47 protein-coding genes and 1 tRNA gene (2 of these 48 only partly in view) are annotated in these 56,277 nt (G+C 71.3%); 26 read left to right on the forward strand and 22 right to left on the reverse strand.

Features of this window, described 5'->3' with window-relative positions; genetic code table 11:
* Together ACIPTO_RS34020 and ACIPTO_RS34025 are read left to right on the forward strand one after the other, a co-directional pair.
* A protein-coding gene (locus tag ACIPTO_RS34020) for a SigE family RNA polymerase sigma factor (protein ID WP_366322454.1) crosses the window boundary here: on the forward strand, positions 1-319 show its 3' portion. It extends 332 nt beyond the left edge of the window; 319 of the gene's 651 nt are visible here — the last part of the coding sequence; its start codon lies beyond the left edge, outside the window; it ends in the stop codon at positions 317-319.
* Positions 316-1,716 (forward strand): hypothetical protein, encoded by a 1,401-nt coding sequence (locus tag ACIPTO_RS34025; RefSeq protein WP_401198558.1) that lies wholly within the window; start codon positions 316-318, stop codon positions 1,714-1,716. Before ACIPTO_RS34020 ends, ACIPTO_RS34025 begins: the two co-directional genes overlap by 4 nt.
* A gap of 35 nt (positions 1,717-1,751) precedes the next feature.
* On the opposite strand, the gene ACIPTO_RS34030 is transcribed toward ACIPTO_RS34025, so the two are convergent.
* The gene (locus ACIPTO_RS34030) at positions 1,752-2,546 is read right to left on the reverse strand and encodes an SURF1 family protein (RefSeq protein ID WP_366322450.1); all 795 of its coding nucleotides are present in this window, start codon (positions 2,544-2,546) and stop codon (positions 1,752-1,754) included.
* A gap of 170 nt (positions 2,547-2,716) precedes the next feature.
* On the opposite strand from ACIPTO_RS34030, the gene ACIPTO_RS34035 reads away from it, so the two are divergent.
* The gene (locus ACIPTO_RS34035; protein WP_401198561.1) at positions 2,717-4,531 is read left to right on the forward strand and encodes a prolyl oligopeptidase family serine peptidase; all 1,815 of its coding nucleotides are present in this window, start codon (positions 2,717-2,719) and stop codon (positions 4,529-4,531) included.
* 107 nt (positions 4,532-4,638) lie between these two features.
* On the opposite strand, the gene ACIPTO_RS34040 is transcribed toward ACIPTO_RS34035, so the two are convergent.
* Positions 4,639-6,582, reverse strand: a complete 1,944-nt coding sequence (locus tag ACIPTO_RS34040; protein ID WP_401198707.1) for an NAD-binding protein — start codon at positions 6,580-6,582, stop codon at positions 4,639-4,641.
* Positions 6,583-6,762: 180 nt separating this feature from the next.
* On the opposite strand from ACIPTO_RS34040, the gene ACIPTO_RS34045 reads away from it, so the two are divergent.
* The 6 genes from ACIPTO_RS34045 to ACIPTO_RS34070 all read left to right on the forward strand — a co-directional run bounded on the left by ACIPTO_RS34045 (position 6,763) and on the right by ACIPTO_RS34070 (position 10,995).
* A complete protein-coding gene (locus ACIPTO_RS34045) occupies positions 6,763-7,884 on the forward strand; it encodes a permease (protein WP_366322446.1) in 1,122 nt (373 codons plus the stop codon).
* Complete coding sequence (locus ACIPTO_RS34050) at positions 7,881-8,681, forward strand: TIGR03943 family putative permease subunit (protein WP_401198563.1); 801 nt, start codon at positions 7,881-7,883, stop codon at positions 8,679-8,681. Before ACIPTO_RS34045 ends, ACIPTO_RS34050 begins: the two co-directional genes overlap by 4 nt.
* Before the next feature lie 184 nt (positions 8,682-8,865).
* Entirely contained in the window at positions 8,866-9,585 is a 720-nt protein-coding gene (locus ACIPTO_RS34055; protein WP_401198564.1) for a hypothetical protein, read from the forward strand.
* Positions 9,586-9,718: 133 nt separating this feature from the next.
* Positions 9,719-10,090, forward strand: a complete 372-nt coding sequence (locus ACIPTO_RS34060; protein ID WP_366322441.1) for a MerR family transcriptional regulator — start codon at positions 9,719-9,721, stop codon at positions 10,088-10,090.
* Positions 10,091-10,293: 203 nt separating this feature from the next.
* A complete protein-coding gene (locus ACIPTO_RS34065; RefSeq protein WP_366322439.1) occupies positions 10,294-10,497 on the forward strand; it encodes a cold-shock protein in 204 nt (67 codons plus the stop codon).
* A 150-nt stretch (positions 10,498-10,647) separates the two neighbouring features.
* Positions 10,648-10,995, forward strand: coding sequence for an SCO5918 family protein (locus tag ACIPTO_RS34070; RefSeq protein ID WP_366322438.1), 348 nt, complete (start codon positions 10,648-10,650; stop codon positions 10,993-10,995).
* 90 nt (positions 10,996-11,085) lie between these two features.
* Here the strand turns inward: ACIPTO_RS34070 and ACIPTO_RS34075 are convergent, their stop codons facing one another.
* A complete protein-coding gene (locus ACIPTO_RS34075) occupies positions 11,086-12,144 on the reverse strand; it encodes a PucR family transcriptional regulator (protein ID WP_401198567.1) in 1,059 nt (352 codons plus the stop codon).
* Between the two features lie 273 nt (positions 12,145-12,417).
* On the opposite strand from ACIPTO_RS34075, the gene ACIPTO_RS34080 reads away from it, so the two are divergent.
* The 3 genes from ACIPTO_RS34080 to ACIPTO_RS34090 all read left to right on the forward strand — a co-directional run bounded on the left by ACIPTO_RS34080 (position 12,418) and on the right by ACIPTO_RS34090 (position 20,366).
* Positions 12,418-13,071, forward strand: coding sequence for a hypothetical protein (locus tag ACIPTO_RS34080; protein ID WP_401198709.1), 654 nt, complete (start codon positions 12,418-12,420; stop codon positions 13,069-13,071).
* Between the two features lie 238 nt (positions 13,072-13,309).
* Positions 13,310-15,457 carry a flotillin family protein gene (locus ACIPTO_RS34085; RefSeq protein ID WP_401198569.1) on the forward strand — a complete coding sequence of 716 codons (2,148 nt, stop codon included), beginning with the start codon at positions 13,310-13,312 and terminating at the stop codon, positions 15,455-15,457.
* 82 nt (positions 15,458-15,539) lie between these two features.
* On the forward strand, positions 15,540-20,366 hold the full coding sequence (locus ACIPTO_RS34090; protein ID WP_401198571.1) for a DNA repair ATPase: 4,827 nt from the start codon (positions 15,540-15,542) through the stop codon (positions 20,364-20,366).
* On the opposite strand, the gene ACIPTO_RS34095 is transcribed toward ACIPTO_RS34090, so the two are convergent.
* Positions 20,363-20,710, reverse strand: a complete 348-nt coding sequence (locus tag ACIPTO_RS34095) for a hypothetical protein (protein WP_366322572.1) — start codon at positions 20,708-20,710, stop codon at positions 20,363-20,365. The two genes, ACIPTO_RS34090 and ACIPTO_RS34095, sit on opposite strands and share 4 nt — an antisense overlap.
* A gap of 131 nt (positions 20,711-20,841) precedes the next feature.
* The gene (locus tag ACIPTO_RS34100) at positions 20,842-22,317 is read right to left on the reverse strand and encodes a helix-turn-helix domain-containing protein (RefSeq protein WP_401198573.1); all 1,476 of its coding nucleotides are present in this window, start codon (positions 22,315-22,317) and stop codon (positions 20,842-20,844) included.
* A gap of 229 nt (positions 22,318-22,546) precedes the next feature.
* On the opposite strand from ACIPTO_RS34100, the gene ACIPTO_RS34105 reads away from it, so the two are divergent.
* Positions 22,547-23,287 (forward strand): DUF4232 domain-containing protein, encoded by a 741-nt coding sequence (locus ACIPTO_RS34105; protein WP_401198575.1) that lies wholly within the window; start codon positions 22,547-22,549, stop codon positions 23,285-23,287.
* Positions 23,288-23,603: 316 nt separating this feature from the next.
* Here the strand turns inward: ACIPTO_RS34105 and ACIPTO_RS34110 are convergent.
* The 3 genes from ACIPTO_RS34110 to ACIPTO_RS34120 all read right to left on the reverse strand — a co-directional run bounded on the left by ACIPTO_RS34110 (position 23,604) and on the right by ACIPTO_RS34120 (position 25,688).
* Positions 23,604-23,677, reverse strand: a tRNA-Pro gene (locus tag ACIPTO_RS34110).
* Between the two features lie 54 nt (positions 23,678-23,731).
* A complete protein-coding gene (locus ACIPTO_RS34115; RefSeq protein ID WP_401198577.1) occupies positions 23,732-24,514 on the reverse strand; it encodes a Pr6Pr family membrane protein in 783 nt (260 codons plus the stop codon).
* A gap of 247 nt (positions 24,515-24,761) precedes the next feature.
* Complete coding sequence (locus ACIPTO_RS34120; RefSeq protein WP_401198579.1) at positions 24,762-25,688, reverse strand: metallophosphoesterase; 927 nt, start codon at positions 25,686-25,688, stop codon at positions 24,762-24,764.
* Positions 25,689-25,909: 221 nt separating this feature from the next.
* Here ACIPTO_RS34120 and ACIPTO_RS34125 point away from each other — a divergent pair, with 221 nt between their 5' ends.
* Positions 25,910-26,377, forward strand: coding sequence for a GatB/YqeY domain-containing protein (locus ACIPTO_RS34125; protein ID WP_366322383.1), 468 nt, complete (start codon positions 25,910-25,912; stop codon positions 26,375-26,377).
* A gap of 106 nt (positions 26,378-26,483) precedes the next feature.
* Here the strand turns inward: ACIPTO_RS34125 and ACIPTO_RS34130 are convergent, their stop codons facing one another.
* The gene (locus ACIPTO_RS34130; RefSeq protein ID WP_366322381.1) at positions 26,484-28,778 is read right to left on the reverse strand and encodes a transglycosylase domain-containing protein; all 2,295 of its coding nucleotides are present in this window, start codon (positions 28,776-28,778) and stop codon (positions 26,484-26,486) included.
* A 406-nt stretch (positions 28,779-29,184) separates the two neighbouring features.
* Here ACIPTO_RS34130 and wblA point away from each other — a divergent pair, with 406 nt between their 5' ends.
* On the forward strand, positions 29,185-29,523 hold the full coding sequence (gene wblA / locus ACIPTO_RS34135; protein WP_019063745.1) for a transcriptional regulator WblA: 339 nt from the start codon (positions 29,185-29,187) through the stop codon (positions 29,521-29,523).
* Between the two features lie 95 nt (positions 29,524-29,618).
* Here wblA and ACIPTO_RS34140 read toward each other — a convergent pair whose 3' ends face one another.
* Both ACIPTO_RS34140 and ACIPTO_RS34145 read right to left on the reverse strand, forming a co-directional pair.
* Positions 29,619-31,046 (reverse strand): ArsA family ATPase, encoded by a 1,428-nt coding sequence (locus ACIPTO_RS34140; RefSeq protein ID WP_366322379.1) that lies wholly within the window; start codon positions 31,044-31,046, stop codon positions 29,619-29,621.
* Positions 31,043-32,020: an ArsA-related P-loop ATPase gene (locus ACIPTO_RS34145; protein WP_366322377.1), complete on the reverse strand. Its 978-nt coding sequence runs from the start codon at positions 32,018-32,020 to the stop codon at positions 31,043-31,045. Before ACIPTO_RS34145 ends, ACIPTO_RS34140 begins: the two co-directional genes overlap by 4 nt.
* 92 nt (positions 32,021-32,112) lie before the next feature.
* Between ACIPTO_RS34145 and ACIPTO_RS34150 the strand changes: the two genes are divergently transcribed.
* From ACIPTO_RS34150 to ACIPTO_RS34165, 4 genes are all read left to right on the forward strand, one after another.
* Entirely contained in the window at positions 32,113-32,271 is a 159-nt protein-coding gene (locus ACIPTO_RS34150; RefSeq protein ID WP_019063748.1) for a DUF4177 domain-containing protein, read from the forward strand.
* The gene (locus tag ACIPTO_RS34155; protein WP_366322375.1) at positions 32,268-32,738 is read left to right on the forward strand and encodes a RidA family protein; all 471 of its coding nucleotides are present in this window, start codon (positions 32,268-32,270) and stop codon (positions 32,736-32,738) included. Before ACIPTO_RS34150 ends, ACIPTO_RS34155 begins: the two co-directional genes overlap by 4 nt.
* A 247-nt stretch (positions 32,739-32,985) precedes the next feature.
* Positions 32,986-33,855: an NUDIX hydrolase gene (locus tag ACIPTO_RS34160; RefSeq protein WP_401198583.1), complete on the forward strand. Its 870-nt coding sequence runs from the start codon at positions 32,986-32,988 to the stop codon at positions 33,853-33,855.
* Between the two features lie 55 nt (positions 33,856-33,910).
* Complete coding sequence (locus tag ACIPTO_RS34165; RefSeq protein ID WP_401198585.1) at positions 33,911-34,741, forward strand: MBL fold metallo-hydrolase; 831 nt, start codon at positions 33,911-33,913, stop codon at positions 34,739-34,741.
* On the opposite strand, the gene ACIPTO_RS34170 is transcribed toward ACIPTO_RS34165, so the two are convergent.
* The 3 genes from ACIPTO_RS34170 to ACIPTO_RS34180 form a co-directional block, all read right to left on the reverse strand.
* Positions 34,738-35,562, reverse strand: coding sequence for a nucleotidyltransferase domain-containing protein (locus ACIPTO_RS34170; RefSeq protein ID WP_401198587.1), 825 nt, complete (start codon positions 35,560-35,562; stop codon positions 34,738-34,740). The genes ACIPTO_RS34165 and ACIPTO_RS34170 overlap by 4 nt on opposite strands.
* Positions 35,563-35,654: 92 nt before the next feature.
* Positions 35,655-36,698 (reverse strand): PQQ-binding-like beta-propeller repeat protein, encoded by a 1,044-nt coding sequence (locus tag ACIPTO_RS34175; protein WP_401198589.1) that lies wholly within the window; start codon positions 36,696-36,698, stop codon positions 35,655-35,657.
* Positions 36,699-36,821: 123 nt separating this feature from the next.
* Entirely contained in the window at positions 36,822-37,496 is a 675-nt protein-coding gene (locus tag ACIPTO_RS34180; RefSeq protein ID WP_019063754.1) for a Crp/Fnr family transcriptional regulator, read from the reverse strand.
* Between the two features lie 277 nt (positions 37,497-37,773).
* Here ACIPTO_RS34180 and nth point away from each other — a divergent pair, with 277 nt between their 5' ends.
* The 3 genes from nth (at position 37,774) to ACIPTO_RS34195 (ending at position 40,728) form a co-directional block, all read left to right on the forward strand.
* Complete coding sequence (nth, locus tag ACIPTO_RS34185; RefSeq protein ID WP_401198711.1) at positions 37,774-38,628, forward strand: endonuclease III; 855 nt, start codon at positions 37,774-37,776, stop codon at positions 38,626-38,628.
* 75 nt (positions 38,629-38,703) lie between these two features.
* Positions 38,704-39,405: a CoA pyrophosphatase gene (locus tag ACIPTO_RS34190; RefSeq protein ID WP_366322363.1), complete on the forward strand. Its 702-nt coding sequence runs from the start codon at positions 38,704-38,706 to the stop codon at positions 39,403-39,405.
* A gap of 123 nt (positions 39,406-39,528) precedes the next feature.
* The gene (locus ACIPTO_RS34195) at positions 39,529-40,728 is read left to right on the forward strand and encodes a MarP family serine protease (protein ID WP_366322361.1); all 1,200 of its coding nucleotides are present in this window, start codon (positions 39,529-39,531) and stop codon (positions 40,726-40,728) included.
* 44 nt (positions 40,729-40,772) lie between these two features.
* Here ACIPTO_RS34195 and ACIPTO_RS34200 read toward each other — a convergent pair whose 3' ends face one another.
* The 6 genes from ACIPTO_RS34200 to ACIPTO_RS34225 form a co-directional block, all read right to left on the reverse strand.
* Positions 40,773-40,952, reverse strand: coding sequence for a hypothetical protein (locus tag ACIPTO_RS34200; protein WP_366322359.1), 180 nt, complete (start codon positions 40,950-40,952; stop codon positions 40,773-40,775).
* A gap of 215 nt (positions 40,953-41,167) precedes the next feature.
* Positions 41,168-42,118, reverse strand: a complete 951-nt coding sequence (locus ACIPTO_RS34205) for an alpha/beta hydrolase (RefSeq protein WP_366322358.1) — start codon at positions 42,116-42,118, stop codon at positions 41,168-41,170.
* Positions 42,115-42,600: a phage holin family protein gene (locus ACIPTO_RS34210; RefSeq protein WP_366322356.1), complete on the reverse strand. Its 486-nt coding sequence runs from the start codon at positions 42,598-42,600 to the stop codon at positions 42,115-42,117. The genes ACIPTO_RS34205 and ACIPTO_RS34210 overlap by 4 nt, the downstream gene beginning before the upstream one ends.
* A 43-nt stretch (positions 42,601-42,643) precedes the next feature.
* Positions 42,644-44,083 (reverse strand): Na+/H+ antiporter NhaA, encoded by a 1,440-nt coding sequence (nhaA, locus tag ACIPTO_RS34215; protein ID WP_401198593.1) that lies wholly within the window; start codon positions 44,081-44,083, stop codon positions 42,644-42,646.
* Positions 44,084-44,441: 358 nt separating this feature from the next.
* Positions 44,442-46,403 carry an acetate--CoA ligase gene (gene acs, locus ACIPTO_RS34220; RefSeq protein WP_401198595.1) on the reverse strand — a complete coding sequence of 654 codons (1,962 nt, stop codon included), beginning with the start codon at positions 46,401-46,403 and terminating at the stop codon, positions 44,442-44,444.
* Between the two features lie 167 nt (positions 46,404-46,570).
* On the reverse strand, positions 46,571-49,264 hold the full coding sequence (locus tag ACIPTO_RS34225; RefSeq protein WP_401198597.1) for a SulP family inorganic anion transporter: 2,694 nt from the start codon (positions 49,262-49,264) through the stop codon (positions 46,571-46,573).
* 335 nt (positions 49,265-49,599) lie between these two features.
* Here ACIPTO_RS34225 and ACIPTO_RS34230 point away from each other — a divergent pair, with 335 nt between their 5' ends.
* Positions 49,600-50,871: a hypothetical protein gene (locus ACIPTO_RS34230; protein WP_366322349.1), complete on the forward strand. Its 1,272-nt coding sequence runs from the start codon at positions 49,600-49,602 to the stop codon at positions 50,869-50,871.
* A gap of 33 nt (positions 50,872-50,904) precedes the next feature.
* On the opposite strand, the gene ACIPTO_RS34235 is transcribed toward ACIPTO_RS34230, so the two are convergent.
* Positions 50,905-51,885: an ATP-binding protein gene (locus ACIPTO_RS34235; RefSeq protein WP_366322347.1), complete on the reverse strand. Its 981-nt coding sequence runs from the start codon at positions 51,883-51,885 to the stop codon at positions 50,905-50,907.
* 101 nt (positions 51,886-51,986) lie between these two features.
* On the opposite strand from ACIPTO_RS34235, the gene ACIPTO_RS34240 reads away from it, so the two are divergent.
* Positions 51,987-52,811, forward strand: coding sequence for an oxidoreductase (locus tag ACIPTO_RS34240; RefSeq protein ID WP_366322345.1), 825 nt, complete (start codon positions 51,987-51,989; stop codon positions 52,809-52,811).
* A 361-nt stretch (positions 52,812-53,172) separates the two neighbouring features.
* Here ACIPTO_RS34240 and ACIPTO_RS34245 read toward each other — a convergent pair whose 3' ends face one another.
* Positions 53,173-54,006 carry an HAD family hydrolase gene (locus tag ACIPTO_RS34245; RefSeq protein ID WP_401198599.1) on the reverse strand — a complete coding sequence of 278 codons (834 nt, stop codon included), beginning with the start codon at positions 54,004-54,006 and terminating at the stop codon, positions 53,173-53,175.
* A 581-nt stretch (positions 54,007-54,587) separates the two neighbouring features.
* Between ACIPTO_RS34245 and ssd the strand changes: the two genes are divergently transcribed.
* Together ssd and ACIPTO_RS34255 are read left to right on the forward strand one after the other, a co-directional pair.
* The gene (gene ssd / locus ACIPTO_RS34250) at positions 54,588-55,691 is read left to right on the forward strand and encodes a septum site-determining protein Ssd (protein ID WP_401198601.1); all 1,104 of its coding nucleotides are present in this window, start codon (positions 54,588-54,590) and stop codon (positions 55,689-55,691) included.
* 77 nt (positions 55,692-55,768) lie between these two features.
* Positions 55,769-56,277, forward strand: the 5' end (the start) of a protein-coding gene (locus tag ACIPTO_RS34255; RefSeq protein WP_401198602.1) for a TadA family conjugal transfer-associated ATPase. Its footprint extends 649 nt past the window's final position; 509 of the gene's 1,158 nt are visible here — the first part of the coding sequence; the start codon lies at positions 55,769-55,771; its stop codon lies off the right edge, out of view.

The following is a 56,277-nucleotide window of genomic DNA, read 5'->3' on the forward strand; positions in this document are numbered from 1 at the left end:
CTACCTCCGCCAGACGGTCGTCAACCTCTCCCGCTCGGCCCTGCGCCGCCGCATCCTCGGCCTCAAGCTCCTCTCGAAGCCGATGCCGGACATGGCCAGCGCCGAAGAGGGCGCCTACGACCTGCTGGAGCGCGACTCCCTCATCAAGGCCATGAAGGGACTGCAGCGCCGGCAGCGCGAGGTCCTGGTCCTGCGCTACTTCGCGGACATGACGGAGGCGCAGGTCGCCGAGTCGCTCGGCATATCGCTGGGTTCGGTGAAGGCGTACGGCTCGCGCGGGATCGCCGCCCTCCGGATCGCCATGGAGGCCACGTCATGAGCGACAGGGCCGACGGAAACGGCACGGCCGGCGGCAAGGGCCCGGCCGAGGGGGACGGCTCGCGCGCACGGCGTGAGCCGGACGTCCGGCGCGGCCCGGCCTGGGCGCGCGAGGAACAGCCGAACGAGACACACGCTGGGAACGGAACTGTGAACCACGGCCCCGACGAACAGAGCCCCACCGGGCCGAGCCTCGACGGGAACCCCGAGAGCCCCGAGAGCCCCGAGAACCGGGAGACCCCTGAGAACTCCGGGGACACCGGCACCTCCGGGGACACCGGGGACACCGAGGAACGGCACCCCGTGGAACCCGTAGGACCCCGTGGACCCGGTGGACCCCTGGGGTTCCTGGCGTCCGCGGGCCAGGGCTCCGACGCGCACGACGACGACATCCACGCCCCCGAAGGCTTCGGCCCCGACGAGATGGCCCTGCGGCGGCTGCTGCACCAGGCCGTCCAGCAGGTCGAGCCGCGCGACGGCACGCTGGACCACCTGCGCAAGGCGGTACCGGCCCGCCGGGCCCGCAAGCGCCAGGCCCTCGTCGGCATGGCCGCCACCCTGCTCTTCTTCGGCACCGCGATCCCGGCCCTCGTGCACGTCTCGAACTCCACCGGCAACAACGCGGACCCGTCCATCGCGGGCAACAGCTCCCAGGCACAGGGCGGCACCACCCAGGGCAAGGACCCGGACGGCGGCGCCAGTACCTCGGGCGGTTCCTCCGGCCGGGCCTCCGAGAACCCGGGCGGCCACAAGGACGACGGCACGGGCAAGACCCCCGGCAGCGGCACCGTGAGCGCGGACCCCTCGGCCAGCGCCGGCACATCGGCCACCGTGTGCACGGCCGCGCAGCTAGGCTCGTCCAACTCGACGGTCGACGCCCCCGACGCGGCGGGCGTCGTCTACGGCACGTTCAGCGTCACCAACACCTCCGGCACCAGCTGCACCGTCGGCGGCCCTGGCACGGTCGGCACCTACGCGACCGGCGCGGCCGACAGCTCCAAGATCACCGTGGTGCGGCACAGCGCGGGGGACGCGGCGGCCGGACTGCCCGACCCGTCGACGGAGACCTCCCAGCTGGTGCTGGGTCCCGGCTCCGCCTACCTGGTCAAGTTCGCCTGGGTGCCCTCGGAGACCTGCCCCACCACCGGCACCAGCACCGGTGGCACCACCACCGGCGGTTCGACGGCCAGCCCGTCACCGACGGAGGACGCCGGCACCAGCAGCGGTTCCACGACAGGCGACACCGGGACGTCCACCCAGCTCCTGGAGGACGGCACGCTCGACGGCAGCGTGCAGGTCACCCACACCGCGGAGACGGGCTCGCCCACGGTCACGGCGACCGTGACGAACGCGTGCGCGGGCACGGTGTACCGGACGGGCGTGCTGGCGGGGTCGTAGTCGCGGAAAGGCCGTCGGCCGACGGCCTTCCGGCGTCATACGGCGGTTGCGGGCGCCTGGGCTTCCTCGTCCTCCGGGAGCAGGCCCAGCTCGGCGTCGCGGGCGAACTCCACCTCGCGGCGCAGCAGCCGGAACCACATGAAGACGACGAAGCCGGCGAAGACGAACCACTCGCCGGTGTAGCCGAGGTTCTGGAAGGCCTTCAGGTCGAGGCCGGTGTTGGCGGGCGCGGTGGCCGGTACGGCCTTCATCCCGGAGTCGCCCTTGTCGAGCGTGATCCACGCGTCGTACAGGTGGTACGGGACGAGGTTCACCAGCGAGGCCGCGCTGATCGCGGCGGTCTGGCCGGACGGCAGGCCGCTCTGGGCGCTGACGCCGTTGTCCCCGGGGGTCTCGGACGCCTGGAGCGAGCCGGTGACGGTGACCTCGCCGGTGGGCGCGGCCGGTGCCTTCGCGGCATCGGGCTCGCCGGGGATCCAGCCGCGGACGACGGGGAGGGCCTTGCCGGCGTCGGTGCGCAGCAGGGTGAGGACGTAGAAGCCGTTCTTCCCGTCCAACTGGCGGTCGGGGACGAGGAGTTGCTTGCCGTAGTGGCCGGTCGCGGTGGTCCGGCGGCCCGAGGTGCTCTGGTCGACCGGCAGCAGTGAGGCGAGCGGGCGCGCGGCTTCCGTGCGGTCGGTCTCGACCTGCTTGGTGGCCTGGTGGCTGCTGTCCACCCGCGCCTGGAACCGGCTCAGCTGCCACGACCCCATGAAGATGCAGAAGGGGATGGCGAGCAGGACGAAGACGTTGATGCCCCACCAGCGCGATGTCAGCAGAAACCGGTACACGCTGTCCACGGTACGGGGCTGCCGTGGGGCTCTTGGCCCGGGGGTGGGCCTGGGGCGGGCCCGGAGGTTCACCGGGCGTCGGCAATGCTCCGACCGGGACTTGGTCGAAGTTATCCACAGGCTGAGGATCCGGCCAGTGCAATGTCGTCGTGGGCGGGCAGTATGGGGCCATGACTGAGAGCAACGGGTCCGAGAACACACCGGACTGGGAGAAGCGCTTCCGGGCGCCCCGCGTGTCCCTGCCCGACTGGGCGGAGGACGCACCCGACCGTTCCCTGTTCGTGTCGAACGCGACGGGGACGTATGAGCTGTACGCCTGGGACCGCGCGTCGGGCGAGCAACGCCAGGTGACGGACCGGCCGAACGGCACGACGGACGGTGTGCTCTCCCCGGATGGGGAGTGGATCTGGTGGTTCGACGACAAGGACGGTGACGAGTTCGGCGTCTGGCGCCGCCAGCCCTTCAAGGGCGGCCCCGACGAACCTGCGGTACCGGGCCTCGAACCGTCCTATCCGGCCGGCGTGGCCCTCGCCCGCGACGGGAGAACGGCGGTGGTCGGCCGCTCCACGGACGAGGACGGTACGACGATCCACCTCGCCCGCACCGGTGACGGCACGACGCTGATCTACCGGCACCGCGAGTCGGCGGGCGTGGGCGACCTGTCGCACGACGGTTCGCTGATCGCCATCGAGCACACGGAGCACGGCGACGCGATGCACTCCGCGCTGCGCGTCCTGCGCCCGGACGGCACGGCGGTCGCCGACCTGGACGACACCAAGGGCGGCACCGAGGAACTGGGCCTCGAAGTCCTCGGCTTCGCCCCGGTGGACGGCGACACACGTCTCCTCATCGGCCATCAGCGGCGCGGCCGTTGGGAGCCCCTGGTGTGGGACGTGGTGAAGGGCGGCGAGACGGACCTGTCCCTGGACCTGCCGGGCGACGTCAGCGCGGAGTGGTACCCGGACGGCTCGGCCCTCCTCATCGCGCACAGCTTCGAGGCCCGCAGCGAGGTCTTCCGCTACGACCTGGAGTCGGGCGAGCTGGAGCGGGTGCCGACCCCGCCCGGCACGGTCTCGGGTGCGACGGCCCGCCCCGACGGCCAGGTCGAGTACCTCTGGTCGTCGGCCGCCGAGCCCTCCGCCGTGCGCTCGACGACGGGCGAGGTGGTCCTCGACCCGCCCGGCCTGAAGTCACCCGGCTCGGTCCCGGTGGAGGACGTGTGGGTGGAGGGTCCGGGCGGCCGCATCCACGCCCTGGTCCAGAAGCCGGCGGGCGCCACGGGCCCGCTCCCCACGGTCTTCGACATCCACGGCGGCCCGACCTGGCACGACAGCGACTCCTTCGCGGCGGGCCCGGCGGCCTGGGTGGACCACGGGTACGCGGTCGTCCGGGTCAACTACCGCGGCTCCACCGGCTACGGCCGCGCCTGGACCGACGCCCTGAAGCACCGCGTCGGCCTGATCGAGCTGGAGGACATCGCGGCGGTCCGTGAGTGGGCGATCGGCTCCGGCCTCGCCGACCCCGCCCGGCTGATCCTCACCGGCGGCTCCTGGGGCGGCTACCTCACCCTTCTCGGCATCGGCACCCAGCCCGACGCGTGGACCCTCGGCATCGCGGCGGTCCCGGTCGCCGACTACGTCACGGCGTACCACGACGAGATGGAAGCCCTGAAGGCCATGGACCGCACGCTGCTGGGCGGCACCCCCGAGGAGGTCCCGGCCCGCTTCGAGGCGTCCTCCCCGCTGACGTACGTCGACGAGGTCACCGCCCCGGTCTACATCTCGGCCGGGGTCAACGACCCGCGCTGCCCGATCCGCCAGATCGACAACTACGTGAAGCGGCTGGAGTCCCGGGGCGCGGTGCACGAGGTGTACCGGTACGACGCGGGACACGGGTCACTGGTCGTGGACGAGCGGATCAAACAGGTCAAGCTCGAACTCGACTTCGCGGAGCGGCACTTGAAGGGAGCGGATTCCCGGGTCTAGTCGCGGGAGGTCGTGCGGCCGGGGCGGCACGGGTGGGCGCGAGACTGCACCCCGCAGCGCCGGGGTGCAGGCAGCGCCCCCGGCCGACCCCGGCGCCGGGCACCTGTTCACGCTCCCGCACGGTCCCGAGGCCGCCGCCCCAGCAGCTCCGCCAGCCCCCGCCGCGTCGCCGCGAGCACCACCCGGTCCGACCCGGCCAGCACGTACGAGTCGGGCAGATCCCACACCAGCCCCGACCGCCGCACGTCCTCCGCCGCGTCCCGGGTGGCCGTGTCCAACGCCAGCACCCGCCAGGACCCCGCCCGGAACGCCTCCGCGACCGTCTTCCCCTCCAGCTGCGGATGCCCGCCCACGGTCATCGCCGCGAACAGCAGCACCCGCCGCTCCACCGGGATCGCCCCCAGGATCTGCCGCCCCATCATCGCCCCGGCGAACGCGGGCGCGGCCAGATGGGACACGCTCCGGCTCCGGGTGAGGGCACCGGGGTGCGCCGCCCGCAGGGTCCGGTACACGGCGGTGGCGAAGTCGTCGTCGTACAGCCGGAGCACGACCCGGAGATCCGGCCGCACGGACCGCGCGTACAGCACCGCTTCGAGGTTGGTCGTGTCGGAGCTGGTGACCGCGAGCAGCGCGTGGGCCCGATGGACCTTCGCGGATTCGAGGACGCCCTCCTGGGTGACGTCGCCGAGGATCACCGGCACCCGCAGCCGCCGGGCGACGGCGAGCCCGCGCGCCTCGGGATCGGCCTCGACGCATACGACGGGGATGTGGAGTTCACGCAGCCGGGTCAGCACCCGGGTGCCGATCTTCCCGAGCCCGAGCAGCACGACATGCCCGCCGAGCCCCCGTGGCGGTTTGCGCAACGCGGACGCCGTCCGGAACGTGCCGAGGGCCTCCAGCACCGCGGCCAGCAGCACCGGAAGCATCAGCAACCCGACGAGCCCGGACAGGAGTTGAAGGATCTGCCGTCCCAGCGGCGCCCCGATCGCGGGGTCGTCGATCGCGAACAGGTCGAGCAGGGTCAGATAGAAGGCGGTCAGCGGATGGATCCGCGTCACCAGCCACAGCGAGACGGCGAGCGCGATCACACACGCCACCATGCCCGCCAGCGACCACCGCAGCCGTCGCGAGAACAGCGAGGAGAACGGGGGCACGACCCCGCCCCCGCGCCCGCCGGGCAACTGCGGCCCGGCGTACGACACCTGTTCCAGGACGACGGTCCCGCGCCCGGTGGCGGAGGCGACGGCCGCCGCGTCCGGCAGCAGCCGCGGGCCGTGTTCGCCCATGCCCTCGGAGCCGTCGGCGCCGGCCGGGTCGCTGCTGGTCGCCGAGAGCAGGGCGAGCGTGGCGAGCCCCGGATCGGCGACCTCCCCGGGTGCCGGGGGCGGCCGTTCCACCGCGCGCAGCAGCAGGCCGTCGGTCTGGACGACCTTGCTGGTCCCGGCGAGCGCGGTCGCGGCGAGCGCGGGCGCGGCCGTGTCGGCGTCGGACAGTACGGTCGTCGACGCGTCGAACCCGGCACCGGATCCGCCGCCCGGCCCGGCCCCCGACCCGTCACCGGATCCGTCACCCGTACCGGACCCGGTCGCCAACGCGGCCGCCTGGTCGAGGAGTTCCTCGATGTGCTGGCCGAGCCGCCGGTTGTAGAGGCGGATCACCAGCCGGATCCGCGGGTTGAGGCGGCGGGCGGTGAGGGCGGCGCGGATGTTGGTCTCGTCGTCGTCATAGACGAGGGCCAGCGCGGTCGCCCGCTCCACACCGGCGTCGGCGAACACCGACTCGGTCAGCTCGGCGACCTCCAACACCCGCTCCCCGCGCGGGGGTTCGGAGGTGGTGGGCCCGCCGTTGGCGCCACCGTTGGCGCCGGTCCGGCCCACCGCCGCGTTGACCCGGTCGCGCAGCGCGGCCGAGGCGGCACGGGCGCGGCCCACCACGGGCGGCCGTACGGCTGCCTCGGCGAGCGGCACGACGAGGGTGACCTGTTCGCCGTAGACACTGCGGAGTTCGGTGGCGAGCCGGTGCGCGAGGGCGTCGTCTCCGCACACCAGCATGTGCGCGCGGGCACCGCCCGGCGGGGTCTGATTCGGAACGCTGCTCGCCACGAGGGGAAAGACTGCCCCAAGGAGGCGGGTGGTTCCAGTATTCCGCTGAACACCCGTGCCCCGGCTGCCGTATGCAGAGAGCGGGAGCAAAACTCGCGAAACCAGGCGTCTGCCGGAGGTATCTCACCCGTGGCCATCACCACCGAACCAGCCGCGCCGACCACCGAGACGCCGCCGGACCCACCCACGAAGCCGGGCACGAAGCCGGAGGCGAAACCGGACACGACGACGGGCACGAAGCCGGCCGTGTCCGCCGAGGGATCACACGGCGCCGCGCCCGCCGCCAAGGCCTCCAAGGACGGCTGGCAGCTCAACTCGCCCCTCGTGCTGACCATGGTGCTGCTCCTGGTCGTGCTCGCCCAGGGCCCGATCCGCCAGGCGCTCTCCGCGCCCGTGATGCAGAGCTGGATGACGGTGTTCGTCGCCGTGGTCGTGCAGGCGCTGCCCTTCCTGGTGCTGGGCGTGCTGCTGTCGGCCGGGATCGCGGTGTTCGTACCGGCGACCTTCTTCGCCCGCGCGCTGCCCGCCAACCCCGTGCTGGCCGTACCGATCGCGGGCGTGGCGGGCGCGATCCTGCCCGGCTGCGAGTGCGCGTCGGTTCCTGTGGCCGGGGCGCTGGTGCGGCGGGGCGTGACCCCGGCGGCGGCGATCGCGTTCCTGCTGTCCGCCCCGGCGATCAACCCGATCGTGCTGACGGCGACGGCGGTGGCGTTCCCGCGCAACCCGGAGATGGTGCTCGGCCGGTTCGTCGGCAGTCTGCTCGTGGCCTGTGTGATGGGCTGGCTGTGGACGCGGCTCGGCCGCACCGACTGGCTGCGCCTGCCCGCTCACGAGCCGCACGAGGGGGAGACCAAGGGGGCCGCGTTCTGGGGCTCGGTCCGGCACGACGTGATGCAGGCCGGCGGGTTCCTGGTGATCGGCGCGATGTCGGCGGCGACGCTCAAGGCGGTCGCACCCGCGAGCTGGCTGCGCACGGCCGCCGACAACCCGGTGGTCGCGATCCTCGCCCTCTCGGTCCTCGCCGTCCTGCTGTCGATCTGCTCGGAGGCGGACGCGTTCGTCGCCGCGTCGCTCACCCAGTTCTCGCTGACGGCCAAACTCGCGTTCCTGGTGGTGGGCCCGATGATCGACCTGAAGCTGTTCGCCATGCAGGCGGGCACGTTCGGCCGGGGCTTCGCCCTGCGCTTCGCACCCGCCACCTTCGTCCTCGCCATCACGGGCGCGGTCGTCACCGGGGCGGTGCTCCTGTGAACCGGCAGGCGCAGGCGGCGGTCCTGTTCCTGGTCGGCGCGGCCCTCCTGCACGCGGGCTTCACCAACCTCTACCTGCGCTACGTCAAGGCGGGCCTCCAGCCGCTCCTCCTGCTCTCGGGCGCGGTCCTCATCGTGACGGCGCTGGCGACGGCGTGGTACGAGTGGCGCCGGGCGCGGCTGCAGAAGGCGCGGCCGGAAGCCCGCGGGGAAGCGCGCGCGGAGGCGCACGGCGAGGCCGAGGGGCACGACGAGCACGCCCCCGAGGCCGAGGGGCACGTCCACGTCCACCGTGAACCCCGTATCTCCTGGTTCCTGGTCCTCCCTCTCTTCGCCCTCATCCTGGTCGCCCCGCCCGCCCTCGGCTCCTACAGCGCGGTCCGCACCGGCACGGCCATCCAGCAGCCGTACGGCCTGCTCAAGCTCCCCGACAGCAACCCGCTCACCATCGGCCTGGTCGACTACGCGAGCCGCGCGGTCTACGACCACGGACGGTCCCTGGGCACCCGGCAGCTGAAGGTCACCGGCTTCGTCGCGCTGGACAAGTCCGGGTCGCCGTTCCTCGTCCGCATGGCCCTCAACTGCTGTGCCGCGGACGCCCAGCCGGTGAAGATCGCGCTGACCGGCAAGGTCCCGCCGGTGCTCCAGCCCGACACCTGGCTGGAGATCACCGGCACGTACAGCCCCAGGCAGACCAAGGACCCCATCAACAACCGCCCGATCCCCTACTTCCAGGTCACCCGGGCCACGCCGGTCCCGACGCCGAAGGACCCGTACGACGAGAGCTGGAACCAGTAGCGGGCGGCGCCGGTACCTTCCGGGGTCCCGAGGGTGGGGCGGAGGCGTCCCGAGCCCCTCCGCGGCCCGTGGGCGTACCGTGAAGGGACCGGGAATCCCTCGTGCGCCGGATCGCGCCGGTGCCGTTCCCGGCGAACGACGACGCCGGGGCGGACGTGTCCGCGCCCGGGGCAGGGCTCGGCCCATGACCGTGAACGTGCCCGGTCGGCCGTCGACCGCGGAGAGTGCGGAGAGCGCTGAGAGCGCTGAGGGGGCGGGTTCCGGGCGTGCCCGCGACCGGGGTCCCTCGCCCTGGCAGGGCGACCGCGTCCGCCCGCTCAGCCGCCGCCAGATCGAGGACCGACTCCAGGACCTGGGCGTCCTGTACGAGGAGACCGGCGGCGGGAGCCGCGACGGCAGCCGGGACGCCTTCCTGCGCCGCCTGGCCGGCGAGGTCCGCCACCCCGGGTTCGCCCTGCTCATCGCCGAGAACACCACCCTGACGGCCTGCGCCTACGGCTTCCCCGTCCGCGTCGCCGACCCCTGGTGGCAGGGCCTCGACACCCGGCTGCCCCGGCGCCTGCACGGCCTGGCGCTGACCGGCGGGCTGTTCGCGGTCTCCGGGATCGTCGTCCCGCCCCGCGTGCGCACCCACTACCGGGACCGCGACTGGAACCTCGCCCGCCGCCTCCAGCGCCGGCTGCTCGACGACCACGCCCCGGCCGTCGGCGTCACCCTGATCCCCCGCACGGACACCGCCGCCCTGGAGGCCTACCACGCCTGGGGCTGGCAGGACGTCGTACCGGGCGCCGCGCGGGACCCCGTGCGCCCCGTGCGAGCCGCCGAACGAGGTTCACCAGGGCACCCGGACGGCCTTGATCCACAGCCCACGGCCGCCTGCCGGGTGTTGATCCTGGCTCCCTGACCGTGCCGGACGGCGTCAGGACATCTGTGTTCGCCGCGACAGGGATTCCCCCGGTGCGACTAGAGTTCCCGTAGGGGGAACCAGGTCTCCCGGGGCGGCCGGCCCGACCCGGCGGTCCGCAGGAAAGGTGTACATGCCCGCAGAAAGCCAGCAGCCCGCGGCCGACCGGCTCGACGACGACGACTACCCGGCCTACACCATGGGCCGGGCCGCCGAGCTGATCGCCTCCACCCCCGGTTTCCTCCGGTCACTGGGTGAGGCCGGGCTGATCACCCCGACGCGGTCGGACGGCGGTCACCGCCGCTACTCGCGCCACCAGCTCCGTACGGCCTCCCGCGCCCGCGAGCTGGTCGACCAGGGGACCCCCATCGAGGCCGCCTGCCGCATCATCAGCCTGGAGGACCGGCTGGACGAGGCGCTGCGGGTCAACGAGGAGTTGCGTTCCCCCGACGATCGGCATGTCCACGACGGGCGGCGAAGCTCCTCGCACGGTGAGAAAATCTGATGTCCCCGAAACAGAAATTCACCGTTTCGGGCGGCCCTTTTCGAACCCATTTCCCACGTCGCGAAAATGGGTTCCGTGCTAGGCTGCCTGCAGTTGCAGTTGTGGTTGCCAATTTTGAACCGGACATCCGGTGCAGGTGATCATCACGGCGATGGAGGAGATTCGTAAAGTGCGGATCTCGTGCACTGCCTAGGAGTTAAGACATGGCCACCGGTACCGTGAAGTGGTTCAACGCGGAAAAGGGCTTCGGCTTCATCGAGCAGGACGGCGGCGGCGCCGACGTCTTCGCCCACTACTCGAACATCGCCACCTCGGGCTTCCGTGAGCTGCAGGAAGGCCAGAAGGTCACCTTCGACATCACGCAGGGCCAGAAGGGCCCGCAGGCGGAGAACATCGTTCCCGCCTAAGCACGCGAGTGTGCGAAACAGGGGCCCGCACCTTGGGTGCGGGCCCCTTTTCGTATCTGTTCATTTACCCGCCGTTCTGCGGCTGTTCTTTGCTTTCCCCGAGGAGAAATCCGCCCTTCTCCTCCCGCTCGAACCCCTTGGTGAGGCACCATGCGCTGCGTGATCGCCCGTTACCCCTTCGATCTGACGAAGAGCGAGGTGGAGCAGATGCTCAAGGGCATCCGGCCGGAGCAGCCCGTCACCGGTCCCTGCGCCGTCATCAGCCGCAAGCTGTACCCGGTGAAGCAGGTCGGCGAGGTGATCACCAAGCAGGACCGCCGTGACTTCACCGCCTCCGAGGTGACCAGGGCCCTGACCCGGCTCGGCTTCACCTGCCACGAGACGCCGCCCGCGCCCGCCACCCCGGCGCCCGCCGCTCCCGAGCCGGACCCCGCCGCGGAGAAGCCCACGGACTCCGGCCCGGACTCGACGCCGTACATCGGCACCACCCTGGGCTGACGCCTCCGCCCGCACGTCCCCGCACACCCCGAGCGACCACGCCGCCGTAGCACCATCCGGGCGCGCGGTCGCTCTTCGCTTTCCCGCCCGTCACAGCTCCCTGTCGGGCCAGTCCAGCAGGCGGGCCCCGATCACCGCCGTCTGCAGCGTGTACCGCTGGCCGGGGTCCGCCGGGTCGGCGCCGGTGAGCTGGTGGATGCGCTCCAGCCGGTAGGTAAGGGCCCGCACGCTCAGCGACAGCCGGCGGGCGGTCTCCGCGGCCACGCAGCCGCTGTCGAAGTACGTCGCCAGCGTCTCCAGCAGCGGTCGCGGACCGCCGCGCGCCCTGGTCAGCGGGCCCAGCGCTTCGAGCACCAGATCCGCCATCGCCTGCCGGTCGCGGGTGAGCACCGGATAGACCAGCAGGTCGGCGGAGCGCAGCAGCGGGCCGTCCAGGTCGAGCCGCTCGGCCAGTTCGAGCGTGTTCAGGGCTTCCTCGTACGACTGGACGATCCCGCCCGCGCCCGGCTGTGGCCGGCCGATCGCCGCGCGGCTGCCCTCGGCCGCCGCGTACGCCTGCTTGGCGAAGTGGGTGAGGATGTCGTCCTGGTTGCCGGGCGCGACACACAGCAGCCGGCCGTCCTTCGTGGTGAGCAGGATGCTGCGGTCACCGAAACGGCTGATCATCGACTGCTCCACCTGACGTGGCACCGCCGCGCTCTCGTCGTACGGCGTTGGACCCTGGACGACCGCGACGGCGTGGGTGTGGGAGAGGCGCAGACCGAAGCGCTCGGCGCGTTCCGCGAGCCGCCCGAGATCGCTCCGGCCGTAGAGGAGGTCGTCGATGAACTCCCGTCGTGCCGCCTCCTCCTGGCGTACGGCGAGCCGCTGCGCGCGTTCGTAGCCCTCGGCGAAGGCGTCGACGGCCTGCTGCACCGCGGCGAGGGTGCAGTCGGCGGAACCGGGGGTCTGCGGCCAGGCGGCGCGGGTCGCGGCGAGATGCGCGCCGACCAGGGAGCGCAGGTTGTGGCCGGCCTCGGCGGCCTGCTCGCCGAGGGTGCGGCGGGCCGCCAACTCGGTCCGGGTCAGGCGGCGTCCGGTGCCGGCGACCTCCGCCAGGAGCCGCGCGAACCCCGCCAGGTAGTGCTCAGGTATGTCGCGCTCCGGCAACTCCGCCCCCGTCTTCCTTGACGCCCCGGTGACGCTTTCTTAGCGCGTCACCGGCATCAAGACCCTAGTGAACACTGCCGGGTTCCGGCAATGCGCGGGCGTGCCCTCCGCGTGCACCATGGCGCCAGGGGAGCACCGCGGAAGGTACCGGTGCCGGACACCGGCAGGTGTCCCGGCACCGGGGCCGCGATCCGCGCATCTCCGGAATCTTGACGCGTGCCGAACGGGCGGGACGCGTCGTGGGCACTGGACGGGGAACGGGGGGCCGTGATCATGGGGGCGTTTCTCGCTGCCGCGACCGGTTTTCCCACCGTCGTCTTCACCGCGGCGCTCGTGGTCGTCGTCGTGTTCTGGCTGCTGGTCGCGCTGGGCGCGGCGGACGCCCACGGCCACGCGCACCTCAACTCCCATACGTACACGGATGGTTGGGGTCTGGGTGGGGTCCCGGTGACCTTCGTCTTCTCGCTGTTCGTCGCCGTCGGCTGGCTGATCAGCTACTGCGCCGCTGTGCTGCTCGTCCCGTCCGGGCCCGCCGGACTCCTGGTCGGGGCGGCCGTGCTGATCGGCACGGTGTACGTCTCCTGGCGCGCGACCAAGCTGTTCGTACGGCCCCTGCACCGCCTGTTCCCCGACGAACCCGGGCCCTCGCGGCTGGACTTCGTCGGCCTGACCTGCACGATCCGCACGGGGCGGGTGGACGCGGGATTCGGCCAGGCGGAGGTCAGGGCGGGGGACGGTTCGGCGGCGGTGGTCCAGGTCCGGCTGTCGGCCGGCGACGCCGCGGCGGGCGGGCTCGGCAGTGGCAGCACGGGGTTGCTCTACGCCTACGACGAGGTGGGCGAGTTCTTCTGGGTCACTCCGTATCCGCCGGACGGCGGGCCGGGACCGGGGCTGGGGCTGCTGGCTCCGCCCGGCGCGCCCGGATAGCCCGACGGGCCGTCAACCGGTCGGCGGTTCGGACGAGTTGGCCTACGCGGGTTGCCGGCGGGTGTTGACCGTTGTTGACCTGCGGGTTGTGACCCCGCACCTGTTCGCCAACAGGCCCTGAAATCCGGGCATGTGCCGCCGCGCAGCCGTCGACGGCATCGCGATCCGGGCTCGTCGCTCTCTCTGTTCTCACCCTTCTCACTCCTCTCACCTCTCTCACGCAATGAGGACCCATGTCATGAACGCCATCACCGTCGGCATCGGCGTGTTCGTCGCCGTAGTCCTGCTCATCGCGCTCGCTCTCCTCCTCGTGGTCGGCCGGCTGTTCCGGAAGGTGGAGCAGGGGCGGGCGTTGATCGTGTCGAAGACGAAGAAGGTCGATGTGACCTTCACCGGGGCGGTCGTGCTGCCGGTGCTGCACAAGGCCGAGTTCATGGACATCTCGGTGAAGACCATCGAGATCCGGCGCACCGGGCGGGAGGGCCTGATCTGCCAGGACAACATCCGCGCCGACATCCACATCAGCTTCTTCGTGCGGGTCAACAAGACCGTCGAGGACGTCATCAAGGTCGCGCAGGCCATCGGTACCCAGACGGCGAGCGACCCGGCGGCGATCCAGGCCTTCTTCGCGGCGAAGTTCTCCGAGGCGCTCAAGACCGTGGGGAAGCAGCTGGACTTCGTCGATCTCTACACCAAGCGCGAGGAGTTCAGGGACCGGATCATCCAGGTCATCGGCACCGACCTGAACGGCTACCACCTCGACGACGCGGCCATCGACTTCCTTGAGCAGACGCCGATGACGCAGCTCGACAACCAGAACATCCTGGACGCGCAGGGCATCCGGAAGATCACCGAGCTGACGACGATCGAGCATGTGCGCACGAACGAGTTCCAGCGCACCGAGCAGAAGGAGATCACCCGGCAGAACGTCGACGCCCGCGAGACCATCCTGGAACTGGAGCGCCGGCAGGCCGAGGCGGAGATCCGGCAGCGGCGCGAGGTGGAGACCCTGCGCGCGAAGGAGGAGGCCGCCACCGCGAAGGTGCAGGAGGAGGAACGGCTCGGCGCCCAGGCCGCGTTCCTGCGCACCGAGGAGCAACTCGGCGTCCAGCGCGAGAACCAGGCCCGCGAGATCGCCGTCGCGCAGAAGAACCGCGAGCGGGTCATCGCCGTCGAGAACGAGCGTATCGAGAAGGACCGGCTCCTCGAAGTCATCGCCAGGGAACGGGAGACGAACCTGTCCGGGATCGCCCGGGACAAGGAGGTCGAGGCGGAGCGGCGCGAGGTCGCGGACGTGGTGCGGGAGCGGATCGCCGTGGACCGCACGGTCGCCGAGCAGGAGGAGGCCATCAAGAAGCTGCGGGTGGTCGAGGAGGCCGAGCGCACCCGCCAGTCGGTGATCATCGCCGCCGAGGCGGAGGCCCAGGAGAAGCTGGTCAAGGACATCAAGGGCGCCGAGGCCGCGGAGGCCGCCGCCAGGCACCGTGCCGGTGAGCAACTCACGCTCGCCGAGGCCCGGTTGAAGTCCGCCGACCTCGACGCCCGCGCCAAGCTGCGGCTCGCCGAGGGCATCCAGGCGGAGGCGGCGGCGGCCGGACTCGCCGAGGTCCAGGTCCGGGACAAGGAGGCCGAGGTCACCGTGAAGGCGGGCCGGGCCGAGGCCGAGGCCACGGGGGCGCGGCTGCGCGCGGAGGCGGAGGGCGCCGAGGCCAGGCTGCGTGCGGAGGCCGAGGGCACCCGGGCCAAGGCGCTCGCCGAGGCCGAGGGTGCGCAGGCGAAGGTGCTCGCGCAGGCCGAGGGTGTCCGGGCGAACGCGCTCGCGGAGGCCACCGGCATCGGCGAGAAGCTCAAGGCCGAGGCGGAAGGTCTCACCGAGAAGGCCGCCGCGATGGCCGCCCTCGACGAGGCCTCGCGCGGACACGAGGAGTACCGGCTGCGGCTGCAGGCGGAGAAGGAGATCCGGCTCGCCGGGCTCGATGTGCAGCGGCAGGTGGCGGAGGCGCAGGCCACGGTCCTCGCCACCGGCCTGGAGCACGCCGACATCGACATCGTGGGCGGTGACTCGGTCTTCTTCGACCGGCTGATGTCGTCGATCTCGCTCGGCAGGAGTGTGGACGGTTTCGTCTCCAACTCCCAGACGGCACAGGCGCTGGCGCGTCCCTGGCTGGACGGCACGTCGAACATCGCCGACGACCTCGCCCGCGTCCTCGGCTCCGTCTCCACGGCCGACGTGCAGAACCTCACCGTGTCCGCGCTGCTGATGAAGCTGATGACCTCGGACACCGCGAACGCCGGTCAGCTCCGGCAACTGCTCGACAAGGCAGGCGAGCTGGGCCTCGCGGACACCCCGCTGGGCGCGCTCAACGGCCACCCGGTCACGGTCTGACCCCATCGACTGTCCGGAACTGCCGCACAGGGGACGGCAGTTCCGGACTCGGCCGAGCCCACCCGAGATCTGAGAGGCACCCATGACCACCGGCCTGGACACCGGCACCTACGAGGTCCTGCGCGACCGCCTCGCCGCACAGGCCGCCGAACTCGCCCGCCGCGCGGAGGCCCTCAACGCCCGCCGCACCGAGGAGTTCGGCTCCACCCGCCTCGAACTCACCGGCACCGAACGCCTCGACACCGAGCACCCGGCCGTCCCGCGCGACCTCGTCGCCGTGGGGGACGTACTCCTCTTCGGCCGCCAGGTCTCCCACGGTGTGACCCGCGAGACGGCGGTCGCCGACGTCCTCGCCCTGCACGACCGCCACGACCTGCGCCGGCTGCCCGAGAACGCCGTGCCCGGACTCCTCGACGACCCGGACTTCGTACGGGAGTTCACCGCCCTGCACCGGTACTACCGCCAGGCCCGGCTGCTGCGGCTCCGGCTGGTCGACGGCAAGCTGCTCGCCGTGTTCCGCACCGGCGAGAAGGCCGACGACATCCGGGTGCTGCGCTGGGCGGTGCCGGAGGACGGCCGGGCGGCGGCCTTCCTGGACGCGCACGGGGAACGCGATCACGTCCTCCCGCCGCCGTACGACGTCGACTGGACGGAGACGGCCCGCGAGGACCAGGTGCCCGGCCGGCATCCGCACGTCCGGATCCAGGACGGGCTGTACGTCGGCACGGTGGGCGGCCTGCTCACCGTGAAGGTCGAGGACGACACCGGGACGGCGGAGGGGATCTACTCCGAGCCGGTGGACGAGCCCTTGCAGTCGGCGGCCGACGCGGAGATCGCGTACGCGCGGGTGGGGGCGCTGGTGCTGCTGCGCGTCCGCCCGTACAAGGAGGAGAGCCGGCGCTACCTGGTCTTCAACACGCTGACCGCAGGAGTCGTCCGGCTCGACGGGATCGGGCTCTCGTGTCAGCGGCTGCCGGAGGAGCGGGGGATCGTGTTCCCGGGCGGGTACTGCCTGGCCACGGGGGTGTGGAAGACCTTCGACGTGGACACCGCGGGGCTGGAGTCGGAGCGGGTGGTGCGCTCGCCCAACGGTGAGGACGTGCTGTTCGCGTACCGGGCGCGGGTGTCCGGCCGGAGCCTCCTGCTGCCGTACAACATGATCCCTGAGGAGGTCGCCAACCCGCTGTCCTGCCAGGGGTGGGCGCTCTTCGACGACGGCGTGCTGACGGTGCTGCGCGCGGGCGGCGAGGGGGAGGCGGCCCGGGTCCATCCTGTGCGGGTCTGGCGTACCCCGTATGTCTCGGACACCTTCGCCGCCGCGCGGCTCGTCGGCTCCGGGCCGCTGTCCCGGGTCGGCAACGCCGATCTCGTGCGCGGGATCTCCGACTGCCTGTCCCTCGCGGGAGCGGTCGCCGGGATGGAGCCCACGGCGGAGGTGTACGAGGCGCTGGTCGCCGCGTGTGTGCGGGCGGCGGACGCGTACCACTGGCTCGGGGATGCCGAACTCGGCGACCTGGGCGGCCCGTTGGAGGAGGTGCGGGGCACGGCGGAACAGGTCCTGGCCGAGTTCGAGACCGTCCGGACGCTCACTGGGCAGGCCGTCGACGCCCTCGCCGAGGCCTCGGCGCAACTCACCGGACTGGTACGGCGGTTGCGGGGCGAGGCGCCACGGGACGCGACCGGATGGGTCACGGGGCTGACCGAACTCCGGCGCGCGCAGGGGCATGTGCTCACGCTGAAGGAGGCGCGGTACGCGGACACGGCCCGGATCGAGGAGGTCGCGGGCGAGGCGGCGGCGGAACTCACGGCGTTCGGGCAGCGGGCGGTCGCGTTCCTGGAGCGGGAGGACGCGTTCGCCGGACACCACGAGGTGATCGCCGGGCTGGTCGCGGAGGCGGGTGAGCCGGCCACGGTCGCGCAGGCGGCACCCGTCGCCGCCCGGCTCGACGAACTCACCGACGGGCTGCGGACGGTGACCGAGGTGATAGCCGGGCTCGACATCGGTGACGCCACGGTCCGTACGTCCATCCTGGAGCGGATCGCCGAGGTCCTGGGCGGGGTCAACCGGGCCCGCGCCACGCTGGACGCCCGGCGCCGCGAACTCCAGGACCGGGAAGGCAGGGCGGAGTTCGCGGCCGAGTTCGCGCTGCTCGGCCAGGCGGTGACCGGCGCGCTCGCGGACACGCCGACACCCGAGGCCTGCGACACACAACTGAGCGGACTCCTCGTCCAGTTGGAGAACCTGGAAGCCCGCTTCACCGACTTCGACGACTTCCTTGCCGACCTCACCGGCAAGCGCACCGAGATCTACGAGACCTTCGCCGCCCGCAGGCAGACCCTGGCCGACGAACGCGCCCGCAGGGCCGAACAGTCGGCGGCGTCGGCGGTCCGCGTCCTGGAGACGGTCGTGCGGCGCGCGGCCACGCTCGCCGACGCCGACGCCGTCAGCACGTACTTCGCGTCCGATCCGATGGTCACGAAGGTCCGCCGTACGGTCGCCCGACTGCGCGAACTGGGCGACCAGGTACGGGCGGAGGAGCTGACCGGCCGACTGGGCGCGGCCCGCGAGGAGGCGGTCCGTGCCCTGCGCGACCGCGCCGACCTCTCCACGGACGGCGGCCGGACCCTGCGTCTGGGCCGCCACCGTTTCGCCGTGAACACCGAGCCCCTCGACCTCACGCTGGTCCCGTCCGGCGACGGCCTCGCCTTCGCCCTCACCGGCACGGACTACCGCATCCCGGTCAGGGACCCGGAGTTCGCGGAGACCCGCCGCTTCTGGGACCGCCCGCTGCCCTCCGAGTCACCGCGGGTCTACCGCGCCGAACACCTCGCCGCCCGCCTCCTCGACGACCACGGCGCCCAGGCCCTCGCCCAGGAACCCGACCTCGCCGCCCTGGTCCGCCGGGCCGCGCAGGAGTCGTACGACGAGGGCTACGAACGCGGTGTGCACGACCACGACGCGACCGCGATCCTCGCCGCCGTGCTCCGCCGGTACGACGGCGCGGGCCTGCTGCGGCACCAACCCGACGGCCGCGCACGGGCGTTGGAGTTCTGGGCGCACGGCACGGGACCGGCGGAGCGTGCGGGCTGGACCCGCCGGGCGCGCTCGCTGGCACGGGCCCGCGACACCTTCGGACCGACCCCGGCCGTCGCCGACTTCCTCACCGAGCTGGCGGACCACACGGGCGAGCCGGCCGCCGCGTACCTCTTCGACGAACTCACCACCGGCCCCGAGGGCTTCGTGATCAGCGCCGCCGCCCGCACGCTGCTCGACAAGTTCCGCCGCGCGGTGGGGAGTTCTGCCTACGACGACGATGTGCGCGCCGTCGCCGACCTGCCCGCCCGCCGCCAGCTGGTGGAGGCGTGGCTGACCGCCTACGCGACGGCGTCCGGCACGGAGGCCGACCCCGGGGACCTCGCGGAGGCGGTGGCCGCCGAACTCTGCCCGGACGTGCCGCGCTACGAGTCGGACGCGCGGCTGACGGAGACGGTCGGAGGACTGCTGGGCACGCATCCGCGCGTCGAGGCGGGTTCGCTGCCGCTCCGGATCGATGAATTCCTCGGCAGGACACGGGAGTTCAGAGCCTCGGACGTTCCGGGCCATCGCGCCTACCAGCGTCGCCGCACGGCACTCGTGGCGGCCGAACGAGCCCGGCTGCGGCTCGACGAGTACCGGCCGCGGGTGATGTCGGCCTTCGTGCGGGGACGGCTGGTCGACGAGGTGTACCTCCCGCTGGTCGGCGACAGCCTGGCGCGGCAGATCGGCACGACGGGGGAGGGCCGGCGCACCGACACCAGCGGCCTGCTGCTGCTCGTCTCGCCACCGGGGTACGGCAAGACGACCCTCATGGAGTACGTCGCCGAGCGGCTCGGGCTGGTGCTGGTCAAGGTCGGCGGGCCCGCCCTCGGGCGCGAGGTCACCTCCCTCGACCCGGCCGAGGCGCCGAACGCCACCGCCCGCCAGGAGGTGGAGAAGATCAACTTCGCGCTGGCGGCCGGCAACAACGTGCTGCTCCACCTCGACGACATCCAGCACACCTCGCCCGAACTCCTGGAGAAATTCATCCCGTTGTGCGACGCGACCCGGCGGATGGAGGGCGTGTGGGAGGGCCTGCCGCGCACCTACGACCTCCGGGGGAAGCGGTTCGCCGTCTGCATGACCGGCAACCCCTACACCGAGTCGGGCGGGCGGTTCCGGGTCCCCGACATGCTGGCCAACCGTGCCGACGTCTGGAACCTCGGCGACGTCCTCACCGGCAAGGAGGCGGTGTTCGCGCTGAGTTTCGTCGAGAACGCGCTGACCTCCCACCCGGTGCTCGCCTCGCTGGCCGGCCGCGACCGCGCCGATCTGGACCTGCTGATCCGGCTCGCGGAAGGCGACCCCTCGGCCCGCGCGGACCGGCTGTCCTACGCCTGCGAGCCCGCCGAACTGGCCCGTGTCCTGGCCGTGTTGGGGCACCTGCTCACCGCCCGGGACACGGTTCTCGTGGTCAACTCCGCGTACATGGCGTCGGCGGGCGCGACGGACACGGCCCGCACGGAACCGCCGTTCCGGCTCCAGGGGTCGTACCGCACGATGAACCGCATCGTCCAGCGCATCGAGCCGGTGATGAACTCCCGTGAGCTGGCCGCCGTGGTCGACGACCACTACACCGCCGAGGCACAGACCCTGGCGACCGATGCCGAGGCGAACCTGCTGAAGCTCGGGGAGCTGCGCGGCACGCTGAGCACGGAACAGGCCGCGCGCTGGGCCGAGTTGAAGGAGGCCTGGGTGAGGCAGCGGGGAGCGGCGGAGGACGAGCCGCTGCGGCGGGCTGTCGCCGCACTCGAGGTGCTGGCCGAGCGGATCGGCGCGGTGGAGTCGGCGATCACGCGGGTGAGCGGGGTGGGCGGGGCGGCCGACTGCTAGAGCTGGAGCAGGCGTTGGGTGATCTCGCGGTACTGCCGGAGCGCGTTGCGGAACTCCTCGGACCGGGCGTCGGACTCCTGGCCGGCCCAGGCGGCACGCAGGGCCTCGCGGCGGGCCGCGAGGGCGGTGGCGAGATGGGCGGTCGCCTCGTCGTAGGCGCTCTCCGCCTCCCGCAACGCGTCGAGCGGAGTGTCCGCGAAGGTGTTCAGCGCGTGCCGCAGCCGATCGAGGACCTGGTCGCGCTCGCCCGGCGGGAGCAACGGCTCCGGGCCCGGGGTGCGTCGCTCGGCGGGAGCCTTGTTCTGACCTGCGGGCTGTTGGGCGCGTGTCTGGTCGTACATCATCGGGAATCGCTTCCGTTCCACCCGAAGGCGTTTCTGGGATTCGTCCGTGCACCGGCCACTGCGCTGCGCCGTGCTGCCAGTCAACGTGCGGTGACGGGTCGTGTCAACGCGGTGGCCGCGGCCTCCGGACGTCAGTCGTCCTGGTGCGGCACCCACTCGCTCTTCTCCAGCGAATAGCCGTAGCGCGGGCGTCCGTTCATCCCGCTGGTGCGGAACGGCTTCCCCTGGTCGTCGATGCGCAGCACCCCGTGCCGGGTGCCGCTGCTCCACGCCAGCTCCAGATACCAGCGCACATCGTGCGAGGCCGCGGCGGCCGTGACGTACAGGACCTCGGGGTCGCTCTCGCTCACCTTGTACGGCAGCCCGGTCTGCCCGGCCTTCGGCGTGGCCACCGGCCGGGTCGCGTCCAGCCCGACGTCGAAGGAGTGCGTGGGCACCCCGCCGCCGCAGCCGACGCCCACATAGCCCATGGCATACGCGTTCCGCGCGAGCGGCGCCCCGCTGCCGACCACCCGTACGTTCAGCGACTGCAGTACGACGGTGTCCTCGCCCGTGCCCTGCACGGTCAGCTCCAGATACTGGCTGTCCGCAGACACGGCCCCCAGCGCACTCACCCAGCTCGGCGCGTCCTGCTCGGTGGGCGGCGGCGGCACCTTCGCGGCGTCCTCGTCGACCAGGTAGGTCTGACTGCACGGACTCTCCCAGGCGTACGGCCGGGTCGTGACGGTCAGCGGAACGGCCGCCGACGGGTCCGGACCGCCGCCTTCGCTGCCGCCTTCGCCTGTCGTGCCCGCGGGTGCGCCGCCGCCGGTCCTCGCGGACTCGGAGGGGCTCGTGCCGGTGGAGGGGGAGGACGAGGAGGTCGCCTTCGACGTCGGCTTCGGCTTCGGCGGGGCCGAGTCGGAGCCGGGGCCGGTCTCCTGCCCGTCGGAGGCGACGGAACCGGCCCGCTGCTTGCTGTCGCCGCCGCCGTCATCGGAGACGAGATGGACGAGATGGGGGACGAGGGCGGTGACGGCGAGGACCACGGCTACCGCGGCGGCGGCGAGGAGGGCGGTGCGGCGGCGGGTGCGGGGGGTGGGGCTGTCGGGGGAGGGGAGTGTGGGGGGTGTGCGGGGTGTGCGGGGTGTGGGGGTCGGCTCGGTGCCGGTGCCGGTGCCGGTGCCGGTGCCGGTATCGGTATCGGTATCGGTGCCGGAGTCTGCTTCGGCGTCTGTCTCGGCGTCTGGCTCGGCTTCGGTTTCGGTCCGGGTGGGAGCAGGGGTGCTGGTGGGAGCAGAGGTGCTGGTGTCGGTGCTCGGGTCCGGGGTTGCCGCTGCCGCCCCGGCCGAGGTGGCGGCCCTCCGCTCCCGCTGGCGTGCCCCGTCGGCCAGGATCCACCGGCGGTGGGCCTCGATGAGCTCCTCCGGGGTCGCCTTGCAGAGCCGGGCGAACCGCTCGACGGGGGCGTACTCCGTGGGCACGGCATCGCCGTTGCAGTAGCGGTGCAACGTCGACGTACTCATGTGCAGTCGCTTCGCGAGCACGCCGTAACTCAGTCCCGAACGGTCCTTCAGCTCCCGTATCAGCGCCGCGAAATCCGCCGTCTCCTCAGGCCCCGCCACCATGCCCCCATTCCAGTCGAGCGTTCCAGGGAGTCACTGTTCCCCCAGCTAAGAGCCGGTGCGGGCGTTCCAGGGTTCCGTAGATCCCGGCTGTCGTAGCGGGTGGGACGGAAAGCGGCACAAGCTGCGGTCATCAAAGCACGCCGCCCGCCGAACGGTTGGCCGGCCGGCGACCTCTCAGCCGTCCCCACCGTCCACCCACGCCTCCCCGGCCTTTCCGAAAGGGATCACCATGCCCGCGTTCACCGCCCGCCCCCGTACCCGCCTCTTCGCCGCGGCCACCGTCGCCCTCGCCGCCCTCTCCCTCACCGCCTGCAGCGACAAGCAGGGAGTACAGGACGAGGGACCGGCGAGGACCAACGCGACGGCGCCGACGTCGACCCCGGCCCCGGAGAAGACGGGCGGGACGGGGCAGGCAGGCGGCTCGACGGAGGGTGGCTCGACGTCGGGCGACTCCCAGTCGGGCAACTCCTCGACCGGGGGAGGCAAAGGCTCGGGCACCGGCTCGGACACAGGCTCGGGCACCGGCTCGAACACCTCGGAGCGCAGCGTCCCGTGCAGCGGCGCCAACACGAAGGTGACCGCCCAGCCGGTCTCCCGCCCCGTCAACCACATGCTGCTCACGGTCACCAACACCGGCACCAAGACCTGCGACCTCTACTACTACCCGGCGCTCAACTTCGACGACGCCCAGTCGGTCCCCCCGGTGATGAAGGAGTCCCAGCCCCAGGCGGTCACCACCCTCGCCCCGGGCCGGTCCGGCTACGCGGGCGTGGCCCTCTCCGGCGGGGACGACGGCTCCGGCGCCAACGGCCGCACGGCCCGGTCCCTCGCCGTCTACTTCTACGACCGCGACAACAACGGCATCAGCCCGGCGGCCACACCGGCACTCCCGCCGAACGGCGTCCACGTCGACGACTCCCTGCGCGTGACCTACTGGCTGTCCAGCGCGGGGGATGCGTTGACGTACTGAGGGCGGGGCGTGGGGCGGCGGAGGGCGGGGCGGGGGTCGGGGCCGGGCCTTGGGAGCGCGGGTTGGCTGCCCCACGTGTCGGGGTTGCCTCCGTCTCCCCACACGGGTGCGGGGTAAGAGCCGCCGATCGTTCGCAACAGCCCAGGGGCGCATGGTGATCGCCGTATCGCCCGCAGATACCTCCGCGCAGCCGAGGAACAGCTCTCCAGAGACACCCGGACAGGCTCGAGACGTAATACGTCTCACTTGTACCCCGTACAACAAATCAGGTCCGATGCTGACCTCTCAGCATCGGACCTGACGTGCTATTTCACAGTCGGGGTGGCGGGATTTGAACCCACGACCTCTTCGTCCCGAACGAAGCGCGCTGCCAAGCTGCGCTACACCCCGATGTCGCCACTCATCTTGCGAGTGTTGCTGCTCATCGCGGCGACGTCGTTTACTTTAGCCCACCGGTGGCTGGAGACGAAATCCGGTTTTGGCGCGGTGGCGGACGAGGTTCGGGCGGACGTGGTCGAGGGCCACGAGGAGGACGGAGAGGGCGTAGAAGGCGAGGCCGAGGAGGAGGGCGTTGCCCAGGACGCTCTTGTAGCCGTGCCGTTCGACGTCCAGGAACGAGTAGAGGTAGCGGCCCGGTGTGCCGGGGAGGATCAGTTCGCCGCGGCCCAGCGACACCGCCAGGTATGTCAGCGGGTACAGCAGCCACGTCGCCACCATCCGCAGCCGTAGCCGGCCGGGGGCGGTCAGGAACAGCCAGTCGATCACCGCGGCGATCGGCGTCACCGTGTGCAGGACCTGGTTGGTCACCGCCTGCCAGCCCGTGACGCTTCCGCCGGTCATCGCGAACGGGCTCGACGCGTGCGGCACCAGGAGCAGGTGGTACACCAGGCCCGTGATCGTGACATAGAGCAGTGCCGCGCCCGTGACCAGGGGGGAGACCGGGCGGCGGGCCGTCCACGCTCGGCCGGCCGTGGCGAGCATGACCAGCGCCAGCAGGATGTTGCTCTGGATCGTGAAGTACGTCAGCACCCGGATCGGGCTGCCGAGCAACAGGTCGACGGTCACCGCCGCTGCCGCGACCGACGCGACCAGCAGTCGGTACGCCGCCGTCAGCGGGCGGGAGTACGGGGCCACCACCGCGGTGGCGGGAACGGGTGAGGCGAGCAGCGCGGGCATGCCGGGTACCGCGGGGAGGTCCGGGATGTCCCTGGGTATCGGGGCGGTCATGCCCTCACGCTAGGCAGCGGGGAGGAATCGGGCGATACGGGTGGGCTGGACGAGCTACGCCGACCGCACGATCCCCGACCGCGCGATCCCTGGTCGCACGAACGCCGGACGCGTGAGCCTGGCCCACCAGCCCCTGGTCCCGCCAGCTCCGCCAGCCCTGGTTCCCCCGGGCCCCGGCCGAACCAGCCCTGGCCCTACCAGCCCCGGCTCAACCACCCCGGCCCTACCAGCCCTGACCGAACCGCCCCTACTCCCGCCCCACCAGCGTCATCAACGTAGCCTCAGGCGGACAAGCGAACCGCACCGGTGTGTACCGGCTCGTTCCGCATCCGGCCGACACGTGCAGATACGACGTCTTCCCCTCCGCCGTGTGCCGGGACAGGCCCTTGACCCGGTCCGTGTCCAGGTCGCAGTTCGTGACCAGCGCGCCGTAGAACGGGATGCACAGCTGGCCGCCGTGGGTGTGGCCGCCGAGGATCAGGGGGTAGCCGTCCGCCGTGAAGGCGTCCAGGGCGCGGAGGTACGGCGCGTGCACCACGCCCATGGAGAAGTCGGCGTCGTCGGACGGGCCGCCGGCCACGCGGGCGTAGCGGTCGCGCTTGATGTGGGGGTCGTCCAGGCCGGTCAACTCCACGGAGACGCCGTCCAGCTTGAGCGTCCCCCGGGTGTTCGTCAGGTTCAGCCAGCCCGCGGCGTCGAAGCCGTCCCGCAGGTCCTCCCACGGGTTGTGGACGATGCCGGTGACGGGCGGGTTGCCGTTCAGGCCGTGGCGGCCCGCGCTCTTCTCCAGCAGGTACCGGGCGGGGTTGCGGAGTGTGGGGCCGTAGTAGTCGTTCGAGCCGAAGACGTACGCCCCGGGAAAGTCCATCAGCGGGCCCAGCGCGTCCAGCACCTCGGGGACGCCCTCCGGGTCGGAGAGGTTGTCGCCGGTGTTGATCACGAAGTCGGGGCGCAGGCCCGCCAGCGAGCGCAGCCAGCGCTGCTTCTTGCGCTGGCCGCCGACCATGTGGATGTCGGAGACCTGGAGGACTCTGAGCGGGCGCATGCCGGCCGGCAGGACCGGGACCGTCACCCGTCGCAGCCGGAAGGAGCGGACTTCGAAGCCCGCCGCGTAGACCAGACCGGCGGCGCCTGCCGCCGCAATTCCCAGAGGTACTCCGTATCGCGCGCGCATACCTCCATCGTGTCAGACCTCACTGACACCCCGTCGGGCGCGGCCACTTAAGCCCTCACCCGAGCTCCCACCTGAGCCCTCTCAAGCCGCCACCCAAGCCGCCACCCAAGCCGCTCCCGACTGTCCCCCGTCCGCCCCCCCAGGCCGTCACCCGCACCCCCGCCCCACAGCCCCCGAAATCTGCGGGCGCCCCCACTCCCGCACCTGCGAGAATCAAACCCATGACCACCACGCTCAAGTCGAAGCTGCAGGAAGACCTCAACGCCGCGATCAAGGCGCACGACAAGCTGCGCTCCTCCACGCTCCGGCTGACGCTCTCCGCGATCACCAATCAGGAGGTCGCGGGCAAGGAGAAGCGTGAGCTCTCCGACGACGAGGTCCTCAAGGTGATCACCAAGGAGGCGAAGAAGCGTCGCGAGGCCGCGGACGCCTTCGCTCAGGGCGGTCGTCCCGAGCAGGCCGCGCAGGAGAAGGCGGAGGGCGAGATCCTCGCCGAGTACCTGCCCAAGCAGCTCGGTGACGAGGAGCTGACCGCGATCGTCTCCCAGGCGGTCGAGGAGGCGAAGGCCGCCGGTGCCGAGGGCCCGCGTGCCATGGGCGCCGTGATGAAGATCGTGAACCCGAAGGTCGCAGGCCTGGCCGACGGCGGCCGCGTCGCCGCCGTGGTGAAGAAGCTCCTCGCCGGCTGACCCGGCCGCCTGGAGAGAGCCGTTCCGCTACGACGACGGGGGCGCCCCTGGTGAAAGGGGCGCCCCCGTCGTCGTAGGCGAAGAGGCGGATCGGATGGGCTCGGGGCTAGCCCCTGCCGCCGTTTCCGTTGCCGTTGTTCCCGCCGTTTCCGTTGCCCTGGAAGAAGCCGTCGGGGAAGGAGAACGTCGGGTCGGGGTTGGCGCCGCCGTCAGTGCCGCCGTTGGTGGTCAGGCCGCCGTTGTTGTTCCCGCCGTTGTTGTTGCCCCCGTTGTTGTTCCCGCCGTTGTCGTTGTTCTTGCCGCCGTCGTTTCCCTTGTCCTTGTCCTTCGCGGGGTCCGGGATGTTGACGAGGGTGAAGGACTGGGCCTGCTTGCCTTCGAGGGCGCCGGTCATGGCGTCCTTCCAGATCGGGCCGGGGGTGTCGGCGCCGTAGACCTCGTCGTGGTAGACCCCGCCGATGCGGATGTTGGTCATCTCGACGTTCTGCTTGGGGCTGCCGACCCAGACCGCGCCGGCCAGGTTCGGGGTGTAGCCGACGAACCAGGCGTTCTTGCGGGCGTCCGTCGTACCGGTCTTACCGGCGCTCTCGCGGTCGGTGAGGCCGGCCTCCTGGCCGGTGCCGGAGTCGACCACACCGCGCAGCACGGTGTTGATGGTGTCGGCGGTCTTCTTGCTCATCGCCCGCGAGCAGGTCGACTTCGGGACGGCGAGCGACTTCTCCTCGTTGCCCACCTTCTGGGTGATGGACTCGATGGCGATCGGGGTGCAGTACGTGCCCTCGTTGGCGAAGGCCGCGTACGCGGTGGCCATCGTCAGCGGCGAGAGGCCCTTCGAGCCGAGCGCGATGGCCGGGACCTCGGGGATCTTGTCGCCGTTGCCCTGCACTACGCCGAGCTTGTTGGTCATGCTCACCACGGGGCACAGGCCGATGTCGGAGATCATCTGCACGAAGTAGGTGTTGACCGACTTGGCCATCGCCTCCTTCAGCGCGTACGGACCGTGCTCCGACTCGCTCTCGTTCTCCACCGTCGCGCCGCCCGTGTTGACCCAGTTCTTGCCGCTGCAGGTCGAGACGGGGCTCGGGTAGTCCATCGAGTACGGCGCCGGGTACTGCTGTGTGGCGGGCAGGCCCTGCTCCAGCGCGGCGGCCGCGACGAACGGCTTGAACGTCGAACCGGTCGGGAAGCCGAAGTTCGAGCCACCCATGTCGGCGTTGACCGAGTAGTTGTACTCCGTCTCGTTCTTGCCGTAGCCGTACGGCCGGGACTGGCCCATGCCGAGGATCTTGCCGGTGCCGGGTTCGACCAGGGTGGCCGCCGCGGCGACCGAGTCCGACTTGTAGATGTGGTCCTTGAGCGAGGCCTGCACCGAGTCCTGCGCCTGCGGGTCCAGCGTCGTACGGATGGTCAGGCCGCCCTGGTTCCAGATCTTCGCCCGGGCCTCCTTGGTCTTGCCGAAGACCGGGTCGCTCAGGAAGACGTTCTCGACGTACTTGCAGAAGAAGCTGGCGCCCTTGACGGCGGTGATGCAGCCGTTCTTCGGCTGGCTGACCTTGAGGCCGAGGTCAGTCTTCTCGGCCGCGTCCGCCTCCGCCTTGGAGATGTCGCCGACCTCCGCCATGCGGGCCAGCACGGTGTTGCGCCGCTTCTTGGCCTCGGCCTCGTCGTTGATCGGGTCGTAGCGCGTGGGCGACTGGACGATGCCCGCGAGGAGTGCCGACTGCTGGAGGGTGAGGTCCTTGGCGTGCTTGGAGAAGTAGCGCTCGGAGGCGGCCTCGACGCCGTAGGCCTGCTCCCCGAAGAACGTGATGTTCAGGTAGTTCTCGAGGATCTTCTTCTTGCCGAGCTTCTCCTCGATCTGGATCGCGTACTTCAGCTCCTTGACCTTGCGGCCGAGTGTCTGCTGGGTGGCCTGGGCGACCTTCGTCGGGTCGTCACCGGCCTCCTCCACGAAGTAGTTCTTCACCAGCTGCTGGGTGAGGGTCGAGGCGCCCTGGGAGACCCCGCCGCTCTGCGCGTTCTTGTTGAGGGCGCGCAGGACGCCCTTCAGGTCGATCGCGCCGTGCTGGTAGAAGCGCGAGTCCTCGATCGCGACGATCGCCTTCTGCATGTACGGCGAGATGTCCTTGAGCTCCACCACCGTGCGGTCACGGGAGTAGACCGAGGCGATCTGGTTGCCCTTGCTGTCCAGGATCGTGGTGCGCTGGCTCAGCTGAGGGCTCTTCAGATTGTCCGGGATGTCGTCGAATCCCTGGACCGAGCCCTTGGCAGCGAGTCCGAGCGCGCCGGCCGCGGGCATCGCGATTCCGGCCATGACGGCGCCGGCGAGCACACTGACACCGAGGAACTTGGCGGCCTGCTGCATGGGGGACAGGCCACCACCCGAGCGCTTTTTTGGCATGGGGGCAGCCTACGTTCTCATTCGCCGGACACGTGTATAGGCGTTGGCCTAAGCTGCTCTCAACTGTCACAGCAGAGCGGTCACGTATCAATACGTCCGGCGACCCCGAATCGTTCCGGTCGTTCCCTGTTTTTTGTCGGGGGCGTGTCCGAATCCGCCTCCTGTGTCACCTGGTGCCCCTTGTGGCGCATGTCAACTGTCCCGCTTTGCCGGGAAAGTCACGCATGTCGTCAGCTCACTCCCCCGGGTGATCTGCCGCTTACCCATAGTCCGTTCGGGCCATTCAAGATTGGGCCCGAAGGGGGTGTTGCGCTGTGCCCACCTTCCGTAACGTCCTCAACTGGCGGCGGTGAATATGCCGCTGCCGCCGTGGGGGAGCCTCGATTCGGGAGAGGACGGCGCCGGTATGGGCTGGGTAACCGACTGGAGTGCGCAGGCGGCCTGCCGCACTACCGATCCGGATGAACTGTTCGTTCAAGGAGCAGCGCAGAACAGGGCGAAGGCAGTGTGCACCGGATGTCCGGTGCGCACGGAGTGCCTCGCCGATGCGCTCGACAACCGCGTCGAATTCGGCGTGTGGGGAGGAATGACGGAGCGGGAGCGCCGCGCACTGCTGCGCAGGCGGCCCACTGTCACTTCATGGCGCCGGCTACTGGAGACCGCGCGTATCGAGTATGAACGAGGGGTCGGCATCATCCCCCTCGACGACGACGAGATCTACGAGAACTACGCGGCGGTGGGCTGACCCCCACCGGTCCCCCTCGGGGCCGACCTCGGGCGATCCCCGGGGTGCGCGTCCTGGGGGGTGGCGTCCCCGGGTCAGATCCCCCGGGGTGCGCGTCAGACCTTCGTCTCGGGCAGCTCCGGCCGACCGGCCGCGAGCCGGTCCCCGATGTCCCGCAGCCCCGCGAGGTCATGCACATCGCCGGGCAGCGCGGCCACCTCGGCCACGGCCACCTCGGGATGACGTGCGGTGAAGCGGTCACGTGTGCGCTGCTCGCGGGAGAGCAGCCGCATCCGCTCGGCGTGCAACTTCAGCAGGCCTGCGGTGAGTTGATCGACGGATCGCTCGTCGTCGGACTGGTGGCCGTCGGACTGCCGGTCGGCGGATCGCTCGTCGTCCGTGGTGGCGGGGGAGCCTTCGTCACGAGCCGATGCCTGGGAACCGGGAGAGCTGGGACCGGGCGAATCTGAACTGCCGTACGTGTCGGGAGAGTTACGAAGTCCAGCTTTCCCACCCATCTGATCGACAATGCGGGGCTCTTCAAGATTTTCCGCGGCGGCGAGTGCCCGCTCGGCAGACAGCCGGGCGGCTCCGCTGCCGTGCACCCGGTTGAGGACCAGACCGGCCAGGGGCATCTCCTCGGCCGCCAGCCGCTCCACGAAGTACGCCGCCTCGCGCAGCGCGTCCCGCTCCGGCGCCGCGACCACCAGGAACGCCGTACCGGGCGCCTGGAGCAGCTTGTACGTGGCGTCCGCGCGGGTGCGGAACCCGCCGAAGGTGGTGTCCATCGCGGAGATGAACGTCTGGATGTCCTTGAGCAGCTGACCGCCGAGGAGCTTGCCGAGCGTGCCGGTCATCATCGACATGCCGACGTTCAGGAACTTCATCCCGGCCCGTCCGCCGAGCTTCGCCGGAGCGGTCAGCAGCCGGATCAGCTTGCCGTCCAGGAAGGAGCCGAGACGTTTCGGCGCGTCCAGGAAGTCGAGCGCCGAGCGGGACGGCGGGGTGTCCACCACGATCAGGTCCCAGTCGTGCTGGGCACGCAGCTGGCCCAGCTTCTCCATCGCCATGTACTCCTGCGTGCCCGCGAAGCCCGCCGAAAGCGACTGGTAGAAGGGGTTGTTGAGGATCGCGGCCGCCCGCTCGCGGTCCGCGTGCGCCTCGACGATCTCGTCGAAGGTGCGCTTCATGTCGAGCATCATGGCGTGCAGCTCGCCGTCCCCGTCGACGCCCTTCACGCGCCGCGGGGTGTTGTCCAGCGAGTCGATCCCCATGGACTGGGCGAGCCGCCGCGCCGGGTCGATGGTCAGCACGACGACCCTGCGCCCGCGCTCGGCGGCCCGCAGCCCGAGCGCAGCCGCGGTGGTCGTCTTGCCGACCCCGCCGGAGCCGCAGCAGACCACGATGCGGGTCTCCGGGTCGTCGATCAGCGGATCCACGTCGAGCACGCGCGCGTGGGTGATGCGGTGCGAGCGGGAATCCCGGGTGGAGGAGGTCGTGCGGTCGCGGGCGGGGTCCTGCGCCTGGGCCGGGTCCGGACTCATGACATCCCCTGCTTCCGCAGCTCGCTGGCGAGTTCGTACAGGCCCCCGAGGTCCATGCCCTCGGTGAGCAACGGCAGTTCGTGCAGCGGCAGGCCCTGCTCGGCCAGGACGGCCCGCTGGTCGTGCTCCAGCGTGTACCGCGCGGCGTACTCCTCGGCCTGGGCCAGCAGCGGGTCGACCAGCTTCTCGGCGTTGCCGCCGCGCCGTGCCCCGCCGAGGCCGGCGGAGGACAGTGCCTGGGCCACGGCGGTGCGGGGCATCTCCCGCACGAGGTCGAGGTCGGTCGCGTCGAGCACCTCGGGGCGGACCATGTTGACGATGATCCGGCCCACCGGCAGCCGGGCCGCCCGCAGCTCGGCGAAGCCGTCCGCGGTCTCCTGGACCGGCATCTCCTCCAGGAGGGTCACCAGGTGCACGGCCGTCTCCGGCGACTTGAGGACCCGCATCACCGCCTGCGCCTGATTGTGTATCGGGCCGATCTTCGCGAGGCCGGCCACCTCGTCGTTGACGTTCAGGAAGCGGGTGATGCGGCCCGTCGGCGGGGCGTCCATCACCACGTAGTCGTAGACGAACCGCCCGCTCTTCTCCTTGCGGCGGACGGCCTCGCAGGCCTTGCCGGTCAGGAGGACGTCCCGGAGGCCGGGCGCGACCGTGGTCGCGAAGTCGATCGCCCCGAGTTTCTTCAGGGCGCGTCCCGCTCCGCCGAGTTTGTAGAACATCTGGAGGTAGTCCAGAAGGGCCAGTTCGGGGTCGATGGCCAGGGCGTACACCTCCCCGCCCCCGGGAGCGACGGCGATCTTCCGCTCCTCATAGGGCAGCGTCTCCGTCTCGAAGAGCTGCGCGATGCCCTGGCGACCCTCGACCTCGACGAGAAGCGTCCGCTTCCCCTCCGTGGCCAGGGCCAGCGCTAGGGCCGCGGCCACCGTGGTCTTGCCGGTACCGCCCTTGCCACTGACGACCTGGAGCCTGCTCACGTCTTCGAGCCTAACCAGTCCGCGCCCGAACCAAGCCAGAGGCTGTGGATAACGCGACCGCGGACGGCCGGTTCGCGGCTAAAGTCGGCCGCATGACCAAGTGGGAATACTCGACTGTGCCGCTGCTCGTCCACGCCACGAAGCAGATTCTGGACACCTGGGGCGAGGACGGCTGGGAGCTCGTCCAGGTCGTGCCCGGGCCCAACAACCCCGAGCAACTGGTGGCCTACCTCAAGCGGGAGAAGGCATGAGCGGCGCCGTCGAGGCCCGGCTGGCCGAACTCGGACTGACCCTGCCGGCGGTCGTCCCGCCGCTCGCCGCGTACCAGCCCGCGGTGCGGAGCGGGGTCTACGTGTACACCTCCGGCCAACTGCCCATGGTGGACGGCAAGCTTCCCGTCACCGGCAAGGTGGGCGCCGAGGTCACCGCGGAGGAGGCCAAGGAACTGGCCCGCACCTGCGCGCTGAACGCCCTCGCGGCGGTCAAGTCCGTCGCCGGTGACCTGGACCGTGTCGCGCGGGTCGTGAAGGTCGTCGGCTTCGTCGCCTCGGCCTCCGACTTCACCGGCCAGCCCGGTGTCGTCAACGGCGCCAGCGAGCTGCTCGGCGAGGTCCTCGGCGACAAGGGCGTCCACGCGCGCAGCGCGGTCGGCGTGGCGGTCCTGCCGCTGGACTCGCCGGTCGAGGTCGAGATCCAGGTGGAGCTGACGGAGGCGTAGCCGGTGTCCCGGGGGCGGTGATGCGGCCACGTGAGGCGATCGCCGCCCCCAGGACGGGCGATCGGCCCCAGCCGGCCTCCGGGGACGCGTGATCTTCCCCAGCCGGCCTTCCGGGACGCGTGGTCAGTCCCAGCCGCCCTTCCGGAGCGTGCGAGCGGGCGTAGCGAACGTATGGGGCGTAATCGCTGCCCAGGGGTACGTGTTGTCGCCTCTCGAACATCCGCGCGGTACGGGATAGCCTCCGCCCATGGCGAACGGTCAGTGGTACCCGGCGGAGTGGCCCGAGCGCATCAGGGCACTCACGGAAGGCCAGCTCACACCGGTGGTGCCCCGGCGGGCGGCCACGGTGATGCTCCTCAGGGACACCGGCACCGGTCCCGCCGTCCACATGCTGCGCCGACGCGCCTCGATGGCCTTCGCCGGGGGCGCGTACGCGTACCCGGGCGGTGGTGTCGATCCGCGCGACGACGACCTCCACGTCCGCTGGGCGGGCCCCACGCGCGCGTGGTGGGCGGACCGGCTCGGCGTCGACGAGACGGCGGCCCAGGCGATCGTGTGCGCGGCCGTACGGGAGACGTACGAGGAGGCCGGTGTCCTGCTGGCCGGCCGGACCCCGGACTCGGTCGTCGGCGACACCACGGGCGCCGACTGGGAGACGGACCGCGCCGCCCTGGTCGCCCGTGACCTGTCCTTCGCGGAGTTCCTCGACCGCCGCGGCCTGGTCCTGCGCTCCGACCTGCTGGGCGCGTGGGCCCGCTGGATCACCCCGGAGTTCGAGTCCCGCCGCTACGACACCTGGTTCTTCGTCGCCGTCCTCCCGGAGGGGCAGCGCACCCGGAACGCCTCCACGGAGGCCGACCGCACGGTGTGGATCGCCCCGGCTGAGGCGGCTGCGTCGTACGACAAGGGCGACCTGACGATGATGCCGCCGACCATCGCGACCCTGCGCGGGCTGATCCCGTACGGCAGCGCGGCGGAGGCCCTGGCGGCGGCCCCGGGACGCGACCTCACACCCGTCCTCGCCCAGGCCCGTCTGGAGTCCGGGGAGATCGTCCTGACCTGGCCGGGCCACGGGGAGTTCACGAAACACATCCCTACGGACGGGGCGTCCGCGTGACCACCCGCTCCGACGGCACCGCTCACCCCGCCACCGCCCAGGAAGGCGCCCTGATATGACCGACGCAGCCGCCCTCCCCGGCCAGCCACGCGGCGGGGTGCTCAGCGGGCCCGCCACAGCGCGGGCCGTCAACGTGCTCGCGCCCAACGCGTCCGCGATGACGCTGGACGGGACGAACACGTGGATCGTCGCGGAGCCTGACTCCGAGGCGGCCGTGGTGATCGACCCGGGACCGCTGGACGAGGGGCATCTGCGGAATGTCCTCGACGTGGCCGAGAAGGCGGGGAAACGGGTCGCGCTGACCTTGCTGACGCACGGGCACCCCGACCACGCGGAAGGCGCCGTCCGGTTCGCCGAGCTGACCGGCACCAAGGTGCGCGCGCTCGATCCGGCGCTGCGGCTCGGGGACGAGGGGCTGGGCCCGGGCGAGGTGGTCCGGGTCGGCGGGCTGGAACTGGTCGTCGTGTCGACGCCCGGCCACACCGGGGACTCGCTGTGCTTCCATCTCCCGGCCGATCAGGCCGTCCTGACCGGTGACACCATCCTCGGGCGCGGTACGACCGTGGTGGCGCATCCTGACGGCCGCCTGGGCGACTATCTGGACTCGCTGCGGCGGCTGCGGTCGCTGACCGTCGACGACGGCGTCCACACCGTCCTGCCGGGCCACGGGCCCGTCCTGGAGGACGCCCAGGGTGCCGTCGAGTTCTATCTCGCCCACCGGGCCCACCGGCTCGCCCAGATCGAGACGGCCGTCGAGAACGGCCACCGCGGCCCGGCCGAGGTCGTCGCCCACGTGTACGCGGACGTCGACCGCTCCCTGTGGCCGGCGGCGGAGCTGTCCGTACGGGCCCAGCTGGACTACCTGAGGGAGCACGGCCTGATCTAGCCGGCGGGACGTGCCGTCTTGACGCCGTGCACGCGCGCGTACTCCTCGGCCAGCCAGGGGCCCAGGTCGTCGACGTAGGAGCGCAGGACGCCCGCGTCGCCCGACGGTTCGTGTCCGAGTTCCGCCGCCTCGCGCAGGGCTTCGGCGCGCTCCGGGTAGTACGCGGCGAACGCCTCGGCCATCTCCCCGAGGTCGCTGGTCCAGCCGTTCCAGCGGGGCATCACGAGGGTGAAGCCGGTGCGGACGAGGTGGCGGGACATGAAGCGCACCAAGGAGCGCCGGGCCTCGTCCGTGTCCCCGGAGGCGTCGATCCGGTCGCGCCAGCGGGGGAGGAGCAGGGCCAGGTCGCCGTTGGTCTCCCGGGCGAGGAGCGAGTCGGGGCGGTAGCGGGGCAGGTCCTCGGCCAGGTCCTCACCGAGCAGCGGGGTGCACAGGCACGCCACGAACCACCCCATGTCGTAGGTCTCCGGTTCGCTCAGCAGCCGCGCCCGGCCGTACAGCAGCGTGCCGACGCCGTCGATCTCCGGGAACTCCTTGTCGAGCGCCTCGCCGAGGCTACGGGCCGCGTCCCGGTCATCCTCGGTCGGCTCCTGCCGGGTCACCACGAGGAGGTCCAGATCGCTGCGCCCCACGCGCGCGGTGCCGCGCGGGATCGACCCGTAGAGGTACGCGCTGTTGAGGCGTCCCCCGTAGACGTCGAGCAGCCGGTCGCGTGCGGCGGCGACGGCCGGCCGGAAGGCGGGCGGGATCCGGCCCAGGGAGCCTTCGCGCTCGATGTACCCCTGGGCGTCGAGCCCTCTGTGGTGCACGGTTCCGGCCATGGGATCACTGTGCCGGGGGACGGGCCCCCGCAGTGTGCTTTTCCGGCCGCTGGGCGGGGTCGTCTCCGGGGGATCCGCCGGGGGCCGCGTGGTCATCTCCACCGGAACACCCGCAGCCCGTGGCTGTAGTCACCCGCTTCGCAGCCCACCGCGATCAGGTCCCCGGAGGCCGCGACGAGCGAGTCGAAGGCGGTGCCCCGGAGCCTGCGCCGGGCCACCACCCGCCCGTCGGCGGGGTCGAGGACGCTGAGCCGGCCGCCGTAGCCGTGCACGATCAGCAGCCAGCCGCGGTGGGCGACGGGTGTGTCGTGATGGGTGTCCCCGCCTCGCCACTGCCACAGCAGCTCGCCCGAGGCGAGGGAGTAGGCACCGAGGGGGCTGCCCAGGTCGTGCTCGGTGCGGTCCTTGGGGACGAGGCCCACCACCAGGACGCCTCCGGTCACGGCGACCCGCTCGCCGAACTTCTCGTACCCCTCCGGGAGGTGCAGCGTGACGGCCTCCGTCTCGCCGTCGCCCAGGAAGAGGAGGCTGCGCCGGCCGCGTGCGCCGCGGGTCCTCAGGGAGGCCACGAAGGGGCTGGCGCTGAGGACGGAGGCGCTCTCCACGCGCGGGTCGGTCAGTTCGTGTTTCCAACGGACCTCGCCCGTGTCCACGTCCAGGGCGCGCATCACCGGCCGTGTCTCCCAGTCCTTCCAGGACTCGCCGGCCGTCGCGAGCAGGCCCCCGCCGAGGGCCACCCTGGACGGGAGGTGCCCCAGGGGAGCGGCGTCCTGTTTGCGGCGCCGTACGACCTCGCCCGTGGCGACCGCCAGGGTGGTGAGGCCGACCCGTCGCACGTCCCGGCGTGCCTCTTCGTAGTGCATGACCACGCCCTCGCCGCCCCGGGCGTCGGCGGACACCAGCCCGACGATCTGTCCGCCCGGTGGCCGCCAGGTCCACAGCGGCTCGCCCGTGGCCGTCCGGAAGGCCCGCACCCCGTTCACGCGGGCGACGACGACGGTGTCGTCCGTCAGCCACAGGCCCAGGGGTCTGCCGCCCGGGTCGCCGGTCTCGTCGGGGGTCCGCCACAGCCGGCGCGCCGATCTCCGCCACCAGGAGCGTCTCCAGACCGACTCCGGCGCCTTGTCCTCGTCCATCCCCACCCCTTGGGCCCCACCCGGCGGTACACGAAGGGCCCCGCCGGACGAGCGGGGCCCTTCGAAGGCATCTGAAGCACGCGTCCGTACGAAGGACTCATACGGAGACGCCATACGGAATGATCAGCGGGAGCGCTTCGCCAGTCGCTCCACGTCGAGCAGGATGACCGCGCGGGCCTCCAGGCGCAGCCAGCCGCGGCCCGCGAAGTCGGCGAGGGCCTTGTTGACCGTCTCGCGGGAGGCGCCGACCAGCTGGGCCAGCTCCTCCTGGGTGAGGTCGTGCACCACGTGGATGCCTTCCTCGGACTGCACGCCGAAGCGGCGGGAGAGGTCGAGCAGGGCGCGGGCCACACGGCCGGGGACGTCCGAGAAGACCAGGTCGGACATCGCGTCGTTGGTCTTGCGCAGCCGGCGGGCGACCGCGCGCAGCAGCGCGGAGGCCACCTCGGGGCGGGCGCTCAGCCAGGGCTGGAGGTCGCCGTGGCCGAGGCCGAGCAGCTTGACCTCGGTCAGCGCGCTGGCGGTCGCCGTACGCGGACCCGGGTCGAACAGCGACAGCTCGCCGATCAGCTCGCCGGGGCCGAGGACGGCCAGCATGTTCTCGCGGCCGTCGGGGGAGGTGCGGTGGAGCTTCACCTTGCCCTCGGTGACCACGTACAGCCGGTCGCCCGGGTCGCCCTCGTGAAAGAGGGAGTCCCCGCGCGCGAGGGTCACCTCACTCATGGAGGCGCGCAGCTCCGCGGCCTGATCGTCATCGAGCGCCGCGAAGAGCGGGGCGCGCCGCAGAACGTCGTCCACGAGTTCTCTCCTTGTCGACCTGCTCAGGGGAAGGTGTTTCCCCCTTGGTACCAGGGGACCGTGCTCCCCATTTTGCTGGACCGTCCAAACAGTGTGATCTGTCACAAGGATGCCGCACAGGTGTCCCGAGGTAAGCGGCAGGGGTCCAATTGGGGGCTGATCTTCGGGGTCCGGGGCGGATGTCAGTGCCGGGCTCTAGGCTGGCCGGGTGTCCAAATCGCCGGTGAGAGCACAGGCCAAGGGGGCTGGGCGGATGGTTGTACCTCGTGATTCCGCCGTGGGCGAACAGGGCTCCGACGGCCGCAAGGGTGACGGAGGGAAAGTGGCAAAAGGGGCAAAAGTGACAGCCGGTACGAAGGTCGAATCGCGCACCGCCCTCGTCCGCCGCGCCCGCCGGATCAACCGCGAGCTGGCGGAGATCTATCCGTACGCCCACCCGGAGCTCGACTTCGAGAACGCCTTCCAGCTGGTGGTCGCCACGGTCCTGTCCGCGCAGACCACCGACCTGAGGGTCAATCAGACGACACCGGCCCTGTTCGCCAAGTACCCCACCCCCGAGGACCTGGCCGTCGCCGACCCGGAGCAGGTCGAGGAGATCCTCCGCCCGACCGGCTTCTTCCGGGCCAAGACCAAGTCGGTGATAGGGCTCTCCAAGGCGCTGGTCGCGGACTTCGGCGGCGAGGTGCCCGGCCGGCTCGAAGACCTCGTGAAGCTGCCCGGTGTGGGCCGCAAGACCGCCTTCGTGGTGCTCGGCAACGCCTTCGGCCGCCCCGGCATCACCGTGGACACGCATTTCCAGCGGCTCGTGCGCCGCTGGAAGTGGACCGAGGAGACCGAGCCCGACAAGATCGAGGCCGCCGTGGGAGCGCTCTTCCCGAAGAGCGACTGGACGATGCTCTCGCACCATGTGATCTTCCACGGCCGCCGGATCTGCCACGCCCGCAAGCCCGCCTGCGGCGCCTGCCCCATCGCCCCGCTCTGCCCGGCGTACGGCGAGGGCGAGACCGACCCGGAGAAGGCGCGGAAGCTGCTCAAGTACGAGAAGGGCGGCTATCCCGGCCAGCGGCTGAACCCCCCGCAGGCCTACCTGGACGCGGGCGGGAAACCGGCGCCGCCGCTGGGATCCGCGTGACGGCGATGTCGGGGGCCGGATGACGGAACGATCTCGGAGGTATCGGGCGTTGATCAGTGGGAACGGGGGTGGGGGATGACACGCGCGAGCCATACCCAGGGTGTGGGGCTCAGCAAGGACGGGCTGCCCGGCTGGCTGGATCCGGTGGTGCACGCCGTGGAGACGGTGGAGCCGCTCCAGCTGAGCCGCTTCCTGCCGCCGGAGGACGGGGCGGGACGGCAGTCGGCGGTCCTGATCCTGTTCGGGGACGGGGACGGGGACGGGGAGCGCGGACCCGAGCTGCTGCTCATGGAGCGCTCCAGCTCGCTCCGGTCGCACGCCGGACAGCCGTCCTTCCCCGGCGGTGCCCTCGACCCCGAGGACGGTGACCCGACCGGTGACGGACCGCTGCGGGCCGCTCTCCGCGAGGCCGAGGAGGAGACCGGGCTCGACCCGGCCGGGGTGCAGCTCTTCGGAGTGCTGCCCAAGCTGTACATCCCGGTGAGCGGCTTCGTGGTGACACCGGTGCTGGGCTGGTGGCGGGAGCCGACCCCGGTGGGCGTGGTCGACCCGAACGAGACGGCCCGCGTGTTCACCGTCCCCGTGGCGGATCTCACGGATCCGGCCAACAGGGTCACGGTCACGCACCCCAGCGGCTTCCTGGGTCCGGCATTTCTGGTCGAATCGGCCCTCGTGTGGGGCTTCACGGCCGGGGTCATCGACCGCCTGCTGCACTACTCCGGTTGGGAGCGGCCGTGGGACCGCGAGAAGCAGGTCCCGCTCGACTGGCGGTCATGACAAGGTGTCCGTCGTGCTGTGTCTTCCCGGGGGACGCCGTGGCCGATCGCCGCTCCGCGGCGGCGGGCAGGCCCCCCGACCGACCTGGAGTGATCGCGAAGTGCTGAGGCGAGGCCTGAACCGGTGAACGTGCTGGACATCCTGTTGCTGGTCGCCGCCGTGTGGTTCGCGATCGTGGGCTATCGCCAGGGGTTCGTCGTCGGCATCCTGTCGGTGATCGGGTTCCTCGGCGGCGGTCTCGTCGCCGTGTACACGCTGCCCGTCATCTGGGACGCGCTGACCGACAAGTCCGAGGTCAGCACCACCGCGGCCGTCGTCGCGGTCATCATCGTCATCGTCTGCGCCTCCGTGGGCCAGGCCCTGACCACCCACCTGGGCAACAAGCTGCGCCGGTACATCACCTGGTCCCCGGCGCGCGCCCTGGACGCGACCGGCGGCGCCCTCGTCAACGTCCTCGCGATGCTCCTGGTCGCCTGGCTGATCGGCTCCGCGCTGGCTGGCACCACCCTGCCGACGCTCGGCAAGGAGGTCCGCAGCTCCAAGGTCCTCCTCGGGGTCTCACGGGCGCTGCCCGAGCGGGCCGACACCTGGTTCGCGGACTTCTCCTCGGTCCTCGCGCAGAACGGTTTCCCGCAGGTCTTCAGCCCCTTCGCGAACGAGCCGATCAACGACGTCCAGCCGCCCGACCCGGCCCTCGCCTCGAGCGCGGTCGCCACCCGTGCCCAGCAGTCCATCGTCAAGGTCATGGGCACGGCCCAGAGCTGCGGCAAGGTCCTGGAGGGCAGCGGCTTCGTCTTCGGCGACCGCCGCGTGATGACCAACGCGCACGTCGTCGGCGGCGTCGACGAACCCACCGTCCAGATAGGCGGCGAGGGCCGCAAGTACGACGCCAAGGTCGTCCTGTACGACTGGCACCGCGACATCGCCGTACTCGACGTGCCCGACCTCAGGGCGCGCTCCCTGGAGTTCGCGACCAAGGACGCGGCGAGCGGCGACAGCGCGATCGTCGCCGGCTTCCCGGAGAACGGGTCGTACGACGTCCGTGCCGCGCGCGTGCGGGGACGCATCACGGCCAACGGCCCGGACATCTACCACCGCGGCACGGTCCGCCGCGATGTCTACTCCCTCTACGCGACCGTCCGCCAGGGCAACTCCGGCGGCCCGCTGCTCACGCCCGAGGGCAAGGTCTACGGAGTGGTCTTCGCGAAGTCCCTCGACGACCCCGACACCGGGTACGCGCTCACCGCGGACGAGATCCAGCCGGACATCGTCAAGGGGCGCAGCGCCAACGAGCAGGTGGACAGCGACAGTTGCGCGCTGTGAGAGGTGTGCGCACTGAGATGCGTGTCCTGTAGGAGGTGGGTGCGTCAGCCCCGGGGATGACGCAGCCTTACCGAGACCCAGCGGGCCCGGCGGCGCAGAATGCGCGGGATCCCCACCCTGAGGTCCGTGCCCTGGAGTTGCGGGGCGCCCCCCTGGTGGGAGCTCAGACCGTGGTCCGAGCGGCGATTGCGTGCTGCGTCACTGTAGTCGTGCGTCCAGCCCATACCCCGACGTCTGCCCCTGCCCCAAGGTCGATAACCACCCCTTGGGGCCCCAATTGGCCTATGCGCGAGGCAAGTAGCCGTTCGTAGGACAGGTGTTCAGTCGCGGATACCGGGTGCGGTCGGCCGGTCACGCACAGGTCACGCTCTGGTCATGCACGGGTCAGCCATCAGTCATGCACGGGTCATGCGCCGATCATGTGCCAGTCATGCATCGGTCAACGATCGGGTTCTGGATCCTTGAGCCAGTTGACCAGTTCGGCCGAGAAGGCCACCGGGTCCTCCTCGTGCGGGAAGTGCCCGAGCCCGTCGAACAGCCGCCAGCGGTACGGCGCCTCGACGTACTCCCCGGACCCCGCCGAGCTGCGGGTGCGCAGCACCGGGTCCAGCGAGCCGTGCAGATGCAGTGTCGGCACCCGCACCGGCCGCTTCATGCGCCGGTTGAACTGGATGCCGTCCGGGCGGGCCATGGACCGCACCATCCAGCGGTACGGCTCGATCGAGCAGTGCGCCGTCGACGGGATCAGCATGGCCCGCCGGTACGCCTCGACCGCCTCGTCGTCCGGCAGGCTCGGGCCGGACCAGTCGCGGATCAGGGTGCCCACCAACTCGGCGTCCTCGGCGAGGAGTTGCCGCTCGGGGAGCCAGGGGCGCTGGAAGCCCCAGATGTAGGAGCCGGCCGCCGTCTGCTTGACGTCGGAGAGCATCGCGTAGCGCCAGCGCCGGGGGTGGGGCATCGAGGAGACGGCGAGGCGGCGCACCAGCTTGGGGCGCATCGCCGCCGCCGTCCACGCGAGGTACCCGCCGAGGTCATGGCCGACCAGCGCGGCGTCCGGCTCGCCGAGGGAGCGGATCACGCCGGTGATGTCGAGAGCGAGGTTGGCGGGGTCGTAGCCGCGCGGGGTGCGGTCGCTGCCGCCGACGCCCCGCAGGTCCATGGCGACGGCCCGGAACCCGGCGTCGGCCAGCGCGCCCAGCTGGTGCCGCCAGGTCCACCAGAACTGCGGGAAGCCGTGCAGCAGGAGCACCAGCGGCCCGTCCCCCACCTCCGCGATGTGGAAGCGCGCGCCGTTGGCCGCGACATCCCGGTGGGTCACCTCGCGCCCGCCGGGGATGCCGAGCCGTACGACCGAAGCAGGTTGCGCCCAAGGATTGGCGGGGTCCGTCATGAGGACGAGCGTGCCACAGCCTCGATGGCTTCGGGGACGCGGTCCTCGATCGCCGGGCGCGGATGCGGCTTGGCGTTGCCGAGGACGCCCGCGGTCTCCTTGACCGAAGCGGCCACCTTCTGCGGGCCCTTGCTCTTCGCGGCCTTCTTGAAGAAGACCACGCCCACCAGTCCGAGGACGACCGCGATCAGCACGTTCGCCGCGAAGGAGAGCAGGAAGCAGAGGGCCATGTTCCAGCCGCTCCAGGTGCGAATGCCGTACGCCAGCGCGAAGTTGAGCATCGGCAGGGAGAACAGCAGGACCACCGCGGCGACGGTGAACGCGCCGCCGCCCGCCACACCGCGCTTGACGTCCTGCTTGAGCTGCGCCTTGGCCAGTGCGATCTCGTCGTGCACCAGCGCGGACATCTCGGTCGTCGCCGAGGCGAACAGCTGGCCGATGCTGCGTTCGGCGCCGACCGGGCTGCCGTCGGGTGCGCTCATCGCGTACTCCCTCTTCTGCATGTGTTTGTACCGTCTGGTCAGATCATGCCGGACCGTCGTTGTCCTCGCCTGCCCCGCCCGTCACTTCGGCAAGCCCGTGCCGTTGTTCCGCGGCCTTCTCCTCGGCGATCCTGCGGTGCTCGGCGGCCTTGCGGTCGTGGAGTTCGGCCATGCGCAGGTGGTACGCCGGGTCGTCCTGCTCGTAGATGTCGGGGATGCCGTCGAGGTCCTCGTCGCGTTCCTCGTCCTCGTACATCCTGCGGTACCTGGCGTTGCGCAGCTTGAGCAACACGGTCGCGCACAGGGCCGCGGTGAGGGAGCCGACGAGGACGGCCGCCTTCACCTCGTCGGCGAGCATCTGGTCGCCGACGAACGCGAGTTCCCCGATGAGCAGCGACACCGTGAAGCCGATGCCCGCCAGCGAGGCGACCGCGAAGACGTCGGGCCAGGCAAGGTCGTCGCTGAGCGAGGCCCGGGTGAAGCGTGCCGTCAGCCAGGTCCCGCCGAAGATGCCGACCGCCTTGCCGACGAGGAGTCCGAGGACCACGCCCAGGGTCTCCGGTTTCGTGAACACGTCACCCAACGCGCCCCCGGAGAGCGCCACTCCGGCGCTGAACAGCGCGAACAGCGGCACCGCGAGCCCCGCCGACAGCGGCCGTACGAGATGTTCGACGTGCTCTCCGGGGGAGTGCTTCTCGTCGTCGTGGGTGGTGCAGCGCAGCATCAGGCCCATCGCCACGCCCGCGATCGTCGCGTGGACGCCGCTGTTGTACATCAGCGCCCAGATCACCACCGCGAGCGGGACGTAGACGTACCAGCCGCGCACGCCCCGGCGCGGCAGCAGCCAGAACACGGCGAGGCCGACGGCCGCGCCGGCGAGCGCGGCGAAGTTGATCCGGGCGGTGAAGAAGATCGCGATGATCAGGATCGCGAACAGGTCGTCGACGACGGCGAGGGTGAGCAGGAAGGCGCGCAGGGCGCTCGGCAGGGAGGTGCCGATGACCGCGAGGACGGCCAGCGCGAACGCGATGTCGGTCGCGGTCGGCACCGCCCAGCCCTCCAGCGAGCCGCCGCCGGCGAGGTTCGTCAGCGTGTACACGAGCGCCGGTACGGCCATCCCGCACAGGGCCGCCACGACGGGCAGAGCGGCGGCCTTGGGGTCGCGGAGGTCACCGGCGACGAGCTCGCGCTTGAGTTCGATGCCGGCGACGAAGAAGAAGACGGCGAGCAGGCCGTCGGCGGCCCAGTGGGCGACCGACAGGTGCAGGCCGAGGGTGCCGGGGCCGAAGGAGTAGTGGCTGACGCTCTCGTAGCTGTCGTGCAGGGCGGGGACGTTGGCCCAGATCAGCGCGGCGACGGCGGCGATCAGCAGGAGGACACCGCCGACGGTCTCGGTCCGCAGGGCGTCCCCGACGAAGTTCCGCTCGGGCAGGGACAGCCGTCCCAGCACTTTGCGGGCGGCGGTGGAGCGGGGCGCGGTCACGGGGAGACCTCCGGGGTGGCGGGCAGCGCGGAACACTTGCCGACCAGACTTCCCGGCACACCTTGGCGCGTCTTTGACGCTTTTCCTACTGTACCCAAGCGCGGTGGGACGGGTTCTTCGGATCTCACGCCCAAGGGCCGTACGGGTACGTCCGTCCAGGGGGCGTGCGGGCGGGTCTACGGTCCTACGGGCGGGTCCACGGGTCTTACGAGTTGGTCTACGGGTCCTGCGGGCGGGTCTACGGGGCGTGCGGGCGGGGCGGCGGGTCGTACCGGCAGGTCTACGGCTCTCACCGTATGCGCGAAAGGGGCGCCCGGCATGTTCGCCGCCGGGCGCCCCTCCTCGTCGTAACCGCAGGTCAGTCCTCGCTGGGCGCGGCCGGGAGCTTGTCCTGGATCAGGGTCATGACGGTGGAGTCGGTCAGGGTCGTGACATCGCCCAGCTGTCGGTTCTCCGCCACGTCCCGCAACAGGCGGCGCATGATCTTGCCGGAGCGGGTCTTCGGCAGCTCGGCCACCGGGAGGATCCGCTTGGGCTTGGCGATCGGGCCCAGCACGCCTCCGACGTGGTTGCGCAGGTCGGCGACGAGGTTCTCGTCCTCGGCGTTCGCCGTGCCGCGCAGGATCACGAACGCGACGATCGCCTGCCCGGTCGTCTCGTCGGCCGCGCCCACCACGGCCGCCTCGGCGACGGCCGGGTGGGAGACGAGCGCGGACTCGACCTCGGTGGTGGAGATGTTGTGCCCGGACACGAGCATCACGTCGTCCACCCGGCCGAGCAGCCAGATGTCGCCGTCGTCGTCCTTCTTCGCGCCGTCACCCGCGAAGTACTTGCCCTCGAACCGCGACCAGTACGTGTCGAGGAACCGCTGGTCGTCGCCCCAGATGGTGCGCAGCATCGACGGCCACGGCTCGGTCAGCACCAGGTAGCCGCCACCGCCGTTCGGGACCTCGTTCGCCTCGTCGTCGACGACGGTCGCGGAGATGCCGGGCAGCGGGGTCTGCGCGGAACCGGGCTTGGTGTGCGTCACGCCCGGCAGCGGCGAGATCATCATCGCGCCGGTCTCGGTCTGCCACCAGGTGTCCACGATCGGGGTCCGGTCGGCACCGATGTGCTTGCGGTACCAGATCCACGCTTCGGGGTTGATCGGCTCGCCCACCGAACCCAGCACCCGCAGGCTGCTGAGGTCGAACTTCGCGGGGATGTCGTCGCCCCACTTCATGAACGTACGGATCGCGGTCGGCGCCGTGTAGAGGATCGTCACCCCGTACTTCTGGACGATCTCCCAGAAGCGGCCCTGGTGCGGGGTGTCGGGGGTGCCCTCGTACATGACCTGGGTCGCGCCGTTCGCCAGCGGGCCGTAGACGATGTACGAGTGGCCGGTGACCCAGCCGACGTCGGCCGTGCACCAGTAGACGTCGGTCTCCGGCTTGAGGTCGAAGACGGCGTGGTGGGTGTACGCGGCCTGGGTGAGGTAGCCGCCGGAGGTGTGCAGGATGCCCTTGGGCTTACCCGTCGTCCCCGAGGTGTACAGGATGAACAGCGGCTGCTCCGCCTCGAACGCCTCGGGCGTGTGCTCCGCCGACTGCCGGTCGACGAGCTCGTGCCACCACACGTCCCGCTCGTCGTTCCACGCGACGTCCTGGCCCGTGCGGCGGACCACGAGGACGTGCTCCACGCCGCTGTCCGCGCGGTCGACCGCGTCGTCCACGGCCGGCTTCAGCGCCGAGGGCTTGCCGCGCCGCCAGCCGCCGTCCGTGGTGATGACGACCTTGGCGTCCGCGTCCTGGATGCGCGTCGCGAGCGCGTCCGCCGAGAATCCGCCGAAGACCACCGAGTGCGCGGCGCCGATCCGCGCGCAGGCCAGCATCGCGACCGCGGTCTCGGGGATCATCGGCATGTAGACGGCGACCCGGTCGCCCTTCCGGACTCCCAGCTCCAGCAGGGCGTTCGCGGCCTTGGAGACCTCGTCCTTCAGCTCGGCGTAGGTGATCGCGCGGCTGTCGCCGGGCTCGCCCTCGAAGTGGATGGCGACCCGGTCGCCGTTGCCCGCCTCGACGTGCCGGTCCACGCAGTTGTACGCCACGTTGAGCGTGCCGTCCTTGAACCACTTGGCGAACGGCGGATTCGACCAGTCCAGCGTCTCGGTCGGTTCCTGCGCCCAGCTCAGGCGGCGGGCCTGCGCGGCCCAGAAGCCGAGCCGGTCAGCCTTGGCCTGCTCATACGCCTCCGCCGTGACATTGGCGTTCGCCGCCAGGTCGGCGGGGGGTGCGAACCTGCGCTCCTCGCGCAACAGGTTGGCCAGGCTTTCGTTGCTCACGGCATCTGCCTTTCCCGGGGTGTCCGTTGTGTCCCGGGCCAGCTCATCAGACCCGGGGGTCCGATGACAAGGGTCACCGAAATATTGGTTTAGACCTGTCATCGGACCCGTGGTCGGAGACGCGTGGCGCGGGTCTTTCGTACCCACGGACGCCGGGTGAACCAGGTTCAGGCCGACACCTCCGCCACCCCCACCCCGTCGAACAACTCGCCCCCGTCCGCCTCGGTCAGCAAGTACGCCTGCGCCTCGCCGACATGGAAATACATCCCGTGCAGCTCCAACGCCCCCTCCCGCACCGCCCGGGCCACCGACTCGTGCCCCCGCAGATGCTCCAACTGCTGGACCACATTGGTCAGACACAGCTGCTCCACGGCGTCGGCGGGCGCCCTTCCCGCCAGCCGCGCCCAGGGCCTGCCGTCGTCGGCCATCCGCTCCAGGCTCGGCACCCCGTGCCGCAGCCACCGCTTCAACGGCGTCCGGGCGCCTCCGGGTTCTGCGTCGAGCAGCGCCTGCATGGCCCCGCAGCCGGAGTGCCCGCACACCGTGATCGATCTCACCCGCAGCACGTCCACCGCGTACTCGATCGCCGCGGCCACCGAGTCGTCCCCGCTCTCCTCGCCGGGCGGCGGCACGAGGTTGCCCACGTTCCGCACGACGAACAGGTCGCCGGGACCGCTGGAGGTGATCATCGACGTCACCAGCCGCGAGTCCGCGCAGGTCAGGAAGAGCTGCGAGGGCCGCTGCCCTTCCTTGGCCAGCCGGGCCAGCTCACCCCGCACGAGGGGCGCGGTGTCACGCTGGAACGCGCGGATGCCACGGGCGAGTTGACTGACGGCGGTGTCGGGGTCGGGGTCGGTGTCTGGGGCGGCGGGAGTGGCGGTGCCGCTGGTGGTAGGGGTGTTGGCGGTGGTACCGGTGCGGGGGTGGTTGGGGGCGCCTGTGACGGGGTCGGTTCCGGTTCCGGTTGCGGGGTGGGGTGCGGTGTCGGGGGTGCTCGGCTGGGCGGTGCCGGGGGTGGGTGGGTCCGTCGGCTGGTCCGTCGGCTGGCCGGGCGACTGGTCGGTCGGCTGATGCGTCGGCTGATCTGTCCGCTCGGCCGGGTGGCTGCCGGTCGGGGCGGAACGCCGGTGGTCGCACTGGTGGTTGCGCCAGGGCGTCCAGGGGTGGCAGCGGCAGACGGTGGACGTCGTCGGCTCGCCGGTCGGGGCGTCGGCCGTGGTGCGGGCCGGTGCTCCGGTCGTCGTGCCGCTTGTCGTGCCGGCCGCGGTGTCGGCCGGTTCCGCCTCGCTCCCGGTGCGGTCCGGCCCGGTGTCGCGAACTCCCGTCCGCCGTCCGGTCAGTTCGGCGGTGCCTCCGCGCGCGGTGTGCGAGTTCTGCCAGTCCTGCAGTGACTCGTACGCCGCGTGGTCCATGAACGAACCGTCCAACTCCACGACGACATGGGTGCCTTGGGGTACGAGATGCAGGATGCGGCTGAGCCGCGGCACCGCGAGGAACGTCAACTGCCCTCGGACGTGTACGTGATGGACTCCTTCCTTCTCGTCGTGCGTGATGCGGGTGTGGGCGAGGCGGTTGAGCGCGACGGCCACAGCGACGGTGACCCCGAGGAGCACGCCTTCCAGGACGCCGAAGAGGACCACGCCGAGGGTGGTGACGACGTAGACCAGGACTTCGCGGTGGCGGGTCACCGTGCGGATGTGGTGTAGGGACACCATCTGGATGCCGACGGCCATCACAAGTGCGGCGAGCGAAGCGAGGGGGATCAGCTCCAGCACCGGGACCATCAGCAGCGCGGCTACCACTACGAGAACGCCGTGCAGCATCGTGGAGTTCCGGCTCACGGCACCGGCTTGCACATTCGCCGAACTCCGTACGGCCACTCCCGCGACGGGCAGTCCGCCGAGTGCGCCGGAGACGATGTTCGCGGCGCCCTGGCCCAGCAGTTCGCGGTTCAGGTCGGAGCGGCCGACGCGGGCGGAGAGCCCGGGCTGCCCGGCGACCAGCTTGTCCACGGCGACCGCGCCGAGCAGCGACTGCACGCTGCACACCAGCGTGGTGGTGAGCACGGCGGCGGCGATGCCGAGCGCGGGGCCCTCGGGGAGTCCGGCCAGCGCGTGACTGCTCCAGGACGGCAGGTCGACCTTGGCCAGGCTCAGCCCGGCGAGGGACGCGGTGAGGGTGGCCCCGGCGACGGCGACGAGCGCGGCCGGGATCGTGCGCATCAGGTGGCCGAGCCGGCCGGGGACGCGCGGCCACAGCAGCAGAAGGGCCAGCGTCAGCACGCTCATGGCCACGTCGGCGGGGTGCACGTCGGCCAACTGGGCGGGCAGCGCGCGGAGGTTGGCGAGGACCGAGCTCTGCGGGGTGCCGCCCAGCACGATGTGCAGCTGGGCGACGGCGATGGTGACACCGATGCCGGCCAGCATGCCGTGCACGATCGCGGGGCTGACGGCGAGCGCGGTGCGGGCCACGCGCAGGCAGCCCAGGACGAGTTGGGCGAGTCCCGCGAGGACGGTGATCGCGCAGGTCGTACGCCAGCCGTAGCGGTGGATCAGGTCGGCGGTGACCACGGTGAGTCCGGCGGCCGGGCCGCTCACCTGGAGGGGGCAGCCGCCGAGCCGGCCGGCGACGATTCCGCCCACGGCGGCGGCGACCAGGCCAGCCTGGAGGGGTGCGCCGGTGGCGAGGGCGATGCCCAGGGACAGGGGCAGGGCGATCAGGAAGACCGCGATGGAGGCCGACACATCGGCGCCCGCGATCCGGAAACGGCGGGGCGGGGGCGGCGGGCTGTGCGGCTGGGGGGCGCGCTTCGTCCGATTCTGATGCGAGTCGGTGACGCGGGTGGGTACGCAGGCAGACATGTCTTCCCGTCTTCTCCGGGGCGGCGCGGTCGCGGAACTGGTGGTCCCCGTCGGTGGCGGGGGTCGGTCGCGGCCGTGGGTCACGGCGTGCAGCGGCGGGATTTCTCAACGCTCGGTAAACGGATCGTAATGCAGAGTAAAGGTCAAGCATAGGCAATGCGGTCAAATGGACTAATAAGTCACCTCGTTGAGTGAAGTGGAAATTTCATCGGCTTGTCGTACTAATCCCACCTTCGGCCCCGTGCGACCTTGGCGGCGCTGTCGGGACTCCCGGCACATCGCCAGAGAACGCCTTGATCGGCGTCGGTCCGAACGAAGGAAGAAGGTGGGCGGACATGGCCGCCACCCAGAGGATCACCGCGGGCGCCGTGGTCGCCGCGGCCTGTGCCGCGTCGCTCGCCGGTTGCGCGATCGGTGACAACGGTTCCCCGCACGGAGCGCACGGTCCGCACAAGGCGGCGCCCGCTCCGGCACCCAAGAGCGGAGTCCGCCTGATCGGGGACGGCTCCACGTCGTACACCGGGGCGCAGCCGCATCTGCCCAGACCGGAGCGGCTCAAGCCCGGTCAGAAGCCCCCGCAGTTCGTGGTCTTCTCCTTCGACGGCGCCGGTGAGGACAGCCAGAAGCTGTTCTCCCACTTCCGCAAGGTCTCCAAGGCCAACCACGCGAACATGACGTACTTCCTCAGCGGCGTGTACATGCTGCCGGAGGACAAGCGCGACCTCTACAAGCCCCCGGAGCACTCGCCCGGCGCCTCCGACATCGGCTTCAACGACGAGCAGGGCATCTCCGACACCGTGAAGCAGCTGCGCCTGGCGTGGCTGGAGGGCAACGAGATCGGCACCCACTTCAACGGTCACTTCTGCGGCAAGAACGGCGGGGTCGGCGAGTGGTCGGTCGCCGAGTGGAAGAGCGAGATCGCCCAGGCGAAGCAGTTCGTGAAGACCTGGAAGACCAACTCCGGGATGAAGAAGGCCTCTCCGCTGCCCTTCGACTACGACAAGGAGCTGGTCGGCGCCCGCACGCCCTGCCTGGAGGGCCAGGCCAACTTCATGAAGGCGGCGAGCCAGCTGGGCTTCCGCTACGACACCAGCGGGGTCAACGAGCAGATGTGGCCCAAGAAGAAGGAGGGGCTGTGGGACCTGTCCATGCAGCTCGTCCCCTTCCCGGGCCACTCGTACCAGCAGCTGACCATGGACTACAACTTCATGGTCAACCAGTCCGGCACGCAGACCCAGGGCGACCCCGACAAGTACGACCAGTGGGGCGACGAGATGCGTGACGGCCTGCTCAAGGGCTTCGACCGCGCCTACGACGGCAACCGTGCGCCCCTGGTCATCGGCAACCACTTCGAGTCCTGGAACGGCGGCACCTACATGCGTGCCCTCGACGAGGTCATCGAGAAGGTCTGCAACAAGTCCGAGGTGCGCTGTGTCTCCTTCCGTGAACTGGCCGACTGGCTGGACGCCCAGGACCCGCAGACCCTGGCCAAGCTGCGCGGACTGAACGTCGGCGAGGCGCCGAAGGAGGGCTGGACGTCCTTCCTGACCGGCAGCCCCGCCCCCGCCCCGAAGGGTGTCCCCGGGGCGCCGGCGGTCAAGCAGTAGGCGATCCCGGGAGGGCCCGCCGCGCGCGTGGCGTCACGCGGTGGCGGTGACGCTCTCGCCGAGCACGAAACCGGGGTCGACCTGCGCCGCCAGGTCGACCCCGGTGCGCTCGTTGCCCCAGCTCTGCGCGTTCTTCAGATGGAAGTGCACGGTCTGGCGCGTGTACCGCTCCCAGTCCCGCAGTTCGTACGTGGCGTCGGCGGCGATCTCCAGCAGGCGCAGGGCGCGGCGATTGGCGTCCTCCAGGAGCTCGAACCGGGGCGGCCGGCCCTTCTCCATGGCGCGCACCCAGTCCGAGTGCCCCACTGTCACGAGCAGGTCGTCCCCGACCTCGGCGCGGAGGAAGTCGAGGTCGTCCTGGTCCCGCACCTTGTTGCCGACGACCTTCAGGACGATTCCGAAGTCACGGGCGTACTCCTTGTACTGGCGATAGACGGAGACCCCCTTCCGGGTCGGCTCGGCCACCAGGAACGTGATGTCGAAGCGGGTGAACATGCCGGAGGCGAAGGAGTCCGAGCCCGCCGTCATGTCCACCACGACGAACTCGTCGCGCCCGTCCACCAGGTGGTTCAGGCACAGCTCCACCGCTCCCGTCTTGGAGTGGTAGCAGGAGACCCCCAGGTCGGCGTCGGTGAAGGGGCCCGTGACCATCAAACGGACGGCTCCGCCGTCGAGTTCCACCGGCCGTGCGCAGGCGTCGTAGACCGGGTTGTCCTCGCGCACCCGCAGCAGCCGGGAGCCCTCGCCGGGCGGGGTCGTCTTGATCATCGTGTCGGCGGAGGCGATGCGCGGGTTGGTGCCGCGCAGGTGGTCCTTGATCAGGGGGAGGTGTTCGCCGAGTGCGGGCAGTGCGGCGGCCTCCGCCTCGTCCAGGCCGAGGGCGGGGCCCAGGTGCTGGTTGATGTCGGCGTCGACGGCGACGACGGGCTGGCCGGTGGCCGCGAGGTGGCGGATGAACAGGGAGGACAGGGTGGTCTTCCCGCTGCCGCCCTTCCCGACGAAAGCAATTTTCATGTTCACGAAGCGTAGTCGAGTCGTTGCTTTGCGTGGCAGGTGTGCGTGAAGAAGACCACTCCATCGTGGGGCGGACCCCGGGGATGGCTACTGTCGTACTCATGAGTACGACAGATGCGACCGCCGATCCGCTCGCGGCCCTGGGCACCCTGCCCGGAGTTCCCGAGGCCGTGGAGTCCATGCGCAAGGCCGTGGACCGGGTCTACGGGCACCGGGTCATGCGGCGTCGCAGCAACGAGCTCACCGCCGAGGCCGCCCTGCGCGGCGCCCGCGGTTCGGCCGCGCTGTCCGGTGCCGACTGGGCCCTCGAAGAGGTGCGCCGGCGTACCGACTTCAGCGGCGACGAGGAAGCCCGCACCATGGGCGCGGCCCTCCGGCTGTCCGCCGAGGCGGGCCAACTGCTGTCCATCTGGCGGCAGTCGCCCCTCCGGGTGCTCGCCCGGCTGCACCTGGTGGCGGCCGCGAGCGCCGACGACGCGGTCGGCCGGCCGCGGCAGCAGGGGGAGGCCGTGCACGAGCCGCTCGTCGAACTGGCGTTGCCGGGCGCGGCCGAGGTCTCCGGGCGGCTGGACGGGCTCGCGGACCTGATCATCGCGGGCGGCTCGGCACCGGCGCTGGTGACGGCCGCCGTCGTGCACGGCGAACTGCTCGCCCTGCGCCCCTTCACCTCCCGCAACGGCCTGATCGCGCGCACCGCCGAGCGGATCGTCCTCATCGGCAGCGGCCTCGACCCGAAGTCCGTCTGCCCGGCGGAGGTCGGCCACGCCGAACTGGGGCGCGCGGCCTACCTCGCCGCACTGGACGGATACGTGTCGGGCACCCCGGAGGGCATGGCCGCCTGGATCGCGCACTGCGGCAGGGCGGTCGAGCTGGGGGCGCGCGAGTCGACGGCGGTGTGCGAGGCGCTGCAGCGCGGCGCCGCTTAGCAGCCGGTCCCCGTATGAAAAAGGCCCCCTATTGGGGGGCGATCACAAGGGTGCGGCGGTACGAGGATTCGTACCGCCGCTGGCATGAGCCACCGGGTTACCAAGCGTCCTCGAAATTTTGCCCATCAGGTCGGGAACGTGGCCCGTCACCTGGTGCGGCTGGCCCGTAATCGACGGGTCGACGTCGCGTGGGTGCTCGGTGTTCATGCGCGGTCCGTGGGGCCAAATGCGGTATTTAAGGTGATCCTTTCGGATGTCCTTGGTCTCGCGGGCCGTTGAATCCTTTGTACTCCTGGCCCGGAGGAAGCGGAACCCCTCGCCGCGCTTCTTTACTTTTACGTTCAAAGGGTCACCAAACGCCCTAAACGGCCGTCGCTTTACGCCGGCTCGCGTACCAGACGAGCCCCGCCGTGGCCGCCGCCGCACCCACCGCCGCGGCCACGACCAGCGCGGGACGGGGCGGTACGGAGAGCGTGGGCAGTCGCTGCTTGAGCCGCACCGGACGGTTGAAGTCCAGAATCGGCCACCCGCGCGCGAGTGCCTCGCGGCGCAGAGTGCGGTCCGGGTTCACGGCGTGCGGGTGGCCCACGGACTCCAGCATCGGCACGTCCGTCGCCGAGTCGCTGTAGGCGAAGCAGCGGTCGAGGTCGTACCCCTCGGACTGCGCCAATTCCCTGATCGCCTCGGCCTTCGTCGGGCCGTACGCGTAGTACTCCACCTCTCCGGTGAAGCAGCCGTCGTCGCCCACGACCATGCGGGTCGCCACCACCCGGTCCGCGCCCAGGAGTTCACCGATCGGCTCGACCACCTCGGCGCCCGACGTGGACACGATCACCACGTCCCGGCCGGCCGAGTGGTGCTCCTCGATGAGCGAGGCCGCCTCGTCGTAGATGATCGGGTCGATCAGGTCGTGCAGCGTCTCGGCGACGATCTCCTTGACCTGCTGGACGTTCCAGCCGCGACAGAGCGCGGACAGGTACTTGCGCATCCGCTCCATCTGGTCGTGGTCCGCGCCGCCGGCGAGGAAGACGAACTGCGCATAGGCGGTCCGCAGGGCGGCCCTCCGGTTGATCAGTCCGCCTTGGTAGAAGGACTTGCCGAAGGTGAGCGTGCTCGACTTCGCAATGACCGTCTTGTCCAGGTCAAAGAAGGCTGCTGTGCGGGGCAAGGAGTGGTTTTCCACAACCCAGAGCATAGGCGCAGCCCATTCGGCGTAAGGTGAGGCGCGTGGGTTTGCCTGAGAGGCCTCTCGGGTACACCATGGAAGTCACGGATCGTTCGCGACCGTGCTAACGCGGTCCGGCTCCTCCCCCCCCGAGTCGGCCGTGAAGACGACCCCCACTCTCCCCCCCGGTGGGGGTCGTCGCATGTCCGGACGCGTTTTCGCTCCCTGCGTGCGGTCGTGAGACCGACCCGAGGCGGCTGGTGCCGCCTTTTTTCATGCCCGGAAACCGTCACTGTGCGTAGTTTGCGGACTGCGCTGTGGAACTCGTACAGAGGCCAGTACAGGGGTCACCGGTATGGGTGAAGGCGATATTCACAGGCCCTGAGTTGTCCACAGTTTTCGACCAAGATCCACACGATTTCCGCGATGCCCGCACCGTGATTCCAACGCGTCCTCGCTCGCGGCGAGTTCATGGGCCCGTTCCGTTTGTCGGACGCGTTTGGCCGGTTTCTGTCGGCCGTGCATAAAGGGCCGATCACCGGTTCTCCGCACGTTTGGGAATCGCGTGGCCGCAGGGGTGACGCGAGAGACATCGATGGGGGATGGAAAACATGGCCGGAACTGTCACAGGCGATCCGCGGCCGGCCGCCGGAGGGCGACAGGGCGGACCCCTGATCGTCACCGAGGACGCCGAGCTCCTCGACGACCTGCTGCGCCTGTGCGCGGCGGCCGGCGCGACACCCGAGGTCCACCACGGGGTGCCGGAGCGCAGGGGCGACTGGGAGACGGCACCGCTCGTCCTGGTCGGCGACGACGCGGTCCGACGGATGCGCGGAGCCGCCCGCCGACGCGGGGTGGTGCTGGTCGGCCGCGACCAGGACGACTCCGGGGTCTGGCGGCGGGCCGTCGAGATCGGCGCCGATCACGTCCTGATGCTGCCCGACGGCGAGCAGTGGCTCGTCGACCGCATCGCCGACGTCGCCGAGGGCGTCGGCCGCCCCGCGCTCACCGTGGGCGTCATCGGCGGCCGTGGCGGGGCCGGGGCGTCCACGCTGGCCTGCGCGCTCGCCGTCACCTCCGCGCGTGAGGGGCTGCGCACCCTCCTGGTGGACGCGGATCCGCTGGGCGGCGGACTCGACGTACTCCTCGGCGGTGAGACGGCGGAGGGCCTGCGCTGGCCCGCGTTCGCCGCCTCGCGCGGCCGGGTAGGCGGCGGCGCCCTGGAGGAGTCGCTCCCCGAACTGCACTCCCTCCGGGTGCTCAGCTGGGACCGCGGCGACTGCGTCGCCATCCCGCCGCAGGCGGTACGGGCGGTGCTCGCGGCGGCCAGGAGGCGCGGTGGCACGGTCGTGGTCGACCTGCCCCGCCGCATCGACGACGGCGTCGCCGAGGCCCTGGCCCAACTCGACGTGGGCCTCCTGGTGGTCCCCGCCGAACTCCGCGCCGTCGCGGCGGCCGGCCGGGTCGCGTCCGCCGTCGGCATGGTCCTGCGCGACCTCCGCGTGGCCGTACGCGGCCCGTACGCCCCCGGCCTCGACGACCGCGAGGTGGCCCGCCTCCTCGCCCTGCCCCTCGTCGGAGAGGTGCCCGCGGAGTCCGGGCTGCTCCGGCCGCACGAGGGCAAGTCCCCACCGGGGACGGCGGGGAAGGGGCCGCTGGCCCGGTTCTGCCGGGAGTTCCTGGAGCGGGCACTGGTCGAGGCGGGTGGCGCATGAGGGGGCTGGTGGGGAGCGGTGGCGGCCCTTCCGGAGGTACTGCCGTGGGTGGCGCCGGGGCGAGCAGTGGGCCGGAGATGCCCGCAGGGTTGCTCGACGGTGTGCGGCGGTGGCTGGCCGAGAGCGGGGGTGAGCCGACTCCCGCGCGGGTCGCGCAGGCGCTGCGGGAGCAGGGGCGGGTGCTGGGGGACGCCGAAGTGCTGGGCGCCGCAGAGCAGTTGAGGTCCGAGCTGGTGGGCAGCGGGCCGCTGGAGCCCCTGCTCGCCGACCCTTCCGTGACCGACGTCCTCGTGTCGGCCCCGGACCGGGTGTGGGTCGACCGGGGCGGCGGCCTGGAGCTGACCGGCGTCTCCTTCCCGGACGCGGCGGCCGTCCGGCGCCTCGCGCAGCGCCTGGCCGCGGTGGCCGGACGCAGGCTGGACGACGCCCGCCCCTGGGCCGACGCCCGGCTGCCCGACGGGACCCGGCTGCACGCGGTCCTGCCCCCGGTGGCCGTCGGCTGCACCTGCCTGTCGCTGCGTGTCGTACGACCGCGCGCGTTCACGCTCGGCGAACTGGTCACGGCGGGCACGGTGCCGCCGGGCGG

It is taken from the genome of Streptomyces sp. NPDC090083, from assembly GCF_044747445.1.
In the GTDB taxonomy this organism is placed as follows: Bacteria; Actinomycetota; Actinomycetes; order Streptomycetales; family Streptomycetaceae; genus Streptomyces.

What these genes read in the sequence shown, in the direction of transcription:
- ACIPTO_RS34025 (WP_401198558.1), top strand. Translation starts at nt 316, where the DNA reads ATGAGCGACAGGGCCGACGGAAACGGCACGGCCGGCGGCAAGGGCCCG.
- ACIPTO_RS34035 (WP_401198561.1), top strand. Translation starts at nt 2,717, where the DNA reads ATGACTGAGAGCAACGGGTCCGAGAACACACCGGACTGGGAGAAGCGC.
- ACIPTO_RS34040 (WP_401198707.1), bottom strand. Translation starts at nt 6,582, where the DNA reads ATGCTGGTGTGCGGAGACGACGCCCTCGCGCACCGGCTCGCCACCGAA.
- ACIPTO_RS34055 (WP_401198564.1), top strand. Translation starts at nt 8,866, where the DNA reads ATGACCGTGAACGTGCCCGGTCGGCCGTCGACCGCGGAGAGTGCGGAG.
- ACIPTO_RS34060 (WP_366322441.1), top strand. Translation starts at nt 9,719, where the DNA reads ATGCCCGCAGAAAGCCAGCAGCCCGCGGCCGACCGGCTCGACGACGAC.
- ACIPTO_RS34065 (WP_366322439.1), top strand. Translation starts at nt 10,294, where the DNA reads ATGGCCACCGGTACCGTGAAGTGGTTCAACGCGGAAAAGGGCTTCGGC.
- ACIPTO_RS34070 (WP_366322438.1), top strand. Translation starts at nt 10,648, where the DNA reads ATGCGCTGCGTGATCGCCCGTTACCCCTTCGATCTGACGAAGAGCGAG.
- ACIPTO_RS34080 (WP_401198709.1), top strand. Translation starts at nt 12,418, where the DNA reads ATGGGGGCGTTTCTCGCTGCCGCGACCGGTTTTCCCACCGTCGTCTTC.
- ACIPTO_RS34085 (WP_401198569.1), top strand. Translation starts at nt 13,310, where the DNA reads ATGAACGCCATCACCGTCGGCATCGGCGTGTTCGTCGCCGTAGTCCTG.
- ACIPTO_RS34090 (WP_401198571.1), top strand. Translation starts at nt 15,540, where the DNA reads ATGACCACCGGCCTGGACACCGGCACCTACGAGGTCCTGCGCGACCGC.
- ACIPTO_RS34095 (WP_366322572.1), bottom strand. Translation starts at nt 20,710, where the DNA reads ATGATGTACGACCAGACACGCGCCCAACAGCCCGCAGGTCAGAACAAG.
- ACIPTO_RS34100 (WP_401198573.1), bottom strand. Translation starts at nt 22,317, where the DNA reads ATGGTGGCGGGGCCTGAGGAGACGGCGGATTTCGCGGCGCTGATACGG.
- ACIPTO_RS34105 (WP_401198575.1), top strand. Translation starts at nt 22,547, where the DNA reads ATGCCCGCGTTCACCGCCCGCCCCCGTACCCGCCTCTTCGCCGCGGCC.
- ACIPTO_RS34115 (WP_401198577.1), bottom strand. Translation starts at nt 24,514, where the DNA reads ATGACCGCCCCGATACCCAGGGACATCCCGGACCTCCCCGCGGTACCC.
- ACIPTO_RS34120 (WP_401198579.1), bottom strand. Translation starts at nt 25,688, where the DNA reads ATGCGCGCGCGATACGGAGTACCTCTGGGAATTGCGGCGGCAGGCGCC.
- ACIPTO_RS34125 (WP_366322383.1), top strand. Translation starts at nt 25,910, where the DNA reads ATGACCACCACGCTCAAGTCGAAGCTGCAGGAAGACCTCAACGCCGCG.
- ACIPTO_RS34130 (WP_366322381.1), bottom strand. Translation starts at nt 28,778, where the DNA reads ATGCCAAAAAAGCGCTCGGGTGGTGGCCTGTCCCCCATGCAGCAGGCC.
- wblA (WP_019063745.1), top strand. Translation starts at nt 29,185, where the DNA reads ATGGGCTGGGTAACCGACTGGAGTGCGCAGGCGGCCTGCCGCACTACC.
- ACIPTO_RS34140 (WP_366322379.1), bottom strand. Translation starts at nt 31,046, where the DNA reads ATGAGTCCGGACCCGGCCCAGGCGCAGGACCCCGCCCGCGACCGCACG.
- ACIPTO_RS34150 (WP_019063748.1), top strand. Translation starts at nt 32,113, where the DNA reads ATGACCAAGTGGGAATACTCGACTGTGCCGCTGCTCGTCCACGCCACG.
- ACIPTO_RS34155 (WP_366322375.1), top strand. Translation starts at nt 32,268, where the DNA reads ATGAGCGGCGCCGTCGAGGCCCGGCTGGCCGAACTCGGACTGACCCTG.
- ACIPTO_RS34160 (WP_401198583.1), top strand. Translation starts at nt 32,986, where the DNA reads ATGGCGAACGGTCAGTGGTACCCGGCGGAGTGGCCCGAGCGCATCAGG.
- ACIPTO_RS34165 (WP_401198585.1), top strand. Translation starts at nt 33,911, where the DNA reads ATGACCGACGCAGCCGCCCTCCCCGGCCAGCCACGCGGCGGGGTGCTC.
- ACIPTO_RS34170 (WP_401198587.1), bottom strand. Translation starts at nt 35,562, where the DNA reads ATGGCCGGAACCGTGCACCACAGAGGGCTCGACGCCCAGGGGTACATC.
- ACIPTO_RS34175 (WP_401198589.1), bottom strand. Translation starts at nt 36,698, where the DNA reads ATGGACGAGGACAAGGCGCCGGAGTCGGTCTGGAGACGCTCCTGGTGG.
- ACIPTO_RS34190 (WP_366322363.1), top strand. Translation starts at nt 38,704, where the DNA reads ATGACACGCGCGAGCCATACCCAGGGTGTGGGGCTCAGCAAGGACGGG.
- ACIPTO_RS34200 (WP_366322359.1), bottom strand. Translation starts at nt 40,952, where the DNA reads ATGGGCTGGACGCACGACTACAGTGACGCAGCACGCAATCGCCGCTCG.
- ACIPTO_RS34205 (WP_366322358.1), bottom strand. Translation starts at nt 42,118, where the DNA reads ATGACGGACCCCGCCAATCCTTGGGCGCAACCTGCTTCGGTCGTACGG.
- ACIPTO_RS34210 (WP_366322356.1), bottom strand. Translation starts at nt 42,600, where the DNA reads ATGAGCGCACCCGACGGCAGCCCGGTCGGCGCCGAACGCAGCATCGGC.
- ACIPTO_RS34225 (WP_401198597.1), bottom strand. Translation starts at nt 49,264, where the DNA reads ATGTCTGCCTGCGTACCCACCCGCGTCACCGACTCGCATCAGAATCGG.
- ACIPTO_RS34230 (WP_366322349.1), top strand. Translation starts at nt 49,600, where the DNA reads ATGGCCGCCACCCAGAGGATCACCGCGGGCGCCGTGGTCGCCGCGGCC.
- ACIPTO_RS34235 (WP_366322347.1), bottom strand. Translation starts at nt 51,885, where the DNA reads ATGAAAATTGCTTTCGTCGGGAAGGGCGGCAGCGGGAAGACCACCCTG.
- ACIPTO_RS34240 (WP_366322345.1), top strand. Translation starts at nt 51,987, where the DNA reads ATGAGTACGACAGATGCGACCGCCGATCCGCTCGCGGCCCTGGGCACC.
- ACIPTO_RS34245 (WP_401198599.1), bottom strand. Translation starts at nt 54,006, where the DNA reads ATGCTCTGGGTTGTGGAAAACCACTCCTTGCCCCGCACAGCAGCCTTC.
- ssd (WP_401198601.1), top strand. Translation starts at nt 54,588, where the DNA reads ATGGCCGGAACTGTCACAGGCGATCCGCGGCCGGCCGCCGGAGGGCGA.